We start from the raw sequence: 49423 nt of genomic DNA, 5'->3' as shown, positions 1-49423 counted from the left end.
CCGCCGCCTGCGCATCCGCTGGGAACGACGCGACGACATCCACGAAGCCTTCCTCGGAATCGCCGTCTGCCTGATCACCCACCGCCACGTCCAGAGGCTTTGTTAGGGCCAGTTAGCGCGGCCATCGTCGACCGGCTCACCTTCGGCGGCAACCTGATCCCGACCGGCACCGACTCCTACCGCCTGGCGCTCACCCAGGCCCGGGCAACAGCACAGAACGCCGCCGGCTGACCTCACCCGGCCGGTGGAAGGCGATGCCGTCTTGCCCCGCACGCGAGGGTCCGGACTGCCTCCCGCTATTGCGGTGCGATGGCTTTGAGCCAGTCCTCGACGGCGACGACATCTGCCCACTGCGGGAACAGCTTTTCGATGAGGACCCGGTGCACCTCGGGGTCGGTGTCGAGGCAGGCATCCGCCAGGACGGTGAGGTCGAAGTCCAGGTCGATGGCGTGCCACAGGGTGGACAGCACTACAGCGCTGGTAGCGATGCCAGTGAGAACAAGGCTGTCGATATCGCGAGCCCTGAGTACCAAGTCGAGGTCGCTGCCCGAGAACGCGCTCCCACGCCTCTTGGTAACCACCACGTCGCCCTGCTGGGGCGCAACATCATGATGAATCTCGGTGCCAGGGGCCCCCTCGGCGAACAGGCCGGCCCGCAGGACGTTTGTCATCACCTTGTTGCGAGGGCTGACTTCCGGATCGCCCGGCCGTAACCCCATCACCACGTAGATCACGGGGATGCCGGCAGCCCTCGCACCGTCGATCGCCCCGCGCAAGCGCGGCAGATATCCGGAACCGTCGTCGGCGATGGCCACGACGTCCCGTTGCACGTCCAGCACCAGAAGTGCGCTGTTCGCCATGCTTGCCGTCCCTTCTCCGTTGGAAACACGAGCAAGTCTGGTGGATCAACCGAGCCGCGGTGGAAGTTTCGGAGATCGTCACAGCGTCGCGCCGCAGTGCACCCCATGACCGGAGGCGGCGGTGCCGACGGCGGCTTCGGCCACCAGCGGGGCCTCGCGTGCCGTATCGAGGCTGATCTGAACCATCCCAACTCGGCCGCGCTGGAGACCGGCGGCGACCATCTGGAGGACGGGGCCGGCTGTTTACGGTGAGGTCGTGCCTCAGACCCCACCGTCGGGCCGGGCCCGGGGTTCTGACGCAGGCGGTTCCGGCGGGGTCGTGTTCGGTGGGTGGGGATTGTCCGTCTCGGATTGTTGCTGTTGTTCGAGCCGGTTGCTGGTACGCAGGGTTTGAGTGGGCGCGGGGTCAGAGGGCCACACGAGGAGCAGGTATTCCTCGGTGGGCGTTTCAGATGTCTTGTCCCATGCTGTTTCTCTGCCTCGGGCGTGGACGCGGACGCGGTAGTGGGTGCTGCCTCGTCCTGTGAGTGGCCTGTTCGGGTCGGGCGGGCCGAAGTCGAGTGACTCGAGTTGGAGGTGGTCGCGGGGGGCTACCACGCTGGCTTCCACGACCTCTTCCCAGGGCCGTGAAGTATCGAGCTCTGTCGCTGGTTCTTGTTGCGCCTGGACGCAGACACGGACGGATCCGGTGCGGATGCCGGTGCGGACGAGGGCTCCGCCTTGCAGCATGGGCGCGATGAGGCCGTTCGACCAGTCCGCGGAATGCACCGGGATCTCTCCCTCATCCACACTCTCTTTCTTGCAGGCGTAGCCGTCTCTTGCGTTGCCGGTGTAGGAGCCCTTGAGTACGTCGCCCCACCCCTTGGGGGCAGTGACGTCGACCTGGTGGGCGATGCGAGATTCGCTGGTGTTGCCGTAGCTGTAGTTGATGATGATGATGATGTCGACCCCACCGGTCTGGGTCCTGGTGCCGTTCCGTTCCATAAACGTCCGGTAGATGACCCCGTCGATCCGGCAGGCTTGAGTGCGGGTGGCCAGCAGCCGGTTCTGGGCGTTCTCGCACCACTGCGGGGGCGCTACCCCCGCCAGGAGCTGGTTGGTCTCGCTGCCCGGCAGAGCCGGTAAGTCGCTGATGGGGTTGTACTCGATGCACGCTCCGCGGCCGTTCTCGTCCGGCGCTGTGCAGCTCTCCACCGGATCGGTGAGGCGGCTGGTGCCGGTCTTGCTCGCGGGCCGGTCAGAACCTGGAGTTACCTCCGGAACCAGACGCACAGCGTGGGAATCTGCGACTGTTTCGCCGATGGGGCTCTTATCGCCCGTGCCGGCGAAAGCGGGAGCCGTGAGCGCAGCCAAGGCCGAAGCTGCGGCAGCCACCCCTAACCAGCGTCTCTTTCGATACTTCTGCACCAGGTTTCCCTTCACTGAAGTGTGAGCGTGAATGCACACTCGCCCCACAGAAACCTCACAGAATGCAGTGAGTCAAAGGTCATCTCTGCATGGCAGTGACTACGCGCCACCCCGGGGCGGTCCATCGAATGACCCGAACCGCGCCTCCCCCTCAGTCGGCATGCACCGCTTCCCCGTTTGCCTAACAACAGCTAACACAATGAGGTGGATGTGCCCTGACTGCCGTGACCGTGGTGGCAGTTGAGCGTTCGGTCAGGTGTGGGGATGTCGCCGTGGATCGTGTCGGATGAGCTGTGGGACCGTCTTGAACCGCTGCTGCCACAGCGCGAGCGCAGGTTCCGGTATCCGGGCCGCAAGCCGCTGCCGGACCGCGAGGTGCTGTGCGGGATCCTGTACGTGCTGCACACCGGCATCCAGTGGGAGTATCTGCCGCAAGACCTCGGCTTCGGCTCGGGCATGACGTGCTGGCGGCGGCTGCGGGACTGGAACGAGGCCGGGGTATGGCAACGGCTGCACGAGGTCCTGCTGGCCGAGCTGAACGCGGCCTCGCGCCTGGACTGGTCCCGCTGCGTGGTCGATTCCTCCCACGTCAGGGCGCTAAAAGGGGGAGCCACACAGGACCGTCACCGGTCGACCGGGGCCGGGCCGGCTCGAAACACCACTTGATCACCGACGGCCACGGCACCCCACTCGCGGTCCTGCTGACCGGCGGCAACCGCAACGACGTCACTCAGCTGCTTCCCCTGCTCGACGCGATCCCGCCGGTCCGCGGCCGGGTCGGGCATCCCCGGCGCAAGCCGGACTCGCTGTTCGCCGACCGAGGCTACGACCACGACATCTACCGCGACCAGGTCCGCGCCCGCGGGATCGTGCCCGCGATCGCCCGCCGCGGCACCCTGCACGGCACTGGTCTGGGTACCTACCGCTGGGTCGTGGAAAGGAGCTTCGCGTGGCTGCACGGCTTCCGGCGTCTGCGGATCCGGTGGGAACGGCGGGCCGACATCCACGAAGCGTTTCTCAAACTCGCCTGCTGCCTCATCACCCACCGACAACTCAGCTCATTGTGTTAGCCGTTGTAAGAGTGAGTCGCACCTGGTCTGCCAGGGGAGCGCCGACGGAGGCCGCACGAGGATGCTCACTCCTATGAGGTGACGCCCTTCCGACTTGCACTTGGCGAGCGATTGACATGCGCCTGACGGAATGGCAACCCGTGGTGGAGGGGCTGATTGTCCGATTACTGTCGTCCCGCTTCAGAGTTCGATCACGGTCACAGGCCGGCCATGTCGGCTCGGGAGTCGCTGGGTTACTCAAAGAACCTCAGCCGACTGCTGTGTGCCCGACGCAGTCGGCACGGCACCGGACGCCCGTCTAGGTCCACGCCGGCGACTGCTACGCCGCAGGCAACCGCCGCCGCCCCGTCAACCGCGACGAACCCCGCCGCCTCCTTGCCTCGGGCCTGCCCGCCTGCCCCCACTGCCAGCCCGACATCGAGCTCCGCATCCTCGACTGACTACGGGTGATCGCTCGCGGACGTGCTCTTTGCGGAAGAACGTCTACAGCTGGCGGCCTGGGCGGCCGTGCCGATCTGACTTACCGCTCGTCAGGGTGACGGTGCTCCCCGCTCCCGGGCGGCAGCCTGGATACGCCACCGCCGTCTGGAACACTGCCGCCTCGACCTGGCCAACCCCCGTCTGAAGAACCGCCCGCTCCAGAACATCGCCGAACGCTGGGGCTTCACCACCCCGACCCACTGCAGCCGCCTCTTCCGGGCCACCTACGGGGCACCACCGCGGGAAATTCGCAACCTGTCGCCCACGGCATGCGCGAATCGGCAACGACCCTGCGCGGAATGACACGGCCGGCCGCCGTCCGGGCGGCGGGCCGTCCCCCATGACTGACGTCACTTCTCGTGAAAATCCGCAAGGCTCAAGATCGCTAAGTGCTGCTTAAGCCGACATACAAACGCTGCTGCTTGAAGTGAACGAAGCCAATGCCCCGACGCTCGGCGTCCTCACTGGTCAGCACGGGTTCAGCGCCCAGGCTGCCGCACCTCCCGTTGCGCAGGTCCAGGTCCTGCGACGACGCCTCGTTCGCACTCTCGCCGGTGCGGTCCGGCTCGGTGGCGGACGGGTTGCGACGGCGTTCAGATGATGAGCCAGTGCATAGTGATTGCTGTTGTCTGAAAACTGTTGTTGCGAATGCTTTGCGTCAAGTACGCACACCCGTCGGGGACCCCCGACAGCCTGTGACTGACCTCTGAGCTGCAGGAACGACAGATTCCGCCGCTCAAACCCCCTGGCACGTGAAACCCGTCACGCTTGACCCGAGATCGTGTGGCGATCAACGCTGTATCGGCCACGCAGCCACCCGGAGGCGGGGCCCTCCGTCGCGACAGTCCGGGTTTGAGCGTCGTCGTATTGGTATGCGCTTGTACGGGGGTTCCATGCACGACCACCGCGCGACCCATTGCCGTCTGAGCGGCCGAATATCCGCGGCCCCCAGCGAGTTACTCCACAGAGAGATCCTGGAACCCCAGTTCCGGTACGAGGCAGAGAATCTCCTTCCCTGGTATCTGGCCATTGAGAAGGTTCTGCTTCTCGAGTACAGCCGAATGGACCTGATCGGGAAGGGAGACGCCCGGCGCATCGGGTCTCTGCTGAACGAGATCACGGCTGACGGGCTCCAGGCCGATCCGGAGGCGAATTACTCGGACATCGCCTTCGCCGTGGAACGATATGTCGAGCACCGGCTCGCCCCCGCCGTACCCCGGTGGCACGTCGATCGAAGCCGCAACGACCTGCAGGCCTGCGCTCAACTCCTCTTCGGCAAAAGCCAGGTGCTCCGGGCCGCCGCGGCGCTCGCCACGTTCGGCCGGTCGGCGCACCGGCTCGCTGCACGGCATCTGCACACCCCGATGCCCGGCTACACACACCTGCAGTCCGCCCAGATCATCACGCCGGGCTTCTACCTGGCAGCTGTCGCGGACCGGGTACTTCACTCGCTGGAACGGTTCATCAACACCTACCGGGGTATCGACCTATGCCCGCTGGGCGCCGGTGCAATGGCCGGCCAGGAAATCCCCTGGGACCGTGAAAGAATGGCGCGCCTTCTCGGTTTCCAGGCAGCCAACCCGCACGCCCTGTCAGCGGTCGCATCGCGTGACTGGGTCGTGGAGGTCACCGCTGAACTCTCGCTGCTCGCCACGTGGCTCGGACGCTTCTGCACCGATCTGATGACCTGGGGCAGCTCCGAGTACGGCCTGATCGAGCTTCCCGACGAACTGTCCGGCATCTCCTCGGCCATGCCACAGAAGAAGAACTATCCGATCCTTGAGCGCATCCGCGGCAAGACCGCTCATCTCGTCTCGCTGCATCTGGATGCCGTGCTCGGGCAGCGAAACACCCCCTACTCGAACACCGTCGAGGTCTCGAAGGAGGCCGGCGCCCATGTGCTGACCTCATTCAACACGCTGCACTCCACCCTGAGCCTCTTCACTACGGTTCTGGAGCATCTCCGTTTCCGGGAACAGCGCGCGCTCGCACTGTGCGAACAGGAGTACCTGGGGGGCTTCTCCCTGGCCAACCTGCTCACTCTCGAGGAGGGCGTGCCGTGGCGCAGGGCACAGGTCATCGCGGGGCAGTTCATCACGGCGGCGGTGGAACGCGACCTTGCGCCCCGCCAGGCCGATCCGGACCTGCTGAAGGCCGTCGCCTCGGAGAACGGCTTCGATCTCGCCCGGCCGAAGCACCTCCTCACCGAGTCCTTCGATGTCCGGCGGGGCCTGCTCCGCAAGAACTCTTCGGGCTCCGCGCACCCGGACGCTGTCCGCGGGTTACTGAACGTGCAGGCAGCCCGTTTCGACGAGCTGGAGAAGGAATGGGCCGCGCACGCGGAGACGGTTGACGCCGCCCTCGCGGAGACGGACCGCCTGCTGAGGGTCGGGGCCACGGAACCGGGATCGGCCGATACGGAGGGCGCAGACCGGTGAACGTGGACAAAGAAGCCTTGAAGCGCACCACTCCAGTCCTCGGGGCGGCAACCGGCACGGGCAGGGCTCACGGTACGTTCGGGGAGTTGTTGCAGGGGGTTCTCGAGGAAAACGGTCTGGACTTCCTCGTCACCTTCCCCATATCTCTGGCCACCACGGCCGATTTCCAACTGATCGAGGGCGCCGGGGAGATAACGGTCAGGCCTGCGCACAAACGGAAGGCCCAGGCTCTGGCGCAGCGCATCCTGCGTGACCGTCAGGTCGGCGGCGGTGGGCTGTTGACCCTGATCAGCTCGATCCCCGTAGGAAAAGGGCTGGCCAGTTCGTCCGCCGACCTGGTGGCCACGGCCCGGGCGGTGGGCGACTCGCTCGGAATACAGTTCACAGAGAGTGAGATCGAGGCACTGCTGAGGGATGTGGAACCGTCGGACGGCGTCATGTACCAGGGCATCGTCGCCTTTTACCACCGGCAGGTCCGCCTCAAGGAGCGGCTGGGTTTTCTGCCGCCGCTGACGATCGTCGCACACGACATCGGAGGAATGGTCGACACAGTGCTGTTCAACCGGTCACCCAAGCCCTTCGACGCGGCTGACCGGAAGGAATACAGCAGGCTGCTGGACCAGTTGCGCGAGGCCCTGCTGCACGGAGATCTCGACACGGTCGGCAAGGTGTCCACACGCAGCGCGCGCATGAATTCAAAGGTCATCGCGCGGGACTACTTCGACGACATTCTGCGCATCTGTCACGAGGTCGACGGCCTCGGTCTCGTTCTGGCACACAGCGGTACGAATCTCGGAATCCTGCTGCGCGACGACATCAGCGACCACACGGACCGTCTGGCCCATGCCAGGAAGTCCTGCGAGGCGCTCCCCGGTTCCGTCTCTCTCTACCACTCGATGGGACCGGAAAGTTATGACACCTGCGGCGAATAAGCCGAATGCGACATCTCTCGGGGGATCCAAATTGATCTTCAACAGCATGGTCGACGCCATCGGCCGCACTCCGCTGGTGCGCCTGCGTACCGCAGCGCCCGGCGTCGAGGTTTACGCCAAACTGGAGTTACAGAATCTTTTCGCGATGAAGGACCGGGTCGCCCGGAACATGCTTCTGGAGGCCAGACGCACCGGGGCGTTGCGCGACGGGGCGCCGATCGTGGAGAGCTCCTCCGGCACCATGGCACTCGGTGTGGCCCTGGTGGGCACCGCTCTTGGTCACCCCGTGCACATCGTCACCGATCCTCGTATCGATGCCATCACCCTGGCCAAGCTGCGTTCGCTGGGCTGTGACGTCCACGTCGTCCATGCCATGACCAGCCACGGCTGGCAGAGCGCCCGGCTCGAGGAGCTGGAGCGGCTGATGGCCGACCTGCCCGGCGCCTTCTGGCCCCAGCAGTACAGCAACCCCGACAACCCCGGGGCCTACCGGCTGCTGGCGGAGGAGATCGAGGAAGACCTCGGCTCGGTGGACGTCCTGGTCGGCTCCGTCGGCAGCGGCGGCTCGCTGTGCGGAACGGCTCGGGCGCTGCGGCGCAGGCTGCCCGGCCTGCGGGTGGTGGGTGTCGACTCGGTCGGCAGTGTCCTGTTCGGGCAGCCGGACGTCCCGGGCCGGCTGCAGAGCGGGCTGGGCAACAGTCTCCTGCCGAAGAACCTGGACCGTCGGATCATCGACGAAGTGCACTGGCTCAACGACCGGGAGGCGTTCGAGTCGACACGTGCCCTCGCCCGGGAACAGCAGCTGTTCGCCGGCAACACTTCCGGGTCGGTGTACCGGGTGCTGACGCACCTGGCGGCGAACGCGGAACCGGGGACCCGGATCGTCGGCATCCTCCCGGACCGGGGCGACCGATACGTGGACACCATCTACGCCGACGGCTTCTGGGAGGAGAAGGGGCTGTCCGAGCTGGAGTCACGGCAGGCCCCGGTTGCCGTACCACTCGACCAGGTCGTCCACGGATGGTCCGTGGCCTCACTGCGCGAGCTGCCCGCGCAGACCCGCCACCTGCTGTTCGTGGAGTCCAACACCACCGGCACCGGGATGCTGGCGCTGTCCGTCGCGCGTCGGCTGGGCTTCGAGCCGGTGATGCTGACCAGCGCCCCGGAGCGGTACGCGGGCCTGGACGAGACCGGCTGCCGGGTGATCGTCTGCGACACCAACTCCCAGGCGGCGCTGCGCCGTACGATCCAGCACGAGTTCCGGCGCGAGGATCTGGCCGGCGTGACGACCACCAGCGACTTCTATGTCCCCGCGGTCGCCGAGCTGACCACCTGGCTGGGCATGCCCGGCAACCCGGCCGACGCGGTGACCGTGTGCCGCAACAAGGCGCTGCTGCGGGAGAGGCTACGGGAACAGGGTGTGGCGCAGCCGGGCTTCGCCACCGTCACCGATGTCGCCGAGGTGCCCGCCGCCCTGGCCGCGGTGGGGCTGCCCTGTGTGGTCAAACCCGCGGACGACTCCGGGTCCAACAACGTGCTGCTGTGCCACACCGAGGAAGAGGTCGCCGCCCAGACACGGAAGATCCTCGACATCCGCTTCAACGTCCGCAGCATGCCCACGGCGGGCACCGTCCTGATCGAGGAGTACGTCGACGCGTCCGAGTTCAGTGTCGAGATGTTCAGCTGGAACGGGCAGACGCACTGCGTCGGGATCACGGAGAAGACCGTGACGGGGCTGCCGTACTTCGTGGAGTACCGGCATGTCTTCCCCGCCCCGCTGCCCACGGAACAGGCGGCCGCGTTGGAGGACACCGTGCGCCGTGCCGTGTCCGCTGCGGGCATCGTCCTCGGTGCCACCCATACCGAAGTGCGCCTGACCGCGGACGGCCCGGTGGTCATCGAGATCAATCCGCGGCTCGCCGGCGGAATGATTCCGGAGTTGGTCCACCTGGCCACCGGTACGCAGTTGCTCGACCAACAGGTGCGGGTCGCGGTGGGTCTGCCGCCCGAGCCGATGCAGGAGCCGACCCGTTACGCCGGCATCCACTTCCTGCTGGCGGACCGCCCCGGAAAGCTGGCCGCGCTGGCCGGCGCGGACCAGGCACAGAGCACGTCCGGCGTCGACCGGGTGGTCGTCACCGCCCGGCCAGGGGCTCAGGTCAGCCCGCCCCGCAACGCCTACGACCGCCTGGGCTACGTCATCGCCCACGGCGACACCTATGAACAGGTCACCAAGATTCTGGCCGAGGCCGTCGGCCGAACGGCCGTCGTCCTGGAGGGCGACGACGCATGGGAGGGGCACGCCCAGTGATCGAGCTGCGCAGCGACACATTCACCCTGCCGACCCGGGAGATGCTCCGGGCCATGGGCGAGGCGCCCCTCGGGGACGACGTCTACGGCGAGGATCCCACGACGAACCGGCTGGAGCAGCTGGCCGCCACCACGCTGGGCAAGGAGGCCGGTTGCTTCATGCCGAGCGGCACCATGGCGAACCTGGCCTCGATCATGGCGCATGCGCCGCGCGGTGCGAAGGTGCTGGTGGGTGACGAGAGCGATATCTACATCTACGAGGCCGCAGGCGCCTCGGTGTGCGGCGGGATCGCCTACGAGCCGATTCCCACCCAGCCGGACGGGCGGCTGCTGCTCGCCGACCTCGCCAAGGGATTCCCGGACGACCCCGACGACCCGCAGTTCGCGCTGCCCGCGCTGATCTGCCTGGAGAACACCCACAATCGGTCCGGCGGTGCCGTCCTGCCGATGGAGTATCTGCGCGGGGTACGCCGGTTCGCCGACGAACGGGACGTGCCGATCCATCTCGACGGCGCCCGGATCTTCAACGCGGCTGTGGGCGCGGGCGTCCCTGTCGCGGACATCGCGCGGTACGCGGACTCCGTCCAGTTCTGCCTGTCCAAGGGCCTGTCCGCCCCGATCGGCTCCATGGTCGTGGGCACGGGGGCGTTCATCACCCGGGTGCGCCGGATCAGGAAGATGCTCGGCGGCGGTATGCGGCAGACCGGAGTGGTCGCGGCGGCCGGCATCCTCGCCATCGAGAACGCCGACCGGCTGGCCGAGGACCACCGCAACGCCGAACGCCTGGCTCTCGGCCTGGCGAAGATCCCGGGCGTCGACGTCCTGCCAGCCAAGACACGCACCAACATCGTCATGTTCCGGGTCACCGACGACCGGTTCACCTGGCAGACCTTCGCTCAGGCCGCGGCCCGACACGGTCTGGCCGTGGCGGAGCTGGGCCACGGGCGGCTGCGGGCCGTCACCCACCGCGGGGTGAGCGCACAGGACGTGGACGAGGCGATCGCCGTCGTCGAACGCGTTCTCGCCGGTCCGGCCGTCCCCGTCGAGGCCGAGGCAGGAGCCGGTCACCGTGCCTGAACAGCCACGTCCGTCGTTCCCCAGCATCCCCGCCGCGCTGTCCCACTGGGCCGCACTACGCCCCGACGACGTGGCCTATGTCTTCGCCTCGTCGGAGAAGGGCTCCGAGCACGAAGTGGGATACCGGGAGCTGGAGCACTCCGCGCTCAACGTCGCGGCCTTCCTTCAGACGACCGCACAGCGGGGCGACCGCGTACTGCTCCTGCTACCACCCGGCCTCGACTACCTGACCGCGTTCCTGGGCTGCCTGTACGCCGGGATGGTGGCGGTACCGCTGTACCCACCGCGCCCTGGGGCCAAGCTCGACCGGGTCGAGGCGGTCGTCCGCGACTGCCGCCCCGCACACGCGCTCACCACCGACGCACTGCTGGAACACCTTCAGGAGCTACCGCACTCCGCCGGGGCCCACCGGCTTCGGCTGCACAGCGTGGAAGGGATCGGGAAGGCCGAGCAGGGCGTTTACGAGCCGGTCGCACTCGACGGCGGCGACCTCGCCTTCCTGCAGTACACCTCGGGGTCGACGGGACAGCCCAAGGGCGTGATGGTCGGTCACGGCAATCTGGTCGAGAACGACCGGGCCATCGCGGAGGGGTTCGGGGTCCGTTCCGACGACGTCATCCTCAGCTGGCTGCCGCTGTACCACGACATGGGGCTGATCGGCACCGCCCTGCTGCCCCTGTACCTCGGTGTCAAGGCCGTGCTGCTCGACACGTTCGCGTTCATCCACGATCCGCTGATCTGGCCGGAGGCGGTCTCCCGGTACGCGGCGACCTGTTCCGGCGGGCCCAACTTCGCCTACCAGCTGCTCACCGACCGGTATGACGCGGAACGCCTCGCAGGTGTCGATCTCGGTTCCTGGCGCATCGCGTTCAACGGGGCGGAGCCGATCATTCCTTCGACGCTGGAGGGCTTCGCGGCGCTGTACGGGCGTCACGGCTTCGACCGCAGCGCCCTGTACCCGTGCTACGGGCTGGCAGAGGCCACCCTGTTCGTCTCGGGCGCCGAGCCCATGACCGGATACCGCAGCCTGTCGGTGAGCCGCCGCGCCATCGAGAGCGGCCGACTTCAGGAGGCGGTGCCCGCCGAGGACGGCGACAGCCTCGTCGTCGTGTCGTGCGGCGAGGTGGCCGCACGCACCGAGATCGTCATCCGCTCGGCGGACGGACGCGCTCTGCGGGACGGGGAGGTCGGCGAGATCTGTGTGTGCGGTCCCGGCGTGGCGGGCGGCTACTGGGATCGGCCCGAGGTGTCCGAGGAGACCTTCCGCGCCCGGGTGGCCGGGCGGGGGGGGGACCTTCCTGCGCACCGGCGATCTCGGTGCGCTCCGGGACGGTCAGCTGTACCCGGTCGGCCGCAGCAAGGACCTGATCATCGTCGCCGGACGCAACTTCTACCCGCACGACATCGAGAACCTCGCCTCCGCCGTCTCCGGCGACCTGCGTCGCGGCTGCGCGGCGGCGTTCCAGCCGGACTTGGCCGAGCCCCGGGTGGTGCTCGTACTGGAAGCGGCGCGGTCCGCTGTCTCACGGCTGCGGGCCGACGCCGCCGCGCTGCGGGAGCTGGGTGCGGCGGTGCGTCGCCGAGTGGGTGCCGAAGCCGGTCTCGACCTGGCCGACGTGGTCTTCGTCTTTCCCGGTTCGATTCCCAAGACATCCAGCGGGAAGATACGACGGGCCGAGACGCGACAGCGTTTCCTCGACGGGCGGCTGCGCCTGATCGGCGAGGTCCGAGCCCAGTACTCCGCCCCCGGGCCGGTGGGCCCGGATGAGCCGGACTTGGACGCCTCGGACCCGGGGATCCGCCCCGAAGCGGTGCGCACCACGCTGGCCCGGCTGGTCGCGGCCCACGCGGGGACCGAGCTCGCCGCGGAGGACTTCGCGCTGCCGCTGGCGGCGCTCGGCCTCGACTCGCTGAAGCTGGTGGCCCTGCGCGGCGGAATCGAGCGGCAGTCCGGACGGCGTCTCGACACCGACCTGTTCTTCGGCGACCGCTCCCTCGACGACATCGCCGAGGCCCTCGTCCGCACTCCGGCGCCTGCGGAGCCGGGCCGCGGGGAACCGGTCGAAGGTCCCGGGGCCGACCCGGACCACGGCGCCTACCCGGCGACCGAGGGGCAGGTCCAGTTCCAGTTCCGGCACGAACTGCTGCCCGAGGACACTGCGCACAACCTGCCGGTCGCCCTGCGCATCGGCCGCCGGCTGGAGCCGGACCGGATCCGCCACGCCGTCGCCGCCGTCATGGCCCGGCACGCCGCGCTGCGCAGCACTCTGGGCGAGCCCGGAACCGCCACCCAGGTTCTGCACGAGCCGGGCACCCTGCCTCTGGACTTCGCCCACTGGGAGACGAGCACCGACGACGAGGCGGAGGCCCGTCGGCTGCTTCAGAACGCGGCACACCGGCGGTTCGACCTCACCCGCGGGCCTCTGGTGCGCACAGCGGCAGTGATCTCACCCAGGAGCACCGTGCTGCTGCTGACCGCTCATCACGCGGTCGTCGACTACTGGTCGTTGCGCATCGTGCTGGCCGAGTTGTTGTCCTCGCTGCTGGACGTCCGGCTGCCCAGCCCCGCTCCAGCCCGCGGTGCCGTGGACTGGGTCCGCCACCAGGCCCACGCACTGGACACACCGGCCGCCCGGGCCAGGGCTGCTCGAGCGGTCGAGAAGTGGCGTCCGGTGCGCGACCATCTCCTGTTCCCCTCCGGCACGCCCGCGCCCCGCCGACGTACCCCGGCCTCGGTGGTGGACTTCGCGGTGGCCGCGGACCTCACTCGTCGGGTGTACGAAGACGCCAAGGCGCACGGCCACACTCCGTTCGTCCTGCTCGCCGGCGCCTATCTGCGCGCCCTGCACGAGGTCACCGGTCAGGAGCGGATCGTCGTCGGCACGCCGTACCACAACCGCGACGACTGGCGCTTCGCGGGCACGGTGGGCTACCTGGTCAACATGGTGCCGCTGCTGGGTGACTTCCGGAGCGGCGCCGACTCCGACGACCTGCGCGCACGCACCTGGCGGGAAGTGCGCGGCTCCCTGGAGACGGCGGAGGTGCCCTTCTTCCGGCTCGTCAGGGCTCTGGAACCCCCTCGGCACGGCCAGAACCCGTTGTTCCAGGCGACGTTGACCTTCCAGCAGTCGGCGGACGGCCTGCTGGACGACGGATTCTCGATTCCCTGGAGCGGCTGCCGGCAGAGCCTGGGTGGTGTCGAGGTACGTGCCTTCGACATCCCGCCACGCGACACCGCCTTCGCGGTGAGCCTGTACGGCGCCCGGGACGGCGACCGTCTGGTGTTCCGTCTGGAGCATCAGGAACACCTCGTCCCGGCCCGGACCGCCGGGCTCCTGCGCGACGCGTTCCAGACAGCCCTGGCCGATCTCACCGCCCCGGCCGCCCCTTTGAGCCGCACCGGAACCGCTGGAGGCTGACATGAAGGAGAAGACTGTGCCGACCTCGCCGCTGGCCGGTGTGGACAGCCTCGTCGAAGGCTTCACCGCCACCGTCCGGGCCCACGGGGGCCGGGCCGCCGTGCGCTGCGGCGACCAGACGCTCACCTACCGGGAACTCGACAAGCGGGTGCGAGCCCTGGCCGCCGCTGTCACCGCCCGCTCCACGGAGCCGGAGCGCCCGGTCGGCGTCCTGCTGGACCGGTCCGCCGACATGGTGGCCGCCGCTCTGGCCGCCCTGTGGACCGGTTCCTCGTATGTGCCGCTGGACCCGTCGACACCCGCGGCGCGACTGGAGCTGATCCTCGAGGACGCGGCGCCCTCGGTGGTCATCACGTCACGGAATCTGGCCGGACAACTGCCCGAGGCCGTGACCGCGGTGTGCGTGGACGACACGCTGCCGGAACCCCTGACCGGCGTACCGGCGTCCGTGGACCGGGACACTCGGGCGTACGTCATCTTCACGTCCGGCACGACGGGGCGCCCGAAGGGGGTCCAGGTCTCGCACGGCAACGTGCTGCGTCTGTTCACCAGCACCGAACCCCTCTACGGATTCGGCCCCGATGACGTGTGGACGTTGTTCCACTCGTTCGCCTTCGACTTCTCCGTGTGGGAGATGTGGGGGGCGCTGCTGTACGGGGGTTGTGTGGTGGTGGTGCCCCGGCAGGTCGCCCAGGACCCGGAGGCGTTCCGCCGCCTGCTCGACGACGAGCGGGTGACCGTCCTGAACCAGACACCGACGGCCTTCAACCAGCTCGTCGCCGAGGATGCCCGGCACGCGGACCGGCTGCCGCTGCGCTGGGTGGTCTTCGGCGGGGAGGCGCTGCACTTCTCCGACCTGAGCCGCTGGGTGGCCAAGTACGGTGACGACAGCCCGGTTCTGGTCAATATGTACGGCATCACCGAGACCACCGTGCACGCATCCCACCGCCGCGTGCGCGCCGCCGACCTGAAGGACGGCCGCTCGCTGATCGGCCGCCCGCTGCCCGACCTGGGCTTCACCCTGGTGGACGACTCGCTCGCCCCGGTGCCCGAGGGCGAGACCGGCGAGATCCTGGTCACCGGACCCGGAGTGGCCCTCGGCTACCTGGACCGGCCCGAGCTCACCCGCGAGCGGTTCGTCGAACTGCCCGGCGTCGGTCGGGCCTACCGCTCCGGCGACCTGGCCCGGCTCACGGACGACGGGGAGTTCGCCTACGAAGGACGCAAGGACGACCAGGTCAAGATTCGTGGCTTCCGTATCGAACTCGGCGAGATCCAGGCGGTCCTCAACGACGTCCCGGGCGTCCTTCAGGCGACCGTGGTGGTGACCCGGCCACAGGCTCCCGCCGGGCCCGTGGTCAAGGAGGCCGAGCTGTCGCTGCGGATCACCGACATACGGGACCTGGTACGCGGCGCGTCCCGCGGCCGCAGGAACCGCGACGACGTCCCACGGATCGTGGCCTACATCGTGCCCGGCGGCGGCCTCGACGCCGACGACCTGTTCCAGCGGCTGCGCCGCCGCCTGCCGCCGTACATGATCCCGGCGTTCGTGGTGCCCGTCGACGCGATCCCGCTCAACCACAACGGCAAGGTCGACCAGGGTCGGCTGCCGGTGCCCACCACCGCCAACTGCCTGCGGGAGACGCCCCCGGACGTGGTGCCGGCCGATGCCCCGGATCCCGGGTCGGACGCCGTGGCGGGCGCCATCAGCGCCGTCTTCGCCGACGTCCTCGGGGTGACAGGGGTGAGCGAGGACGACTCCTTCTTCAGCGTGGGCGGCGACTCCATCCTCGCCCTGAAGCTGCGGGCCGAGGCCCTCAAGCGCGGGATCTCCCTGGAACTCGGCGACATCTACGCCCTCCAGACGCCCCGTGCGCTGGCCGCCGTCGCCGAGCAGGCCACCGAGAGTGAACAACAGCCGCCGACGGCACCGTTCAGCCTGCTCGACCCGGCGGACCGCGAGGCGCTGCGGGCACGGGACGTCGAGGACGCCTACCCGGTGGGCACGCTCCAGGCCGGGCTGCTGTTCCACAGCGCCTACGAGAGCGACGTGAACATGTACTGCGACATCTTCATGTTCCGGCTCCGAGGGGTGAGCTACGACGACGAGGCGATGCGGCGGGCCGTGGCACGTGCGGTGGAACGCCATGACATCCTGCGGACCTCGTTCCACTTCTCCGGCTACACGCAGCCGCTCCAGCTGGTGCACCGCTCGGCCACCGCCCGGGTCACCGTGGAGGATCTGCGGGAACTGGCACCGCGGGAGCAGGAGGCGCGGCTGGCCGCCTGGCAGGAAACCGAACGGCTCACCCCCTATGACTGGGCCGAGCCCCCGCTGATCCGCTTCGCCGTCCATCTGCTCGGCGACGACGAGTTCCTGTTCGCGATGAGTTTCCACGACGCGCTGCTCGACGGCTGGAGCGAATCCTCGCTGATCACCGAGATCCTCTCCGACTACTGGGCGCTGCGCGACAACCGTCACCTGCCGCCCGCCCCGCGCACCGCGCGCCGCTACGCCGACTACATCGCCCTGGAACAGCAGGCACTCGGCGACAGCACGGTGACCGACTTCTGGGCGAAGGAGCTCACCGACGCCGAGCCCACGCTCCTGCCGCGCCTGGCCGACGGCCCGTCGGACGCGCACCAGGGGACCATGGGCTTCCTCGCCGTGGACATCGCCCCGGACCTCTCGGACGCCCTGGACGACCTGGCCCGCGACCACAATGTCTCGCTCAAGCACGTCCTGCTGGCCGTGCACGCACGCGTCCTGTCCGCCCTCACCGCACGCGACCGGGTGCTGCTCGGCGTCGAGTCCAACGGCCGGTTCGAGGGCGAGGGCGGCGCCGACGTGCTGGGCGTCCACCTCAACGTGGTGCCCTATCTGCTGCCCGGCCGAGGCCTCGCCTGGCGGGACCTGATCCGGGCGGCCTTCGACAAGGAGAACGAGCTGCTGCCGGTGCGCCGGTACCCGTATGCCGAACTCCAACGGCTCAGCGGGGCCCGTGAGCTGACCGACATCAGCTTCAACTACACGCACTTCCACAGCTACGAGCGGCTGGCCGAGGCCACGCAGTTCCAGGTGCTGGACGCCAAGGCCTACATCCAGACCCACTTCACGCTGCGCACGGAGTTCAACAAGGACCCCTTCACCAAGCTGCTCTCGCTGGACCTGGAGGCCAATTTCCAGCGGGTCACCGAGGATCAGCTGCGCACCGTCGGCCTGATGTACCGCAACGCCCTGGCCCATGTGGCGACGCATCCGCACACGGTGCCCACGCAGCGCGACCTGCTCGGCGAGGACCAGTGGCAGCAGTTGCTGGCGGGGGCCGGGCAGCCGCCGGTGCCACTGTCGGCTCCGGGTTTCCTCAGCCGGTTCGAGGAGGCGGCGGCCCGGTACGCCGACGATGTCGCCGCCCGGTGCGGGGACGACGCGCTGACCTACCGTGAACTGGCGGGCCGGGCCGACGCGCTCGCGGCCCGCCTGCACGACCTGGGCGTACGTCCCGGAGAGGTGGTGGCGCTGGGCGCCGCTCGCGGCCTGGACCACCTGACCGCCGTCCTCGCCGTGCTGCGCACCGGCGCCGTGTACCTGCCGCTGCCCGGCGGCCCCGTCCGGCGAGTGGCCGGCATGCTGCGGACCAGCGCCGCCCGCACCGTGTTGTGCGACGCCGGCTTCCGGTCCGCCGTCACCGAGGCCGCGGACCGCGAGGTGCGCGTGCTGGACCTGGCGGAAGCCCTGCGGGACTCCGCCGGCCTCGCGCCGTACGCCGGTCCCGTGCCCGCGGGGCGGGACGCCGCCTATGTCATCTTCACCTCGGGGTCGACAGGAGAGCCCAAGGGGGCCCTGCTGCGCCACGACGGCATGCTCAACCACATCGAGGCGAAGCTGTACGACCTGGACATCGGGCCGGGCGACCTGGTGTCTCAGGACGCGGCGGCCACCTTCGACATCTCGGTGTGGCAGCTGTTGGCTCCTCTGGCGGTCGGCGCCACCACCGTGATCTACCCCGACGACATCAGCCAGGATCCCCCGCGCCTGCTCAGGGCGGTGGCCGAGGACGGCATCACCGTCCTGGAGGTGTCGCCGTCGGTCCTCAGTGTCTTCAGCTCGGAACTGGCCTACCACGGCACCCAGGCGTTCCCGCCGTTCGCGCTGCGCTGGGTGGTCTCCAGTGGCGAGACCCTGACGCCCCGGTGTGCCAACGCCTTCCGGCAGCAGCTGCCGCAGGTGCGCCTGCTCAACATGTGGGGAGCCACCGAGGTGTCCGACGACTGCACGCACTATGAACTGGTCGGCGAGGCGGACGAGCGGGCGGCGTCGGTGCCCGTGGGCCGGCCGATCCGCAACGCCAAGGTGTATGTGCTCGACGCCGACCGCCAACCGGTGCCGGTCGGCACCCCGGGCGAGCTGTACGTCGGCGGGCTGTGCGTCGGTGCCGGCTATGTCAACGACGAGGAGCGCACCGCGGCGGCGTTCGTCTCCGACCCCTTTGCCGGCGACCCGACGGTGCTCGCCTACCGGACCGGTGACTGGGGTCGCCGACTGGCTGATGGCACCTTCGAGTTCATCGGCCGGATCGACAGCCAGCTGAAGATCCGCGGCCACCGCATCGAACTGGGCGAAGTGCGGCGCGCGCTCGCCGGCATCGGTGGACTCCAGGAAAGTGCCGTGGTCGTGCGTGAGACGGACGGCGAGGGCAAGCAGCTCGTCGGCTTCTTCGTGCCCAAGGCGGCTGAGAACACCCCGGACGAGGACGAGGATGCGGGCGTCCGGGCGGCCGAGGTCCGCCGCATCAACGTGAGCGTCTCCGAGCTGCGGGACAGGCTCGCCGAGGTGCTTCCCCGCTACGCCATCCCCGACTACCTGGTCCGTCTCGACGGTCTGCCCCGCACTCCGCACGGCAAGGTGGACACCAAGGCACTCGCCGGCTGGGACCTGAGGGCCGTGACCGCCGGGTCCGAGGAGGACGACGAACCTGCCACTCCCACCGAACGCACGGTCATCGACGTCTGGGCCGCTGTGCTCGGACCGGGCCACCGGCCGTCCCCGACCACCCACTTCTTCGAGGCCGGCGGCCACTCCCTGCACGCCACCCAGGTCATGGCACGGCTCAGGGACCGCCTGGGACAGGACCTCCCGCTGCGCCTGCTGTTCGAGAACCCGACCCCGCGCGCGCTGGCAGCCCGGCTCGACGAGTTGGGCGCACACGGCTCGTCCGCCGCTACCGAGGACCTGCGGATCTCTCCCCGCCCTGCGGGCACGCTCACCTTCCCCCTCACCGCGGGGCAGGCGAGCCTGTGGTTCCTGCACCAGGTCGACCCCGACGACCGGGCCTACGACAACACCTCACTGCTGCGTCTGTCAGGCCCCCTCGACGTCGGGGCGCTGTACCGTGCCGTGGATCTGCTGGCCGACCGCCACGAGATCCTGTCCGCCCGGTTCGGCGCGCGCGACGGTGTCCCCTACCAGGCACCGGCGCCCGAGGCACGCGTGCGGCTGGAGGTCGAGGACGTCGGCGGGCTCGGGCTGGACGATCCGGAGGCCCGGGCCGAGCACGTCCGCAAGGAGGCTCTGGCGCACCGCTTCGACCTGACCCACGGTCCGCTGGTCGTCGCACGGCTGTACTGCTTCTCACCCACCGAGCACATCCTGCGCTGGAGCAGCCACCACACCGTCTCCGACGGCTGGTCCACCGACGTGGCGGTCCGGGAGATCACCGAGGCGTACCTCGCCGCCACCGAGGAACGGCCGGCCGACCTGCCCGCGCTGCCGGTGCAGTACGGGGACTACGCCCTGTGGCAACGGGACTTCCTCGCCACGCGGGCCGGCGAGGAGCAGTCGTTCTGGCGGTCGTACCTGGACGGCTACCTGGGCGATCTCGCGCTGACCACCGACAAGGAACGCACCGAGAACCGCTCCCGCGAAGCCGGGCATCTCACCACGACCTGGGACCAGGACACGACGGAACGCGTCCGGGAGTTCGCCCGCGCCCATGCCAGCACCCCGTTCATGGTGTTCCACACGGCGGTCGCCGCCGTGATGTCCCGTTTCGCCCAGCAGTCCGATCTGGTGCTCGGCGCGGCGGTCGCCGGGCGCACCCTGCCGGAGACCGAGAACCTGATCGGCTTCTTCGCCAACACGCTGCCGTTCCGCTACCGCGTCGAACCCGGCCGGACCACGGCCCAGTTGCTGCGGTTGGTGACCGCGAGCGCGCTGCAGGCGCTGGAGCATCAGCACCTGCCTTTCCAGGAGATCGTCCGGGTCAGCGGAGCCGAACGGCGGCCGGACACTTCGCCCCTGGTCCAGGTGCTGGTGACGGTGGACAACTTCCCGCTCGGCCTCGACCGAATACCCGGGCTGGTCGGAGCCCTGGAGCAGGTACCGTCCGCCACCAGCCAGTTCGACCTGTCGTTCCGGTTCGTCGAGGGTGACGAGCTGCGTCTGACGCTCCAGTACGACGCCACCCTCTTCACCCGTGGCACGGCCGCCCGGCTGCTCCGGGCGGTCGAGGCGATGCTGGAGGGTTTCCTGTCCCGCCCGGACGGTGAGCCGCATCGCATCCCGCTGATCGACGCCGCCGACCAAGAGGCGCTGCGGGGGATCTGGCACGAGGTCAGCGGCGAGCGGCTCGACTTCGGCGACTCGGCCGAGGCGGCGCTCGTGGCCGAGTCCCCGCACTGGGAGGAGTTCCTCGAGCGGTTGGACGAAAACGGCCTGGTATCGGCCCTCCTGCTCGCATTCTGACGGACCCGGTGCCCGTGACGAGGGCCGGAAGGAACGCATCGATGAACAAGGACCGTGTGGAACAGTTGCGCCGCCGGGTCGCCCTGCGCGCCGGACGCCCCGGAACCCAGACCGCCCCGGCACCGGCGGCGTCCGGGGTGGCGGACGCCGGGTCGCTGACGGAGGCCTTCGCCGCGGCCGTGCGGACGTACGGCGACCGGGTGGCCGTACGGTGTGGGCGGCATGCGCTGACGTACCGGGAGCTCGATGAGCGGGCCGCCGCGCTCGCGGGCGCGCTGGCCGCCCTCAGTGGGGGGCCTGCCCGGCCGGTGGGCATCCTGTTGGAACGGTCGACGGACATGGTGGCCGCCGCCCTCGCCGTGCTGCGGGTCGGTTGCTGCTACGTTCCGCTGGATCCCTCGACACCGCGCGCCCGGCTGGAGTCGATCCTGGAGGACGCGGACCCCTCCCTGGTGATCACGTCCCGGGACCTGGCGGCCTTGCTGCCCGGCGGCCGGCAGACGCTCCTGGTGGACGAAGGGTTGCCGGCGTCCCCTGAGGGCTTTGCTCCCCCGGCGGCGGACCGCGACAGCCGCGCGTACATCATCTTCACCTCCGGCACCACCGGCCGGCCGAAGGGCGTCCAGGTCACCCACGGGAACGTGCTGCGGCTGTTCAGCAGCAGCGAGGGCCACTACGGGTTCGGCCCGGACGACGTCTGGTCGCTGTTCCACTCCTTCGCCTTCGACGTGTCGGTGTGGGAGATGTGGGGTGCGCTGCTGTACGGCGGTGCGCTGGTGGTGGTGCCCAAGGCCACGGCGCAGGACCCGGTGGCCTTCCGCGAGTTGCTGCGGGACGAGCGGGTGACGGTGCTCAGCCAGACGCCCACCGCCTTCAACCAGCTCGCCGGCGAGGACATCCGGCGTCCCGACCGGTTGCCCCTGCGCTGGGTGGTGTTCGGCGGGGAGGCCCTGCACTTCTCCGACCTCAAACGCTGGACCGCCAAGTACGGGGACGACGTCCCGGCCCTGGTGAACATGTACGGCATCACCGAGACCACGGTCCACGCCTCCTTCCGGCGTGTGCGTCTGCCGGACCTGGACCGGGGGGCGTCGCTGATCGGCAGGCCGCTGCCGGATCTGGACTTCCTGCTGCTGGACGAGAAGCTGGCACCGGTCCCGGACGGTGAGGTCGGCGAGATCGTGGTGACCGGGCCCGGGGTGGCGCTCGGCTATCTGGGCAGGCCCGAGCTGACCCGGGAACGATTCGTGGAGCTGCCCGGCGGCCGTGGTCGCGGATACCGTTCCGGCGACCTGGCCCGGCTCACCCACGACGGCGAGTTCGAGTACCACGGCCGCAAGGACGACCAGGTCAAGATCCGCGGCTTTCGCATCGAACTGGGCGAGGTGGAAGGCGCCCTGCGTGGCCTGGAGGGCCTGACCGAGGCCGCAGTCGTCGCACGGGACCTGCCGGAACTCGGCAGGACTCTCGTGGCGTACGTGGTCCCGGAGGGCCCCGGGGTCCCGCCGGCCGAACTGCGCCGCCGACTGGCGCGGATCCTCCCCGAGTACATGGTGCCCGGCTTGTTCGTCCCACTCGACCGGCTGCCGCTGACCCACAACGGCAAGCTCGACCGCCGGGCGCTGCCCGACCCGGCCCTCGCCGACCGCACCAGCGTGCTGGACGGTGAGCAGTCGGCCGCAGGCGGGGCTCACGGGGTGGGCGAGGACACCGTCACGGACCACGACCCGGTGGAGGCCCGGATTCTCGCGGCCATGTCCGAACTGCTGCACGGCGAACAGGTCACCTCCACGGACGGCTTCTTCGACCTGGGCGGGCATTCCCTGCTGGCGACCCGGTTGCTGGCCAGGATCCGGACCGACTTCGGGGTGACCGTCGCCCTCCGCGACTTCCTGCGCGAACCCAGCGCTCGCGCCCTGGCCGCCGCCGTTCGCGAACGGGAGCCGGGCGGGAACCGGGACAGCGTTCCGGTGCCGCCCCTCCTGAAGGCGCCGGATCCGGACCGGCTGCCGGCCACGTCCGCCCAGCAGCGGCTGTACTTCCTCTCCCGCCTGGAGCCGAACAGCTCGGCGTACAACCTGCACATGTCGGTGCTGCTGGAGGGCGCGGTGGATGTGGCGGCGCTGTGCCGCGCCTTCGCCTCCCTGGTCGACCGGCATGCCCCGCTGCGTACGGTGCTCCGGCTGGTGGACGGCGAGGTCACCGCCGTCGCCCTGCCCGCCGAGCGGTTCCGGCCACGTGTCGAGGAGCCGCCCGAGGATGCCGGGGGGCGCACCCCGGACGAGGTGCGCCGGATCGTCGAGCGGCTGGCCGAGGAGGAGGCCGCCCGGCCATTCGATCTCGAACAGGACCTACCCTTGCGGGTGCGCCTGGTCCCGTTCGGACCGCGGCTGCACGCGCTGCTGGTGACGCTCCATCACGTGGCCGGTGACGGCTGGTCCAACGCCGTCCTCGGCCGGGAACTGCGGCTGCTCTACGCTCACTTCAAGGAGCAGCCGCACGCCACGCAGACCCCTCTGCCGCCTTTGGCCGCGACGTACGCCGACTACGCGCACAGCATGCGGGAGTGGCTGAGCGGCCCGGCCGCCCGGGACGACATCGACTACTGGGAGGGACGTCTCGCGGACCTGCCGGCGGAGCACGCCCTGCCCCTGGACCGGCCTCGACCGGAGCGCATGACCTACCACGGAGGCACCGTGACCCACACGGTGACGGGTGTACCGGCGAAGGCGGTGCGCACGGCGTGCCGGTCGGCGGACGTCACCCTGTTCATGCTGCTCCAGGCAGCCTTCGCGCTGTTCGTGGCGCGCCGCGGCGGAGAGCCGGACGTGGTCGTCGGTACTCCGGTGGCCAACCGGCCGTCCACCGACTTCGACGATGTCATCGGGATGTTCGTCAACACCGTGGTGCTGCGCACCCGGGTCGGTGGGACGGGAACCGTCCGTGACCTGCTGGCACAGGTCCGCGACCAGACCCTGCGCGACCTGGAACACCAGCACGTCCCCTTCGAGGAGCTGGTCAGGCGGCTGAACCCGGAGCGCACCGCCCAGCACTCCCCGTTGTTCCAGCTCATGCTGGTGGTCCAGAACAACGAGAGCGTGCCGTTGAGCCTCGATGGCGTGACGGTGACGGCCATGCGGTTCCCCGAGCAGGGGGCGAAGACGGACCTCGTGCTGGATGTCGCCGAGGACGGCGAGGACTTCCGGCTGCGCTGGCGGTACAACACCGATCTGTTCCGCCGGGAGACCGTGGAAGCGATGGCCCAGGAGTTCGCCGAACTACTGGTGAGGATCACCGACGATCCGCGCACTCCGCTCGGCGCACTGCTCGCGACGACCACGGTCGATCCCGACGCCGAGGCCCTGGTCGCGGCACAGCGGGCCACCGGCGTCCTGTTGTCCCTGCGCGCGAACGCGGACGGGGCACCCCCCGTGTTCGCGTTCCCCGGCATCCTGGGGCTCGGTGCCTCCTTCGCCCAGCTGTCCGCCGGCTTCCCCGAGCGGTCCTTCTACGCCCTGTCCACAAGGGAGCTGGTCCGAGCACACGGCGCCGAGCTGACCGTGCCGGTCCTGGCAGAGGAGTGCGCGCGTGTCATCGCGGCTGAGGCAGCGGGGCGGCCCGTACACCTGGTGGGTCACTCGTTCGGCGGTGCTCTCGGACATCACGTCGCGCAGCGCCTGACGGAACAGGGCGAGCGGGTGCTGTCGCTCGTGCTCCTGGACTCTCTCGCCCCCGACGCGCTCCAAGACGAACTGTCCGAGCCCCGCGACCAGCTGCTCGCTTTCTTCCTCGGCAGCCTCGCGGCCGCCTTCCCCGACATCGGCCGGCAGCACGCCGAGGCTGTGCTCGGCGATCTGCGCACTCTCGACGAGTCCGAGGTGCTGCGCCGGGCGGAGCATAGGATGGGCCCCGCGGTCGAACTGCTCGGCAGCCCCCTGCAAGAGGCATTCGCCGTCTACACACGCCTGGCCGCCCTGAACTGGCCGCCGCTCGGTCGGCAGAGCGCTGTGCCCACGCTGCTGGTGGAAGCCGGCGAGGAGGGCGGCCGGGAGCGGACGGATCCCCGGACGGGCTGGGAACGCCTTCTGGCCGGCCCACTCAGCTGCGAGAAGATCGCAGCTGACCATGAGGGAATGCTGCGCCGCCCGCATACGCAGACGCTGGCCGAGCTCATGCGCCGCTTCTTCTCCCCGTACGACGACCTTGACACACCCGTGAAGGGACATCAGCCACGATGACGCGCTCCACCGCCTCGCCCCCGTTCATCGCGAGGCTGCTGATCGTCGGTTCGGGCATCATGAGCCTGGCGAACTCCTTCACGGTTCCGTTCCTGGCGGTCTTCCTGCGCCGGGAGTTGGGGCTGGCGCCTTCGGCGGTCGGCCTCATCGTCGGCTCGTCCGTGTTCTTCTCGATCTTCGCCGGTTTCGTCGGCGGCTCACTGTCCGACATCCTGGGCCGCTCCCGCCTGCTGCTGCTCTCCCTGATCGGGGTCATCGGGTCCTTCATCGGCTTCTACTTCAGCCATCACGTCCTGGCCGTGTTCGTCTGCAATGCCGCGCTGTCGATGAGCGCGGCATCCTTCAGCCCGGTCAGCAAGGCGATGCTCAGCGACGTACTGCCCGATGAGAAGCGGGTGAAGTGGTTCTCCCACCAGTACCTGGCCCTCAACATCGGCTTCGCCGTCGGGCCGCTCGTCGGCGGATTCGCCGGCCTGTCCGGAGGACGGACCGCGTTCCTCATCTCGGCCGCCGTGTACGCCGGCTACTTCGCCCTGCTCGGACTGAGCCTGCTGCTCAGCCCGGGCGCGCGGGTGACCGAAACCGCCAGGGCCGACGGAGGCGGCGAGCACTTCGGCACAGTGATGCGCGGACTGCTCAACAGTGCACGGGTGGTGGCCACGGACCGTCGCCTGCTGTGTTTCATCGTGGCGGGACTGCTCCTTGAGTCCGTGCACGGCAAGATCTCGGCGCTGCTCGCCCAGCACCTGGCCATCGGTTTCGCAGACGGTACGACGATCCTCGGCTATCTGCTGACCACCAACGCCGTGACGGTGGTGGGCTTCCAGATGGTCGCCTCGCGCTTCTCGGACAAGCGCGACCCGGTCACGTCGATCATCATCGGCGGCCTGTTGCTGTTCGCCGGCATGGTGGGTTTCGCGGCGTCGCAGGAGGGCTGGCAGTTCGTGGTGGCCATGGTCGTCTTCTCGGTCGGCGAGACCTTCATCGTGCCGTCCGAATTCGCCATCATCGACCGGATCGCGCCCGAGACCAACCGCGGCAGTTACTTCGGTGCCCAGACCTTCGCCCAGTTCGGCGGCTTCGTGGGCCCGTCCGCCGGCGGTCTGCTGCTGGCCGGTTTCGGCGGCACGACGATGTTCCTCGGAGTGGGATCCCTGGCCCTGGTCAGCGTGTGCATCTACGTCCTCGTCGGACGGCGGATCCCTGGCACGTCGGCGCGGGTGGGCGCGGAGCAGGAGGACACACGTGAGCCGGCGTGACCGCCTGGTGCGCTACGGACTCTCACTGGCGGCCCTGCCCAGCCGCTGGGCTCACACAGACCGTGGGTCCCTGAGGCTTCCGGGACTGGCGCGGGGGGCCACGATCCGGCGTGACGAACGCGGGGTGCCGTGGGCCGAGTCGGACAACGACGTCGATCTGTACTTCGCCGCGGGCTTCGCCCAGGCCCAGGACCGGCTGTGGCAGATGGACGTGCTGCGGCGTCGGGCCCGGGGCCGGTTGTCCGAGGTGTTCGGTGCCGTGACGGAGCAGGAGGACATACGGGCCCGCAAGCTGGCGCTGACCCGGGTCGCGCGGCTGTCCGAGCGTCTGCTGGGTCCGGAGCATCGTGCGGCGCTCGCTGCCTTCAGCGCCGGTGTCAACGCCGCGATCCGCCGGATGCGGCGGCGGGGCGGCCTCCCGGTGGAGTTCCTCCTGTTGCGGTACGGCCCCGACCCGTGGACCCCGCTGGATTCGATCCTCATCGTGAAGTACCTGGGCTTCGACCTCGCGGTGAACATCAAGAACGAGGTGTTCCGAGCCCGGTTGGCCAGTGAGTGCCCCGAGTATCTGCCCGCGTTCGCCGAACCCAGGTACCCGGCGGACGGACCGGTGACGGTACGAGGTCGTGGGAGCACTGTGTCGAGGGGTGGCGCACCCCTCCCGCCCCCGGCCATCGGCTCGCTGCCGCGGGAGTCCCGGCGCTGGCTCGACGGGCTGTTGGATGGCGAGCATCCGATCGGGTCGAACGCCTGGGCCGTGTCCGGCACACTCACCGCCTCGGGCCATCCGATCCTGGCCAACGACCCACATGTGCCCTTCACCCAGCCGAGCCTGTGGTACCAGATGGGCCTGGGCATCACCGGTCGGGACGAGCCCGGCGACCTCGGCTACGGCGTCACCGTGCCCGGCGTGCCCGGTCTGATCGCCGGCGCCAACCGTCGTCTGGCCTGGGGCATCACCAACTCCACCATCGACACCCAGGACCTGTGCGTCCTGCCGCCCGATCCTGACCCGGCAGAGTCGTGGCGGGAGGACAGCGCGGTCACGGTCCGCGGCAAGGGCTCCGTCACCGTACGGGCATCCGGCGGACATGGGTATGTCGAACTGGATCCGCCTGCCTCCGGCACAGAGGCCCGGTACGGCCTGTTCTGGAGCGGTTTCGAGCCGTCGGTGGAAATCGCCTGCTGTCAGTCGATGTGGCGGGCGGACGGACCTGGCGACTTCCGCGACGTCCTGCGGGGATTCGGGGTGCCGGTGCTCAATGTCATCTGGGCCTGCCAGGACGGCACCATCTCCGTCAAGACCGCCGGGCGCGTGCCCGCACGGGTCGCCGGCAGCGGACGCGCCCCAGCAGAGCATGCGCAGGCGGCGGCGTCCTGGAAGAGCTTTCTGGACTTCGACGACCTCCCTGAGGACACCGATCCGGAGCGGGGATACGTCGTCTCGGCCAACCACAAGATGCTGCCCGACGACGCCCCGGTGGATGTCGGGGCCGACTGGGTCGCCCCGTACCGGGCCGAGCGGATCGAGGAGCTGATCACCACGGCGAGTGCGATCACCGCCGAGGCGTGCGGCACATGGCAGGGGGACGTGTCCAACGGTAGGGCCAGAAGAGTGCTGCCGACGCTGCTCACCGCGCTGGACGAGGCCCCCCCTGCCGCGCCGCTCGTGGCGGCCTGCCACCGGCTGCTGGCGGACTGGGACGGGCATGACCACGGCCACCTGGCCGCGCCACTGGTCTTCTTCCGCCTCCTGCAGAAACTGACAGACCGTTGGGTCTACGATCGGCTCGGAGCAGACTTGGCCACGGCGATGCCCGACATAACCCTCCAGGTCGACCATCTCCTCACCAGTCCCGAAGCCAGGCAGCGACTGGGCGAGGACGAACCGCTTCCGGCGGTCGTGGGTTACGCGCTCGCCGAGGCCGCGGCCTGGATCGCCGAGGAACAGGGCGACAACCCGGCGCACTGGCGCTACGACCTCGTGCACCGGGTCGGTGACCGGCACGCGCTGGCGCGGGCGGTACCCGGCTTGAGCGCGCTGTTCGGCGGGGCCACCACTCCGGTCGGCGGAAGCGGGCACTCCGTCTGTCTGATGACGCCCGACAGGCAGGGAACGGTCGTGGAAGGGGCTCCCTGGCGATTCGTCGCCGAACTGCGGCCGGACGGTCCCCGGCTGTGGGACGTGCTGCGACACGGCAGTTCAGGACACCCGCGCTCGCGGCACTATAAGGACCAGACACCTGTCCACGCCGCGGGCCGGCTGTATCCGGTCCCCCTGGAAGGGCCGACGGCAGGGACAGCTCGCCTGCTGTCGCTGCGCCCCCGCCGAGGAGGAACCGCGTGAAGAGAACCGAAACGCTGCCGGATCGCAGCAGGAACGTCGCGGGCATCACCCGTTCGCTGTCCCTGCACGCCCCGCTGCGCAGGACGCCGCAGCGGGTACTGCGCGCGATGCTCGAGGCGCTGCCGGAGGACAGCCTGCCCGAGGACCCGGTCGCCGAGCTGGAACGCAGGATGCGCGGGCTGATCGGCACCGAGGCCGCCCTGCTGTTTCCCACGGGGACGATGGCGCAACAGGTGGCGTTGCGGATCCATGCCGAGCGACGCGGACGCCGCACGTTCGCCGCCCATCCCCAGACGCATCTGGAGGTCTGGGAGGAGCAGGGGTACGCGGTGGTGCACGGGCTGCGGTTCCGGCCGGTGGGCGACCGCCACCGCCTCCTCCAGACGGCCGACCTGGCCGGAGTTGCGGATCCCCTCGCTGCCTTGCTCCTGGAACTGCCTCAGCGCGACATCGGCGGTCAACTGCCCTCGTGGGACGACCTGCTGGCGCAGATCGCATGGGCCCGGCAGCGCGGTGCGGCGGTCCACCTGGACGGTGCCAGGTTGTGGGAAGCCCAGCCCTTCTACGGGCGTCCGCACGCCCAGATCGCGGCGCTCTTCGACACCGTCTACGTCTCGCTCTACAAGGGCCTGGAAGGGATCCGCGGCGCGATTCTGGCGTCCGACGCCCGGACCATCGGGGAGGCCGCCGTGTGGCGGCAGCGGCTCGGCGGCACCGTCGACGACGCATGGCCACTGGCCGCGGCCGCCCTGGTCGGTCTCGACACCGTGGCACACCGGATGCCCGCCTTCCGGGACCACGCCGTGGCGATCGCCGCCGCACTGCGCGCCGACGGAGTCGTCCACGTGGTGCCCGATCCGCCACAGACACCGTTGTTCCACATTCACGTGCCCGCCGCCCCGGAGGCGACCGAGCAGGCCGCGCAGGAGATCCTCCGGGAGCACGGTATCCAGTTGTTCCTGCGTCTGCGGACCTCACCGCACGACGGCCACTGCTCCTTCGAGGTGTGCGTGGGAGAGAACGCGATGGAGTTCACGCCCGACGAGGTCGCCGCGCTCCTGCGGGACCTCGTGCACCGAGCAGACCGGGCCGGGGCCGACTCGCGGAGGTTGTCGTGACGTATACCCGCCCGGAGTTCGTCCGGTCGCCCACGCTGAGCGGTCTGGAGTGCCTGCAGTGCTCGGCCCGCTACCCGGTGGAGGACCTCCCCCTGGGCTGCCCCGCGTGTGACGCGGCCCGGCGCAACTCCAACCTGTTCTGCGTGTACGACGACAGCGCTCAGACCTTGGCGGACCGGCTGCCGTACCGGAACACTCCCGCCCTGGGCGACGGTGGCACACCGCTGTTGCGGCTGCCCTGGCTGGAGAACGCGTCCGTCAAGAACGAGGCAGCGAACCCCACGGGATCCCACAAGGACCGGTTCGCGGCGATGGTTGTGGCCCACGCCGCCGCATCCGGGTACGAGAGGGTCGCCATCGGCTCGTCCGGCAATGCGGGGATCGCGCTCGGCGCGTACGCTGCCGCAGCGGGGCTGCACTGCACGGTCGCGGGGTACACCCGGCTCCCGGAAGGGACGCGTGAACAGTTGTCCGCCCTGGGGACGGACCTCCGCCTTTTCGACACCGACCGGGAACGCGTCGGATTGATCCGTGACCTGGCCACGAAACCGGACACGCTGGCCGTGTCGAACATCGCCGATCCCTTCGTGGGCTGCCATCCGATCGGCATCGAGGGGTACAAACGCATCGCCTGGGAGATCGCCGACCAGGCATCCGCAGAAGTCCGCCATGTCGTGCTGCCCACCTGTAGGGGAGACCTGGCCTGGGGCGTCTACCGGGGCTTCCACGACCTGTGCGAACTACGTGCCATGCCCATGCCCCGACTCCACCTCGTGGAACCCATTCCCCGCCTCGCCGCGGTACTGGACGGGGCGCCCGTCACCGGCCACTTCCCCGGTGACACCGGGCGGCTGCACTCGATCGCCGGGCACACCACGACCGTTCAGGCCCACCGCGCGGCCACCCTCTCCAACGGCACCGCGGTGGTGGTTTCCCCGGATGTGGCGGACGAGTGGTTCGCCCGACTCTGCGGAGGAGGCCACGTCTGGGAGCGCAGCAGTGTGACCGTGTTCGCCGCGTACGACCGGTTGCGGGCCGAGGGGACGATCGAAGCCACGGAGTACACGGTGCTCGTCGCCACCTCGCACTTCTTCAAGGGGCTGTGATCCCGCAGCTCCCTCTTCTAATTGCAATTGATATGCAATAACTTGATCAGCGCAATAAGAGGAGACGAGGGCGGGAGGATCATGACGGCCCTACGCATACGAGGCGCTGCCGTCACGACGGCGGCGGTCATCACGGCGGCCGCATGCTCGGCACCCGGCGGCGGAGCAGGCCACGGCGGATCCGCCGACACCGTGGTGATCGGCATCACCGCCGAGCCGGCCACGCTCAACCCACTGCTCGGTTACGGCAAGGACGGAAACTCCAAGATCTTCGATGGCCTGATCGCCCGGGACGCCGACCTGAAGCTGCGGCCCGCGCTGGCCAAGGCGCTGCCCGAGATCAGCAATGCCGGCCGCACGTACACCTACACCCTGCGCAAGGGGGTCAGGTTCAGCGACGGTGAGCAACTGACCTCCGCCGACGTGGTGTTCACCTACCGGACGATCCTCGACAGCAGAACCAACAACGCCTCCCGCAGCGAACTGGACGCGATCAAGGAGGTACGGGCCGACGGCGACGACAAGGTCGTCTTCACGCTCAAGTACCCCTACGCGCCCTTCGCCGGCCGCACCGTCCTGCCCGTCGTCCCGGAGCACATCGCGGGGAAGCAGGACCCCAACACCGGATCCTTCAACACCAAGCCGATCGGCACCGGCCCCTACGTCCTGGCCGACTGGCGCAAGGGCGAAAAGCTCATCTTCAAGGCCAACCCGCACTACTGGGGCGGCGTACCGAAGGTGAAGACGGTCACCATGGCGATCGTCGAGGACGACGACGTACGCGCCACACGACTGCGCTCCGGCGACCTGGACGGCGCGATCCTCCCGCCCAATCTCGCCGCCACCTTCAGGAACGACAAGGACAAGAAGACCTACGACGCGAAGTCCTACGACTTCCGCACCGTCACCCTTCCTGCGGCGAACAAGGTCACCGGCGACCGCGCGATCCGCCAGGCCCTCGACGCCGCCGTGGACCGCCGGGCGATGGTGGACAAGATCCTCGACGGCGCAGGCCGGCCTGCGTACGGGCCCCTGCCCGTGGACGACCCCTGGTTCGCCAAGGGCCTCGAACGCTCCCAGGACCTCGGTAAGGCCCGGCGGATCCTGAACCAGGCGGGCTGGACACCCGGCGCGGACGGCATCCGCGTCAAGGACGGCAGGCGGGCTTCGTTCACCCTGCTCTTCCCGGCGGGCGACAAGGTCCGTCAGGACCACGCTCTCGCCTACGCCTCCGATGCCGGGAAGGCCGGCATCGACGTGCGGGTGGGGAGCGCCACCTGGGAGGTCATCGAACCGCGGATGCACCGGGACGCGGTCCTCGCGGGCTTCGGCAGCAACGGCGACCCCGACTTCGGTCTCTATACGCTGCTGCACTCGTCCGTCGCCGGAGACGGCTTCAACAACATGGCCCACTACCACGACGCGACAGTGGACAAGGCCCTCGACACCGGCCGCCGCAGCCGCGATCCGGACGAACGCAAGGCCGCGTACATCACCCTTCAGCGCGAGGTGGTCGCGAACCCCGGCTATACCTTCCTCACCCACATCGATCACGTCTACCTGCTCGCCGACCGCTGGGAGGGGCTGACGACACAGATCGAACCGCACGAGCACGGCTTTGCCAGCGGCCCGTGGTGGAACCTCCAGGACTGGCAGCCGAAGCGATGACGTCCCTGCCGTGGGGAGCGATGGCCCGCCTTGCCGGACGCCGGGCTCTGTTCGCGCTTCCCGTCCTCCTCACCGTCACCTTCGGCGTGTTCGCGATCGCCGCCGCCTCCCCCTTCGATCCGGTCAAGGCGTATGCGGGCAATGCCGCGCTGGGCGCCGACAAGGAAACCCTGGACCGTTTGAGATCCAACCTCGGTGTCGACGAGCCGTTCACCGCACACTGGTGGGACTGGCTGGCCTCCGCGGCTTCCGGTGACCTCGGCTGGTCCAGCGTGATGCGGCAGCCGGTCGCCCAGGTCATCGGCGAGCGCCTGGTGTGGTCGACGCTGTTGTGCGCGGTCGCGTTCGTCGTCGCGGTGCTGCTCGGCACGATGCTCGGGGTGCTGGCCGCCCGCCGCCCCGGCTCGTGGCTCGACCGGACGGTCACGTCACTCGCCTACGTCCTGGAGGCCGCACCGGTCTTCTGGATCGCCCTGCTAGCCATCTGGCTCTTCGCGCTCCAACTGGACGTACTCCCGGCAGGCGGCCTGACCGACACCGCAAGCGAACAGGTCAGCGCGGGCCAGCTCGCGAGCCACATCGTGCTGCCCGCCGGCGTGCTCGCCGTCTCCCAACTCCCGTGGTTCACCCTGTACGTCCGCCAAGGCGTCGGCGACGCACTGACCGAGGACCCCGTACGGGGCGCCCGCGCCCGAGGCCTGAGCGAACGCACCGTGCTGCTCGGCCACGCCCTGCGCTCCGGTCTCCTGCCGGTGCTCACGCTGATCGGCTCCCGCGCGCCCGAACTCATCACCGGTGCCCTGCTGGTGGAGAGCGTCTTCAGCTGGCCGGGCATCGCGGCGGCCACGGTGGAGGCGGCCACCGCCGTCGACTTCCCGCTGCTCGCCGCCCTGACCACGCTGGCCACTGCCGCCGTCCTGATCGGAAACATGCTCGCGGACCTGCTGTACGGACTCTTCGACCCGAGGGTGAAGCTCAGTGAGATGTGACTCCCATGGCTGAGGCCGCAGCCGAGCGCGAGTGGCGGTCGTACGGCATCAGTCGCCGCTCCACCCACACCATCAGGCTGCGTTCTTCCGCCGCGTTGGCCGTTGTGACCGTCCTCGCGGTCCTGCTGGTTCCGCCGCTGGTCCAACTGGACCAGCAGGCGGTCGACCTGGCCGCGAAGCTGCGACCACCCTCCTGGGCCCACCCGTTCGGTACCGACGACGTCGGGCGCGACCTGCTGCTGCGCTGCGTCTACGGCCTGCGGGTCTCCCTGCTCGTCGGCGTCGCGGCGGCCCTCACGGCGGCTCTGATCGGCACTGCGGTCGGAGCGACCGCCGGGGCGCTGGGTGGCTGGGTCGACCGCGGCATCATGCGCCTGGTCGACACTGTCTCGTCCGTACCCCACCTGCTGCTCGGCGTCTTCATCGTCGCCATGTTCCGCCCTGGCGTCTGGCCGGTGGTGATCTCGGTCGCGCTCACCCACTGGCTGTCGACCGCGCGGATCGTCCGGGCCGAGGTCCTGTCCTTGCGCTCCCGGCCGTACATCGACGCCGCTGTCTCCGGTGGCGCCTCCCGGTGGCGGGTGACCGTACGCCACCTGCTGCCCGCCGTGCTGCCTCAGGCCGGGCTCGCCGCCGTCCTGATGGTGCCGCACGCCATGTGGCACGAGTCAGCCCTGTCCTTCCTCGGCCTCGGCCTGCCCACGCACACGGCGAGCCTCGGCACGCTCATCCAGGGGGCACGCGGCTCACTGCTCGTCGGGCAGTGGTGGCCGACTCTCTTCCCCGGCCTGTTCATCATCGTCCCGACCCTCGCCGTCGCCGGTCTCGCCGGGGCATGGCGGGAGCGGCTCAATCCCCGCCGCCGATCGGAGCTGACGCTGTGACCGAGGGCTCTGTGGTCCTGTCTGTACGCGGCCTGTCGGTGCGCTTTCTCATGCCGGGAAGACGCACCGTGGCTGCTGTCACCGACGCGCACTTCGACGTGGCAGTCGGCGAGTGCCTGACTCTCATCGGCGAGAGCGGATGCGGCAAGTCCGTCCTCGCCTCCGCCCTCCTCGGCCTGCTCCCCGGCAACGCGCAGACCACAGGAGAGGCCCGCCTCGGAGACCTCGATCTCCTGGCGGTGGACGAACGTACCTTGGCCGGCACGGTGCGGGGACGCCGTATCGGCCTGATCCCGCAGAGCCCGGCAGCGCATCTGACCGCCGTCCGAACGATCCGCTCCCACCTGGAGGAGACTGTCGCCGCGCTGACCGGCACCCGGGGACGTGCCGCTCTGCGCTCCGCCGCTGAGGAGGCCGCCGAACGCGCCGCGTTTCCGGGCGACCACCTCGACCGCTACCCGTACGAACTCTCAGGCGGTCTTGCCCAGCGCGCTGCCACCGCCCTCGCCCTCATCGGCGACGCCCCCCTCCTGCTCGCTGACGAACCGACCACCGGACTCGACCGCGACCTCGTGGACCACACGGTCGACGCGCTACGGCACCACGTGGACACCTCCGGACGAGCCCTGCTGGTCATCACCCACGATCTGTCCGCCGCCGCACGCATCGCCGACCGGGTGGCTGTCATGTACGCGGGCCGGATAGTGGAACTCGCCGAAGCCACCGCCTTCTTCGGCTCCCAGGGCCCTCGCCACCCGTACAGCCGCGGTCTCCTCCAGGCCCTCCCCGACCGCGCCTTCATTCCCATCCCAGGCATGCCCCCTGAACTCGGCGCGCTCCCCGAAGGCTGCGCCTTCGCCACCCGCTGCGGCCGGACCACCGACGCCTGCGCCGCACTGCCGCGGATGATGAACGCGGTCGCCTGCCACCACCCGTATGTGCCGGAGGGCACCCGTGCTTGAGTTGCGCGACATCACCGCTGGATACGCGAGGAACGCCCCCGTCGTACGGAACGCCTCTCTTACTGTCGCGCCCGGCGAGGCTGTCGGCCTGCTCGGCCCGAGCGGCTGCGGCAAGTCCACCCTTGCCCGCGTCGCGGCACTGCTGCACCGCCCCGACTCGGGCACGCTGCTGCTCGACGGCGAGCCCGTACGGCGGTGGCGCCACCGAGCACCCCGCGAACTACGCACAGCCTTCGGTGTCGTCTTCCAGCAGCCACGGCTTTCCGCCGATCCCCGGCTGCCGCTCGCGGATCTGATCGCCGAGCCCCTGCGCGCAACCGGCGAGGGGAAAGCCGCAGCCGAACGGCTCGCCGCACTCACCACGACCGTCGGCCTGACTCCGGACCTGCTGAGCCGCCGCCCCCACGAGGTCAGCGACGGCCAACTCCAGCGAGCCTGCCTCGCCCGCGCCCTCGCGCTGCGTCCCCGCTGGCTGGTCTGCGACGAGATGACCGCGATGCTTGACGCGTCTACCACCGCCGCATTGGTCGCGGCCGTCGAGCACTATCGCCGATCCACAGGAGCGGGCCTTCTCGCCGTCGGTCACGACCATGTGCTGATCCACCGCTGGTGCGACCGCACAGTCCATTGGAAAGCCCCTTCCTCCTGAAGCAACCGCCTCGCGGAGATGAGCACGGTGCGGTCGGCGGTGAGCGCGGCCAGGGCGTCCTGTACCGCTGCCTCGTTCTGCGCCCTGCGCCCGGCAATCTTCATCGGCGAAATCGACACCTGGTACCACAAGGCCACCCGCCACCGCGGCTACTTCCGCCGTGGCTTCCTCAACCACGCCCACGTCCCCCATGACCAGGGAGGCGGCGAAGCAGCCGTCGCACTCGACCTGGCCTGCAGCATCCTGGACGCCGCCGACGGCTGCATGGGCGTCCTGTACGACGGCGCCTTCCGCGGCATGCACCGCGACGTCATCGCCCGCCGCGGCCGCCTGCTGATCAACAAACAGCACAAGGACACCAAGCCGCGCTACATCCGCACCCTCAGCTACCGCCGCTGCCGCCACGAAGTGTGGTCCTCAGGCGGACGCGTCCACGAACGCGCCTACCATGGCAACGGCACCAGCACCCTCGTCCCCCTGCCCGTCCGCAAACTCGAACGCCGCGCCAGCGCCCACGCTCACCGCTGGTACCACCTGCTCACCATCCTCCGCGACCCCCAGCAGTCAGCGCCCGCTCCAACCGGCAAAAAGCCGACCAAGACCCCACCACCTGGCTCGTGCCCGACAACCCCACCGAACGCTGCCACTACCTCGCCAACTGGACCGCCGTAAAACTCCAGTGGGACCTCACCGTAGACCCGGCCGAACAGAACACGCTGACATTCGGTGCAGCCGAGTGCCCCGGCACCGACGTGACCATCAACCCCGTCCCCTGATCCCGGCCAGCTCGGGTTCCCGCGCCCAAACAGCGCGGGAACCCGCCGCAAGCGTTTCAGCCGGCGCAGCAGCGCCCGGCCAGGGACGGGCGAAAGGCGGCCCACACGGCGCAGGAGCCGACTCGCAGCGCAGCCCAGCTCAAAGACGGTGACCGTCTCGGGGGCGGGACGGCCCGCAGCAGCTCCCACAACGGCGGGAACCCGACGCCCACACAGCCAGCATCTGGCGGTCCACCACGTGCAGCCGCTGCTGCCTGGCGAAGTCCACGGCCGGCGGGGACCCACTGAGCCGGGCTCACGCCTGATGGCTCCGCTGTCTCCGTACGTATGGAGACAGCGGAGCCATCAGCGTTCAGGGGCCGGACGGTCAGGCCGACGCCAGTCCCGCGCTGTAGCTGGAGAACAGTAGGTAGTACTTCGTTCCGTCCAGGACGTTGGTGGCCGCCGCGATCCAGGAGCGCGCGTAGGCGGTCTTGAAGTCGTTGCACTTGCCGGTCGCACGGAAGCAGACCTTCACGTCGGTCATGATGTTGGCCTTGACGTTGATGTCGGCGCAGTACGAACTTGTCGTGGCCCACCCGGTCCTCGGCCACCTGTGCAGTTCGCCGTATTCGACCGTCTCGTAGCCGACCGAGTGGTCGTAGCAGGCTTGGGCTCGGGCCGGCGCGGCCGCGGCCGGTACCGTGGCGGCGGCCGTCACACCTCCGGCAGCCAGAGCTGCGGCCATCACAGATCGCATCACACGCGAACGCGGTTTCATTGTTTCCCTTTCTCGTTGTCGGTCGGTGGCTGAACCCGGTGGGATGCGCTGCGGGTTCGGCACTCAAGAGATTGCCGGTCAGGTTGGGCGCGGGCCACAGCATCCAGTCGCTTGGGGAGACCGTGGGACGTCCCACCCGTTGACCTGCCGGGATGCCCGGTGCGATGCGGCACGCAGGGGATGGCGGACTGCGTGGGCCCTGGCTGGAAGAGACCAATTCGGCGGGCCGGGCCGAACTCGGGAGTCGAGTGAGGTGTACCGATGGGGAATGACTGCTTAGCGGACAACGGACAACTGTGCATGTGAGCAGGGGGGCGTCATGCTGCGTTGGAAGGAATTACCGGATTCCTTGGATCCACGTGTGCGGCAACTCGTCGTTCAAATGAGAAGGCTCAAGGACCGCAGTGGGCTGAGCCTGGAGTCGCTGGAGATGAAGACCGGCGTCAGCCGCTCGTCCTGGGACCGCTATCTCAATGGGAAAACCCTGCCGCCGCGCCGCGCGGTGGAGGAATTGGCGCGGGCTTCCGGGGCGGACAGCGTCCGCCTGCTGGTCCTGCACGAGATTGCCGAGGATGCACGGCAGCGACGGAGCGCCCTGTCTTTGTCGGACAGTGCGACGGACCCGGGGCGCGACGTTCCGGGGGTGGAACCGGCATCGGTGAAGGATGCCCGGCCGCCGCTGGTGCGCAGAGGCGTAGCCCTCGCCGCCGCCGCATTCGCCGCGCTGGCCGGCATGGGCGCCGGGATGGTGATCTCCTCGGCGTGGAACGGTGACCGCTCCGCCGGTGACCATGTCAAGGCCACGGCGGCGGCTCCGGGACCCAGCAGCAGTACGACCAGTGCGACGGCCGGAAGGGACCGTTACGCCTTCCAGCCCGGCACGTCCTATCCCTGCGAGGTCCGCAGGAGCGAAGCGGCGGGGAAGGGACTGTACGCCGGATACAGCGTGACGCGGAGTGCCGTCCTTGCGGGGCCCGGTTGGGACGTGGTGGAGGCCCAGTGCCTGCTGCGCCATTGATGGGCCCCGACGCGGATGCGTTGGGGCCCACGGATGTGTGCGGACGACGACCAACCAGGTGGCCCGTCCTTCTGGTTACTGCAGGGAGCGCTCCAGGGCGTTGGCGTAGAGCCGGGCGCCGGTGATCTTCGAGTGGAACGACTTCATGGACGGCTGGGGCAGTGAGTGTTCCGCCTCGGCCTGGCCGGCGGTGACGGCACCGTGGATGGATTCGGGGACGCATGGGGCCACCCAGCCGGTCCGGAGCTCGGCCACGTCGCCGAAGCGCCCGTGCCGGGCGCACGCGTGGCTCAGTCGCCGTACAGCCAGCTGTCGTACCCGGCGCTGTCCACCAGGTGGTGCAGGCCGAAGGCGCCGGGACACAGCACCAGGGCCAGCACCCCGATCCGCAGCAGGACCGGGGCCGCGACGGTCACGGGCCCGGCCTGGCCCCTGACGGTTCGCCAGTCGCGACAGCGCCGGATGTCTCCCCCGCAGGCCCACCAGAAGAAGAGCCCGATGAGGATCCCGACCACGGCCATGGCGGCCGCGAACAATCCGACAACGCCGAGGAACGTCGTCCGGTCGTAGTGGTCGCCGAAAAACAGGGAGGCCACCCCGAGCAGGGGCACGCCGGCCAGCCCGTACAGGGCCCCGCGCGCGGCCACGTCCCGGATCCGGAGCAGGGGTCGGATGATCGCGTCCTCGGTGCGCATACACGGCACCGTAACCCAACCCCGCAGCCGGGATCACACCACCTCAGCCCGCCCCCGGCTTGACCTTCGAGTTGCGCGCGACCCGACGATGACGCCCGTACTGGCAGGGTCGTTGCGGGCCTCGATCTGCCGTGCCCGGTACTTCGCGTCCCACCACTCGCCGCGGCCCATGGAGACAGATGGCGCCGGTGGCCGGGCCACCACCGCCGCAGGCAACGTGCCTCTACGTACCTTCGAACGGGTGAAGGTCCTTGTCGGTGCGCAACCAGCGGACTCGGGTGCGTGTCCTGCACAGGCGACACCACCCGCTCGACCATGGGAGAGCCCGCTCTTGCGCAAGATCCTCGCCACGGCTGCCGCTGTTGCCGCCGGCGCGCTGACCGCCCTGTCCGTCGTTCCCGCACACGCCGCCGAGTACAGCTCGGCGGTGAAGATCCGCGGAGTTCAGTACGACGCACCGGGCCGGGACTCCAACAGCTGCTCCTCGGGCAACACCGACGAGGAGTACCTGACGGTGAAGAACTACTCGTCCCGCTCGACGATCAACCTCAAGGGCTACGTCGTCAAGGACGCCACCGGTAACCGCTTTACCTTCACCGCCAACCACTACCTGCAGCCCGGCGACTATGTGAAGCTGCGCGGCGGCCACGGCACCGACTCCGACACCCACAACGTCGTCTATCGCGACAACTGAACTTCCTGTGGAACAACGACGAGGACACCATCTACCTGTACAAGCCCTCAGGCAGCCGAGCCGACGTCCACGCCTACACCAACCACAACGACGACCCCGACAGCAACGGCTACATCAACTTCCACGGCTAAGAACTCCTAACACAATGAGCCATCGGGAATGACTGTCTGTCAGGGAGGCGTGGGGGTGGGGTGGGCTGTGTGACGGTTCGCGGCCGACCCGACCTGCGACAGTTACTGCGCAGGAGACCTACAAGCACTCTGACGACCCCGCCCGCCGTCTCCGGCGCATCCAGTACGGTCTTCTCTTGCTCATGGCCGCCCTGGGAACGGCCGGGGTTCTCACCGAATCGATGGGGCTGCTCGGACTCGCCGCGTGGAATCTGATCGCGGCCGGTCTCATCGAGATGATCTATCGGCCCTGAAGTCTGCCCACTGCCCCGGCGGAGCGTTACGCATCCGTCAGCCGGGTCTCTTCCAGGTCCAAGACGCGCTGGAGCCGGCGGCGGGTGGCATCGCGGATGGCGTGGGCGTCGTAGAAGCGGTGGAGTGCGGAGGTCCCGACGGCGGTCAGCCGCGGCAGAGCCGGACGAGGACGGCTTCCGAGCCACGACCGAGGTAGCCGGCAGCGCCGTGTCCGGTCGGCGAGGACCGGGGCTTCCATGCACACCCCTGGAGGGCTCCTGGGCGGGCCAGGACGGCCCTTGATGCGGCTGTCCATCGAGAGCGGCAAAGCCTGCGCTGTCCGGTCGCCGCGTACGTCCGCGAGGTGGCCGCCGCCGAACCGGGCCCGCGCGTAAGGGTGCTGATCCCGGAGACCGAGCCGGAGCGGCTGTGGCAGCGGCAGGCGCACCAGGCAGTCCGCGCGGTCACTTCAGGTCGCGGTTGAACACCGCCTTCGACGGGCGGTAGCCGAGCGCAACCAGGCTCAAGCACCAGACGATGGTGATCCACCAGTTATTACCGATCCCGGTGCCGAGCAGCAGTCCGCGCAGCGTCTCGATGGCGGGCGTGAACGGCTGGTACTCGGCGATCGGCTGGAACCAGCCCGGCATCGCGTCGACCGGGACGAAGGCGCTGGAGATGAGCGGCAGGAAGACCAGCGGCAGCGCGTTGTTGCTGGCTGCCTCGGCGCTGGGGCTGACCATGCCCATACCGACCGCGGTTCGGGACCCCCGTTCCTGCGTTGGATCAGGATGCTTCCGTGACCCGGTTGAAGAGCCGGCTGGCGAGGTCGACGCCTGTGACTGCGCCGTTGACGTCGCGGGAGAAGTAGCCGCGCTGTCCCTTGAGGCCGCCCTCAGTAACGATGTACTCGTCGCCGTCGCCGGGAAGGAAGCCGATGTCCGCGGCCGGGTAGTCCGGGGGCATTTCCTCGTCCGATGCCGCGCGGATCTCCGGTTTGATCCCGACCGCCAGGGTGAGGCGGGTGCCGTCGGTGGCGATGTCGAGGTTCATGGCGTCGATCTCGTAGTGGCCGACGACCTGTTGGGCCTGTGCCTCGTCGTAGGGGATCGGCTCCGCCGTCTTCTCGACGACGCCGAGGTAGTGCTCGAGCGCCCACCGCACGACGGACTGGTTGAACGGGTAGCCGTCCGGGCCTGCGTTGGCCAGGGAAACCACCGCGAAGTTGCGCTCGGGCACGATGAGCAGCTCGGCGAACTGGCCGTTGCCCGAGCCGCCGTGGCCGATCCCGTGGAGGCCGTCGGGGCCGTCTAGGGAGCGCAGGAACCAGCAGATGCCGAGGCCGTCACCGAGCGCGCTGGCGCGCAGCTCGACCGTCTGCTCCCGCATGCGGTGCAGGGCCTGGGAAGGCACGACGCCCTCGCCGTCGCCGAGGTGGAACCGGGCCCAGTGCAGCAGATCGCTCACCGAGGAGGCGAGGCCGCCACCGGGGTTGTCGCCGCGCGCGCCCTCCTTGAACGCTCCCCAGGGCCGGGCGGAGTGCAGTTCGCCGTCGTCGCCGCGGTTGTAGCCCACAGCGAACTTGCGGACCATCACCTCGGACAGGCCGTACACGGTGTCCGCAAGGCCCACCGGCTCCAGGAGGAGCGAGGCCATGGCCTGCTCGAAGGGCAGGCCCGTGGTCTTCTCGATGATCCGTCCGGCCAGGTTGTATCCGGCCTGGCTGTACGAGGCGCGGGCCCCGGGCAGTGCGATCAGCGGTAGCTGGGGCAGCTTCGTCACGAGCCCGGCCAGAGAGCGGTCGCCCTCGCCGTCGTCAACCAGGTTCCAGTCCAGGCCCGCGGTGTGATTGAGCAGGTTCAGGACGGTGATCTGCGCCGCGGCCTGCTCGTCGGCGAGCTTCAACTCGGGAACGTAGCGCCGCACCGGCGCGTCCAGGTCCACCTTCCTCTCGGCGACCAGGCGCATCAGTGCGGTCGCCGTGAAGGTCTTGGACACCGACGCCAGGGGAAACAGCGTCTTGTCGTCGATCGGCAGCGGGTTGCTGAGGCTCGTCACGCCGTGCGAGGCGTAGATCTCCTGGCCGTCCAGGAGCACCCCGACGGCTACGCCAGGAACGCCGAGCTCCGTGGCTTGTGCCTTGACGAACTCCGACAGCTTGTCCTGCAGCATTGCTCCTCCTTCGGATACTTGAACTAAGTACGAGTAGGAGCGTAGGCCGCCACTCGAACTATGTGCAAGAAATTTCATGAACTAAGTGCAAGTAGGGTGGGGGCCATGCCTCGAGACACACTGACCGCAGACCGGATCGTCCGTGCGGCCATCGAGCTGCTCGACGACGAGGGACTGGACGGCCTCAACATGCGCAGCCTGGCGAAACGGCTTGACTCGGCCGCCACGGCCGTCTACTGGCACATCAAGACCAAGGACGACCTGGTCCGACTCGCCAGCGACGCGATCTGGCACGAGGTCGAGCTGCCCGATCTCGACGCCACCGACTGGCGCACGGCCGCCACCGCCCATGCCTCCGGCATGCACGCGATGCTTGCCCGGCACCCCTGGCTCGTCCAGGCATTCGGCAGCCACCTCCTGCACGGCCCCGGCCAGGCCCGGCACAACGACTTCAGCCTCGCCATCTACGAAAAGGCGGGCTTCGCCGCCGCCGACGCGGACTGGGCGGCCGGCGCCGTGTTCACCTTCGTACTCGGCTGCGCGCTCGGCCCTGCCGCGCAGGTCTCGCTGAACCGCCGGCTGAGCAAGAACGGCGCAGACGCCGAGCAACTGATGGCCGACGCCATGACACGCGCCACCGAGACCGCCATGCAATTCCCGCGCCTGCGCGAGCGCCTCGACACCACGGCCGCCACGGAGTACGCCGCAGCGCCCGACAACACCTTCGCGTTCGGTCTTCAGTCCCTCCTCGATGGCTACGAGGCCCGCCTCACCGCCGACCGCGCCGGCCGGCGCGAGTGACCGCCCCGGACAACGCCCGCCCGACCAGCCCACAGCCCCTTTCCCGGCTTCGCGCCGGCGCACGAGCAGGCGAGGTGAGACACAACGGGGACACCGACGTGCCCCTGAGCGGTACACATGACTCCACTCGGTGGGGCGCTCAGACCGGTGCTGGGGGCGTGTATCGAAAGTCGATCTTGGTCATGACATGATCTCGGCTTGTAGCGCGTGGAGATCTGCCGGACGAGCGCAATGGGCCGTGCTGGAACCACTGTTGCCGAAGGGCAGGAAGCCTGGCCGCCCGCCAAAGTTCGACCCGCAGGCCTCCACGGCTCGGCACGCCGTCGAGTGCGGCGTCAATCACTCCAAAAGGCACCGCGCCGTGGCCACGAGGCACGAGCTACCGGTAGCGGTCCGCTACGAGGTGACCGTCCTTGTCGCGGCCATCAATGAATGGTTGTGACCAGCGTCATCGAGACTGATCCAGTAGCGGCGCTTGACCCCGGTTTCGGTGCTGCGCACATCTTCGAGGACGCCGCCATTGCTTTCGATGGTGCGCGCCGAGCCGACGTTGCCGTCGTCACAGGTGAGGAGGACCCGGTCCAGACCGAGCGCCGGGGCCTTGAGTAGAACCGCTCCCAGCGCCCACGTGGCCAGTCCACGTCTCCTGGCAGAAGGCCGAACGCTGTAGCCGATGTGTCCGCCGCCTTCCAACAGAAAGGCCTTCAGACAGTGCCGAAGGTCGATGGCCCCGAGGTACGACTCGCCGTCGATGATCCACCAGTGGGTGGCGTGGACGCGCCCTTCCCCGACAGGCAGCGACCGGTCCGACTGCTGCCGCAGTCGCTCGACCCATAAGGCGAACCCTTCCGGGCTGTCGAGGTCATCGTCACCAACCAGACGCAGGCCGGCCCCATCCTGGTGAGCGCCAGGCTGCCACTCGTCACGCGCCGTGAGCCACGAGGAATGCAGCCGCCCCGTGGGAGCGATCAGTTCAGCCATGCGAGGGACGGTAACACCCGCACCCCAATGTGATTAGGCACTTTGCGCCAGATCGGCGGGGAGGACATGGCTCGATGTCGGACATCCCCGATGATCTGCGGAGCACCCCCGCGTCAGCGGGGAGGACATGCCCAGGCCTGCCGCTAGTGGTAGCCCGGCGGAACACCCCCGCAACGGCGGGGAGGCCCTTCCGGCTCCCTGAAGGTCAGGGAACTCTTCCGGAATACCCCCGCGTCGGCAGGGACGACTGCTCCGGCAGGTACTCCACGTGAACGCCGGCCGGAACACCCCCGCATCGGCGGGGAGCATGGGTCCAGCTTGCGGGCTCGGACGGTGAGCCGCGGAGCACCCGGGTGTGCCTCGAGGAGACCCCCGCACGGGCGGCGGTGTCCAGCAATGAAAGGATGCCCGGCGGCGGCAGCATCGGCCGGACGCTTCATCCCGGCCGCCGGGCGGCGTCCAGTCTCACCTACTCGGTCGCGGCCTCGGTGCCCGGGGCGGCCTGGTTGGCCCACGCGCGTGCGGCGGCGAGATCGTCGGCGGTTCCGGCGGGGACGTAGGCGAAGCCGTCCCATTCCTCCAGGGCCCGTGGCTCGTCCGGTCTGAGGTGGCTCGCGCCGCCGTGCAGTGGTCGGTGCCGGCGCCAGACGTCCATGGGCGCCCGGCGCCGCTTCTCGTACGCGGCCAGCGGGTCACCCGCGTCGACGCGAGAGACGGCGCGGGACGGCTGGTTCGGTGGCCCTGGTCGGGAATGCCTGCCCATGGCCTCGATGGTCTCAGGCCGCGACCGTCGTCGGACGGGAGGACGCAAGATCCCGTGCCCGGGTGCGGACGTCGTCCACGGCGGCGGTCCTGTACGGGCGGGCAGCGTCCAGCAGCGTGTTCAGCCTGGAGGCGACCAGCGTGGAGTCGACGCGGGCGGCGTCGTCCAGCGCCTGCTGGGCTGCCACCGCCGCCTGCTCGGCGTCCCCCTCGGTGAACAGCGCGGCGGACAGGCCGATGCGGTCCATGACGCGCACCCGCTCGGCGGCGTCGAAGTACGCCACCCAGTCGGGCACGTCGTCGCCCAGGCCGTCGGCCACCAGTTCGTCGGCGGCGCCGAGGTGCCGCTCGGCACCTCGGCGCCGCCGAGGGCGGCGTGCACCCGGCCGGTCTGGGAGGCGACCAGCGCCCGGGTCGCGGGCAGCGTCGCTTTCTTCGCGGCCACGCCGAGGAGAGCGAGGGCGTCGCTGGGGTGACCCAGGTAGATCATCTGGTGGGACATGCGGGTGACGATCTCCACCCCGCGGTCCGGCTGCCCGGCCTCGCCGGCCGCGTAGATGCCGTACGCCCAGTACCGCTGGGCGGTGGCGTACCGGCCGCAGTCGTGGCTGACCCACCCGGCCAGCGCCGCAAGGTCGGCGGTCGCCGCGAACACGCGGGCCTTCAGCGACGGCGGGACGCCGTCCTGGATACGGCGGGCGACTTCGGCGAGCTGGGCGACGATCGCGGAGCGGTACAACCGCCGCCCTTGGAGGCGTCGGCCTTCGTGAAGAACGCGGTGACCTCTTCCAGCGCCGTGGTGGTGTCGGCGTCGCAGCCCTTGGTGTCGTGGCTGAGCCGGCGAGCGGTGCCGCCCAGCATCCGCTCGGCGGCCAGGATCACCGGGGCGCCGAGGGCGAGCTTGAGGGTGTCGCGGCGGTCAAAGAAGAGGTCCATCTGGGTCCATCCGGCCAGGGTCTGGGCGGCTGCCTCGGTCAGGAGCGGGAGCGTGGGCTGGCGACCGTGATCGGCACCGGCGCCGCTCTGTGGCCGCTCCTCAAGTAGCCCTGCAGGGCCAGGGCGCCGCTACGGAGTGGCTACCCGATCCAGATGACGTCCAGGACGGACAGGTGTCGGGTGAGCCGGTTGATCACGTAGACGACGGAGAGCTGGCCGACGGACGCAGCGCGGATGTCCTCGCCTTCCGGGTCGCCGGTGTTCCACTGGGGCCAGCCCCATGGGGAGCGCACCGCGATGTCCAGGACGTCGCGGACCGTCTCCTTGGCGTGCTCGCGCAGCGCGGTCAGCGTCTTCGCGGCCTGCGGGGACAGGCGCACCGCCCAGGGCTGATCGGTCACCGGCGGGCACCGAGGACGTCGGCCAGGTCCACGAAGCCGGTCTCATCCCGGCCGGAGTCCCTGTAGGCGTCGACGGCCGGCGCCGCGGCGAGGCGCATCTGCCAGGTGCGGACGACGTCGTGCAGGGGCGTGAGGCTGTAGGTATGACGAGAGTCCTCCAAGGCCTTCGCCCAGTCCCGCTCGAAGGCCGGCACCCAGGTATCGGCGCGGCGGTCGTCGCGCAGCTGGGCGAGCAGCTGGGCGGCAGCGGCCGGAGCCGGCGGGGCGGGGGCTTCCTCGGGCTGCGCGCTCATCGGCACCTCCTGGCGGGTCGTATCGCCACCGTACGCGCGATGCGGGGCGGTGGGGGCGGACATGGGCTGATCCCTTCCCAGCGGGGCCCGGTCGACGCCGTGGCGGTCATGCGGGCTTCCAAGCGGTCTCTCCCCAGGGGGCGGCGAGGTCGCGCAGCGGGCAACGTAGGCACCGTCTGAGAACGCCACTGCGAAGTCTTCGGGTGCGTTGGCGGCCCATTCAGGTCCTAGGGCTGCCGGGCGAGGCCTCTTGTGCCAGAAAGCTGCCGCCCAGGCGATGGCGCCACACAACGCCCACGGATGGAGTAATCAGCCCTCGCCCTGCCCGAGCGTAGAGAGAATCGCACGACGTTCGCGTTTCCGCCTGGGAGGAGACAACCATGCGTGTGCGTACAACGGTCGCGGCTGTCGGAGCTGTCGCTGTCGTTCTTGGTAGCGCGAACACTGCTGCCGCTGACGTCTTTGATGAAGTGACCCACGTCTTCCAGAGAATTCAACGCGCTGCCTGGCATATGCAAAACGCGGCCGCAGACTACGACCGGAACGATGACGTCGGCATCGGATCTGGGGCCATCTTCACCACAGCGCCTTCGGGGCCGTGTCGGCCGCCGATGCAGTGCTGACTACTCAGGCCCCAGGGCGCCCACAGCACCCGACTCAGAGCCGACTGGGGAGTTCTAACTCACCGATCAGCAGCCGGTCGCACCAGTGTGTACCAAGAACAGTTCGATAGGGCGTTCGGGGTACGGTTCATGTGAGCCACGAGCACCGGGGTGGACGCAAATCGGCTTAATTTGGCCATCCTTGTAGCGCAGCTCCACATCCCACCCCGAGCGGTTCTGCCAAGAATGCGCACCCTTAATCCAGTAGAACCCCTCAAAGTCAGGGCGGGTCCGTAGGTCCACGGACATCCGGGTTCCGCGAAAGTACGTTCCCTCCCAGAAGCAAAGGTGGCCGCGCGGGCATGGCGTAGCCGCAGCTGTGGCGGGTGGCGAACTGACGATCAAAGCTGTACCTGCGGCCACGAGAGCGAGAAAGCGGCGGATTAGCACAAGCGCCTCCCGGCTGTAGGTCCTCACGCTCGGGTGAGGACGCTGATTGCCTCTCCCGAGCATGGCTACCCGCACTGCGGTGCTGCGGTGTATGGATTCAACCGATCGAGTGTGCGGGTGGGTGGACGACGGACAGCTGCCCGACGGACGCGGAGCGGACGTCCTCGCCTTCCGGGTCACCGGTGTTCCACTGGCGCCAGCCCCAGCAGGGCGAGGACCTCGTCGACCGGCCAGGACGCAAGAACCCCGGAGCAGGTCAGGTAGAGGCCGACGGTGTCGACCCGGTACCGGTCGGCGGCACCGAACAGCAGGTAGCCGGTCAGGTGCCATGCCGTGCGCCGGGACATCTCCGCCAGCGGGCGGCGGGCGCTCTAGAAGTCGAGCAGCAGACCGGCGACAACGAGGTTGGCGTCGGCCGTGATCTGGGCGCCGGCGAACGTCGGCCCACCGACGCGGTCCTCGGGCAGGGTGCGGGCGCGCAGAACCTCCAGAGGGCCGTGGGCGGCCTTGTGGAGCTGGGCGGTGACGGGTCGGCTACCAGGTCGCGGTCCGGGAGCTCCAGCAGCCGGGCGAAGGTAAAGGCGCCGGGGTCCTCGAGGGCGGCCTTGGCGAGCGGGGTGAAGGCGAAGCCGATCGGCGTACGATGGGACCAGTTCGGGACGACCCCACCGCCAGAGGCCCTGGTACACAACTTCGTGCTCTGGCTGCTCCCCGACCTCTTCGACAGCCTGGTCGAACAGACCGGCGCCACCGACCAGCTCATGCGGGAGACGTTCAACTCCATGGCCGCCGATCCCGGTTGATCCCCTGACACTGCCACGCTGCGCAGCGGCGACCATGGTCCCGAAGTTCCGCCCGCGCCAAAGCCGCCGATGACCAATGCGATCAGGCGCGGCCAGCATGCGGCACGCCCCGGCCCCGGCAGCTGCGATGTCGGGGCCGGTGCGTTCTGCGCGGGTGGCTAACCGATCCAGATGACGTCCAGGACGGAACGGGTGGTGCAGGGCTCGGTTGGCGAAGTAGATGACGGACAGTCGGCCGACCGACGCGATGCGCACGTCCTCGCTTTCCGGGTCGCCTTCCCCGTCAACTTCAGCGTGTTGAAGTGAGCCCGGCGGATGGATGGCCCGCGGCCCGCGCGTGATGGCGTTCATACTGACCAGAGAGCGAACCAACCAGTGAGGTGTCGTTTCTCCAGTACGACTGATCCATTCGTTCGGGTGACGCCCGCTGGCTGCCCGCACCTCGCAGGCGGCAGCGTGCGCCGTTCCGGCTTCAGATAGGCGCCGCGAGGCCTACGCCAACGACCAGGGCCAGGAGGCATCGCTCGTCGCGGTCACCGCCCGCTCGAACCAGAGCAAGGCCGACCAGGACCCGGCCCAGCGGATGCCCCCGGCCGCCGACGTCCACTGCCGATACGCAGCCGAATGGACCGCCACCAAACTCCGCTGGAACCTCACCACCGACGCCACCGAACACGCCGCCCTGAACGACCTCGCCACCGCCTGCCCCGACCAGGCCGTCACCTACACACCCGCCGGATGAGGCACCCGGGCCCCTTCCGCACCGGACAGGCCTGCGCGTCTACAAGACCGGCGACAGCTCGCCACCTGACATCCAGACCCGCCTCCGCGCCGCCACCATGCGACCGGGGACCCCGTCTCAGGGCGCCGACGGCCCAGCCCGCCGGCACCGCCCGACACTGGCCTCGGCCACGGCC

The 49423-nt window shown here is 69.5% G+C and carries 37 protein-coding genes and 9 pseudogenes; 29 read left to right on the top strand and 17 right to left on the bottom strand.

Going from position 1 to position 49423, the window contains the following annotated elements:
• Window positions 1–106, top strand: a pseudogene (locus CCL05_RS45630) (IS5/IS1182 family transposase); the annotation flags it as partial.
• A gap of 11 nt (window positions 107–117) precedes the next feature.
• Window positions 118–231: pseudogene (locus tag CCL05_RS44060) on the top strand (IS21-like element helper ATPase IstB); the annotation flags it as partial.
• 65 nt (window positions 232–296) lie between these two features.
• Here the strand turns inward: CCL05_RS44060 and CCL05_RS22390 are convergent.
• Window positions 297–860: a cysteine hydrolase family protein gene (locus tag CCL05_RS22390; protein WP_086562261.1), complete on the bottom strand. Its 564-nt coding sequence runs from the start codon at window positions 858–860 to the stop codon at window positions 297–299.
• A 105-nt stretch (window positions 861–965) separates the two neighbouring features.
• On the opposite strand from CCL05_RS22390, the gene CCL05_RS44870 reads away from it, so the two are divergent.
• Window positions 966–1112, top strand: coding sequence for a hypothetical protein (locus CCL05_RS44870; RefSeq protein ID WP_158102478.1), 147 nt, complete (start codon window positions 966–968; stop codon window positions 1110–1112).
• Between the two features lie 9 nt (window positions 1113–1121).
• On the opposite strand, the gene CCL05_RS22385 is transcribed toward CCL05_RS44870, so the two are convergent.
• Window positions 1122–2267 carry a hypothetical protein gene (locus CCL05_RS22385; protein ID WP_143589930.1) on the bottom strand — a complete coding sequence of 382 codons (1146 nt, stop codon included), beginning with the start codon at window positions 2265–2267 and terminating at the stop codon, window positions 1122–1124.
• A 264-nt stretch (window positions 2268–2531) separates the two neighbouring features.
• Between CCL05_RS22385 and CCL05_RS22380 the strand changes: the two are divergent.
• The 21 genes and pseudogenes from CCL05_RS22380 to CCL05_RS22285 all read left to right on the top strand — a co-directional run bounded on the left by CCL05_RS22380 (window position 2532) and on the right by CCL05_RS22285 (window position 36630).
• Window positions 2532–3337, top strand: a pseudogene (locus CCL05_RS22380) (IS5 family transposase).
• A 314-nt stretch (window positions 3338–3651) separates the two neighbouring features.
• Window positions 3652–3777 (top strand): annotated as a pseudogene (locus CCL05_RS47160) (DUF6233 domain-containing protein); the annotation flags it as partial.
• Between the two features lie 130 nt (window positions 3778–3907).
• Window positions 3908–4120 (top strand): helix-turn-helix domain-containing protein, encoded by a 213-nt coding sequence (locus CCL05_RS22375; RefSeq protein ID WP_086562268.1) that lies wholly within the window; start codon window positions 3908–3910, stop codon window positions 4118–4120.
• 590 nt (window positions 4121–4710) lie between these two features.
• Complete coding sequence (locus CCL05_RS22370; RefSeq protein WP_086562259.1) at window positions 4711–6255, top strand: argininosuccinate lyase; 1545 nt, start codon at window positions 4711–4713, stop codon at window positions 6253–6255.
• On the top strand, window positions 6252–7187 hold the full coding sequence (locus CCL05_RS22365; protein WP_244204359.1) for a GHMP family kinase ATP-binding protein: 936 nt from the start codon (window positions 6252–6254) through the stop codon (window positions 7185–7187). The genes CCL05_RS22370 and CCL05_RS22365 overlap by 4 nt, the downstream gene beginning before the upstream one ends.
• 31 nt (window positions 7188–7218) lie before the next feature.
• On the top strand, window positions 7219–9498 hold the full coding sequence (locus tag CCL05_RS22360) for a pyridoxal-phosphate dependent enzyme (RefSeq protein WP_086562258.1): 2280 nt from the start codon (window positions 7219–7221) through the stop codon (window positions 9496–9498).
• Window positions 9495–10574, top strand: coding sequence for a GntG family PLP-dependent aldolase (locus tag CCL05_RS22355; RefSeq protein WP_208641594.1), 1080 nt, complete (start codon window positions 9495–9497; stop codon window positions 10572–10574). Before CCL05_RS22360 ends, CCL05_RS22355 begins: the two co-directional genes overlap by 4 nt.
• A complete protein-coding gene (locus CCL05_RS22350) occupies window positions 10567–12342 on the top strand; it encodes an AMP-binding protein (RefSeq protein WP_086562266.1) in 1776 nt (591 codons plus the stop codon). Before CCL05_RS22355 ends, CCL05_RS22350 begins: the two co-directional genes overlap by 8 nt.
• Window positions 12343–12349: 7 nt before the next feature.
• Window positions 12350–13993: a condensation domain-containing protein gene (locus CCL05_RS22345; RefSeq protein ID WP_158102477.1), complete on the top strand. Its 1644-nt coding sequence runs from the start codon at window positions 12350–12352 to the stop codon at window positions 13991–13993.
• A 1-nt stretch (window position 13994) separates the two neighbouring features.
• Window positions 13995–20738 (top strand): amino acid adenylation domain-containing protein, encoded by a 6744-nt coding sequence (locus CCL05_RS22340; protein ID WP_086562255.1) that lies wholly within the window; start codon window positions 13995–13997, stop codon window positions 20736–20738.
• A 41-nt stretch (window positions 20739–20779) separates the two neighbouring features.
• On the top strand, window positions 20780–24976 hold the full coding sequence (locus tag CCL05_RS22335; protein ID WP_086562254.1) for a non-ribosomal peptide synthetase: 4197 nt from the start codon (window positions 20780–20782) through the stop codon (window positions 24974–24976).
• A complete protein-coding gene (locus CCL05_RS22330) occupies window positions 24973–26235 on the top strand; it encodes an MFS transporter (RefSeq protein WP_086562253.1) in 1263 nt (420 codons plus the stop codon). The genes CCL05_RS22335 and CCL05_RS22330 overlap by 4 nt, the downstream gene beginning before the upstream one ends.
• Complete coding sequence (locus tag CCL05_RS22325; protein WP_158102476.1) at window positions 26222–28582, top strand: penicillin acylase family protein; 2361 nt, start codon at window positions 26222–26224, stop codon at window positions 28580–28582. Before CCL05_RS22330 ends, CCL05_RS22325 begins: the two co-directional genes overlap by 14 nt.
• Window positions 28579–29700, top strand: coding sequence for a threonine aldolase family protein (locus tag CCL05_RS22320; RefSeq protein WP_208641593.1), 1122 nt, complete (start codon window positions 28579–28581; stop codon window positions 29698–29700). The genes CCL05_RS22325 and CCL05_RS22320 overlap by 4 nt, the downstream gene beginning before the upstream one ends.
• A complete protein-coding gene (locus tag CCL05_RS22315) occupies window positions 29697–30806 on the top strand; it encodes a threonine synthase (RefSeq protein WP_158102475.1) in 1110 nt (369 codons plus the stop codon). The genes CCL05_RS22320 and CCL05_RS22315 overlap by 4 nt, the downstream gene beginning before the upstream one ends.
• An 81-nt stretch (window positions 30807–30887) precedes the next feature.
• Window positions 30888–32474 (top strand): ABC transporter substrate-binding protein, encoded by a 1587-nt coding sequence (locus tag CCL05_RS22310; protein WP_086562251.1) that lies wholly within the window; start codon window positions 30888–30890, stop codon window positions 32472–32474.
• 20 nt (window positions 32475–32494) lie between these two features.
• Complete coding sequence (locus tag CCL05_RS22305) at window positions 32495–33463, top strand: ABC transporter permease (protein WP_086562263.1); 969 nt, start codon at window positions 32495–32497, stop codon at window positions 33461–33463.
• Window positions 33464–33468: 5 nt separating this feature from the next.
• Window positions 33469–34347 carry an ABC transporter permease gene (locus tag CCL05_RS22300; RefSeq protein ID WP_086562250.1) on the top strand — a complete coding sequence of 293 codons (879 nt, stop codon included), beginning with the start codon at window positions 33469–33471 and terminating at the stop codon, window positions 34345–34347.
• Window positions 34299–35309, top strand: a complete 1011-nt coding sequence (locus CCL05_RS22295; protein WP_167409594.1) for an ABC transporter ATP-binding protein — start codon at window positions 34299–34301, stop codon at window positions 35307–35309. Before CCL05_RS22300 ends, CCL05_RS22295 begins: the two co-directional genes overlap by 49 nt.
• Window positions 35302–35958 (top strand): ABC transporter ATP-binding protein, encoded by a 657-nt coding sequence (locus CCL05_RS22290; protein ID WP_086562248.1) that lies wholly within the window; start codon window positions 35302–35304, stop codon window positions 35956–35958. The genes CCL05_RS22295 and CCL05_RS22290 overlap by 8 nt, the downstream gene beginning before the upstream one ends.
• A gap of 18 nt (window positions 35959–35976) precedes the next feature.
• Window positions 35977–36630: a hypothetical protein gene (locus CCL05_RS22285; RefSeq protein ID WP_086562247.1), complete on the top strand. Its 654-nt coding sequence runs from the start codon at window positions 35977–35979 to the stop codon at window positions 36628–36630.
• Window positions 36631–36790: 160 nt separating this feature from the next.
• Here CCL05_RS22285 and CCL05_RS47535 read toward each other — a convergent pair.
• A pseudogene (locus CCL05_RS47535) lies at window positions 36791–37008 on the bottom strand (hypothetical protein); the annotation flags it as partial.
• A 93-nt stretch (window positions 37009–37101) separates the two neighbouring features.
• Window positions 37102–37461: a hypothetical protein gene (locus CCL05_RS22275; protein WP_143589929.1), complete on the bottom strand. Its 360-nt coding sequence runs from the start codon at window positions 37459–37461 to the stop codon at window positions 37102–37104.
• 394 nt (window positions 37462–37855) lie between these two features.
• Between CCL05_RS22275 and CCL05_RS22270 the strand changes: the two genes are divergently transcribed.
• Window positions 37856–38512: a helix-turn-helix domain-containing protein gene (locus CCL05_RS22270; protein ID WP_244204357.1), complete on the top strand. Its 657-nt coding sequence runs from the start codon at window positions 37856–37858 to the stop codon at window positions 38510–38512.
• A gap of 75 nt (window positions 38513–38587) precedes the next feature.
• Here the strand turns inward: CCL05_RS22270 and CCL05_RS22265 are convergent, their stop codons facing one another.
• Window positions 38588–38767, bottom strand: a complete 180-nt coding sequence (locus CCL05_RS22265; protein ID WP_086562244.1) for a hypothetical protein — start codon at window positions 38765–38767, stop codon at window positions 38588–38590.
• A 35-nt stretch (window positions 38768–38802) separates the two neighbouring features.
• The gene (locus CCL05_RS22260; protein WP_244204356.1) at window positions 38803–39207 is read right to left on the bottom strand and encodes a DUF6336 family protein; all 405 of its coding nucleotides are present in this window, start codon (window positions 39205–39207) and stop codon (window positions 38803–38805) included.
• Between the two features lie 331 nt (window positions 39208–39538).
• Between CCL05_RS22260 and CCL05_RS22255 the strand changes: the two are divergent.
• A pseudogene (locus CCL05_RS22255) lies at window positions 39539–40032 on the top strand (lamin tail domain-containing protein).
• A 737-nt stretch (window positions 40033–40769) separates the two neighbouring features.
• Here CCL05_RS22255 and CCL05_RS22245 read toward each other — a convergent pair.
• Window positions 40770–41063 (bottom strand): annotated as a pseudogene (locus CCL05_RS22245) (ABC transporter permease); the annotation flags it as partial.
• Window positions 41064–41091: 28 nt separating this feature from the next.
• Window positions 41092–42477: a serine hydrolase domain-containing protein gene (locus CCL05_RS22240; RefSeq protein ID WP_086562242.1), complete on the bottom strand. Its 1386-nt coding sequence runs from the start codon at window positions 42475–42477 to the stop codon at window positions 41092–41094.
• A gap of 105 nt (window positions 42478–42582) precedes the next feature.
• Here CCL05_RS22240 and CCL05_RS22235 point away from each other — a divergent pair, with 105 nt between their 5' ends.
• A complete protein-coding gene (locus tag CCL05_RS22235) occupies window positions 42583–43278 on the top strand; it encodes a TetR/AcrR family transcriptional regulator (RefSeq protein ID WP_086562241.1) in 696 nt (231 codons plus the stop codon).
• Between the two features lie 396 nt (window positions 43279–43674).
• On the opposite strand, the gene CCL05_RS22225 is transcribed toward CCL05_RS22235, so the two are convergent.
• The 9 genes and pseudogenes from CCL05_RS22225 to CCL05_RS44865 all read right to left on the bottom strand — a co-directional run bounded on the left by CCL05_RS22225 (window position 43675) and on the right by CCL05_RS44865 (window position 48050).
• Window positions 43675–44259, bottom strand: a complete 585-nt coding sequence (locus CCL05_RS22225) for a GNAT family N-acetyltransferase (protein ID WP_086562240.1) — start codon at window positions 44257–44259, stop codon at window positions 43675–43677.
• Window positions 44260–44728: 469 nt separating this feature from the next.
• Entirely contained in the window at window positions 44729–45022 is a 294-nt protein-coding gene (locus CCL05_RS22220) for a DUF6087 family protein (protein ID WP_086562239.1), read from the bottom strand.
• Window positions 45023–45035: 13 nt separating this feature from the next.
• Window positions 45036–45341: a hypothetical protein gene (locus CCL05_RS46345; protein ID WP_244204355.1), complete on the bottom strand. Its 306-nt coding sequence runs from the start codon at window positions 45339–45341 to the stop codon at window positions 45036–45038.
• A 104-nt stretch (window positions 45342–45445) separates the two neighbouring features.
• Window positions 45446–45760 (bottom strand): annotated as a pseudogene (locus CCL05_RS47685) (NsdA family TPR-like regulatory protein); the annotation flags it as partial.
• A complete protein-coding gene (locus CCL05_RS46340) occupies window positions 45685–45957 on the bottom strand; it encodes a hypothetical protein (RefSeq protein ID WP_244204354.1) in 273 nt (90 codons plus the stop codon). The pseudogene CCL05_RS47685 and the gene CCL05_RS46340, both read right to left, overlap by 76 nt.
• A gap of 140 nt (window positions 45958–46097) precedes the next feature.
• Window positions 46098–46358 (bottom strand): hypothetical protein, encoded by a 261-nt coding sequence (locus CCL05_RS22210; protein ID WP_086562238.1) that lies wholly within the window; start codon window positions 46356–46358, stop codon window positions 46098–46100.
• Window positions 46355–46651 carry a DUF6247 family protein gene (locus CCL05_RS22205; RefSeq protein ID WP_086562237.1) on the bottom strand — a complete coding sequence of 99 codons (297 nt, stop codon included), beginning with the start codon at window positions 46649–46651 and terminating at the stop codon, window positions 46355–46357. Before CCL05_RS22205 ends, CCL05_RS22210 begins: the two co-directional genes overlap by 4 nt.
• Before the next feature lie 689 nt (window positions 46652–47340).
• Complete coding sequence (locus tag CCL05_RS47530) at window positions 47341–47766, bottom strand: peptidase inhibitor family I36 protein (RefSeq protein ID WP_086562236.1); 426 nt, start codon at window positions 47764–47766, stop codon at window positions 47341–47343.
• Window positions 47767–47879: 113 nt separating this feature from the next.
• Complete coding sequence (locus CCL05_RS44865) at window positions 47880–48050, bottom strand: hypothetical protein (RefSeq protein ID WP_158102473.1); 171 nt, start codon at window positions 48048–48050, stop codon at window positions 47880–47882.
• 258 nt (window positions 48051–48308) lie between these two features.
• On the opposite strand from CCL05_RS44865, the gene CCL05_RS44530 reads away from it, so the two are divergent.
• Both CCL05_RS44530 and CCL05_RS22190 read left to right on the top strand, forming a co-directional pair.
• The gene (locus CCL05_RS44530; protein WP_143589927.1) at window positions 48309–48506 is read left to right on the top strand and encodes a hypothetical protein; all 198 of its coding nucleotides are present in this window, start codon (window positions 48309–48311) and stop codon (window positions 48504–48506) included.
• A 478-nt stretch (window positions 48507–48984) separates the two neighbouring features.
• Window positions 48985–49248: pseudogene (locus CCL05_RS22190) on the top strand (HNH endonuclease); the annotation flags it as partial.
• Window positions 49249–49423 lie beyond the last annotated feature (175 nt).

Origin of the sequence: Streptomyces africanus (assembly GCF_002150735.1) — a bacterium.
Classification (GTDB): Bacteria; Actinomycetota; Actinomycetes; order Streptomycetales; family Streptomycetaceae; genus Streptomyces; species Streptomyces africanus.
This window is presented reverse-complemented; position numbering and strand designations above follow the sequence as displayed.

Excerpts from the sequence above, each read along its gene's own strand:
- CCL05_RS22275 (WP_143589929.1), bottom strand. The coding sequence starts at position 37,461 with ATGGCCGCAGCTCTGGCTGCCGGAGGTGTGACGGCCGCCGCCACGGTA.
- CCL05_RS22330 (WP_086562253.1), top strand. The coding sequence starts at position 24,973 with ATGACGCGCTCCACCGCCTCGCCCCCGTTCATCGCGAGGCTGCTGATC.
- CCL05_RS22235 (WP_086562241.1), top strand. The coding sequence starts at position 42,583 with ATGCCTCGAGACACACTGACCGCAGACCGGATCGTCCGTGCGGCCATC.
- CCL05_RS22300 (WP_086562250.1), top strand. The coding sequence starts at position 33,469 with ATGGCTGAGGCCGCAGCCGAGCGCGAGTGGCGGTCGTACGGCATCAGT.
- CCL05_RS47530 (WP_086562236.1), bottom strand. The coding sequence starts at position 47,766 with ATGCTCGGGAGAGGCAATCAGCGTCCTCACCCGAGCGTGAGGACCTAC.
- CCL05_RS22310 (WP_086562251.1), top strand. The coding sequence starts at position 30,888 with ATGACGGCCCTACGCATACGAGGCGCTGCCGTCACGACGGCGGCGGTC.
- CCL05_RS44870 (WP_158102478.1), top strand. The coding sequence starts at position 966 with ATGACCGGAGGCGGCGGTGCCGACGGCGGCTTCGGCCACCAGCGGGGC.
- CCL05_RS22260 (WP_244204356.1), bottom strand. The coding sequence starts at position 39,207 with ATGCGCACCGAGGACGCGATCATCCGACCCCTGCTCCGGATCCGGGAC.
- CCL05_RS44865 (WP_158102473.1), bottom strand. The coding sequence starts at position 48,050 with ATGTCCCGGCGCACGGCATGGCACCTGACCGGCTACCTGCTGTTCGGT.
- CCL05_RS46340 (WP_244204354.1), bottom strand. The coding sequence starts at position 45,957 with ATGGACCTCTTCTTTGACCGCCGCGACACCCTCAAGCTCGCCCTCGGC.
- CCL05_RS22220 (WP_086562239.1), bottom strand. The coding sequence starts at position 45,022 with ATGGGCAGGCATTCCCGACCAGGGCCACCGAACCAGCCGTCCCGCGCC.
- CCL05_RS22305 (WP_086562263.1), top strand. The coding sequence starts at position 32,495 with ATGGCCCGCCTTGCCGGACGCCGGGCTCTGTTCGCGCTTCCCGTCCTC.
- CCL05_RS22335 (WP_086562254.1), top strand. The coding sequence starts at position 20,780 with ATGAACAAGGACCGTGTGGAACAGTTGCGCCGCCGGGTCGCCCTGCGC.
- CCL05_RS22285 (WP_086562247.1), top strand. The coding sequence starts at position 35,977 with ATGAGCACGGTGCGGTCGGCGGTGAGCGCGGCCAGGGCGTCCTGTACC.
- CCL05_RS22225 (WP_086562240.1), bottom strand. The coding sequence starts at position 44,259 with ATGGCTGAACTGATCGCTCCCACGGGGCGGCTGCATTCCTCGTGGCTC.
- CCL05_RS22340 (WP_086562255.1), top strand. The coding sequence starts at position 13,995 with ATGAAGGAGAAGACTGTGCCGACCTCGCCGCTGGCCGGTGTGGACAGC.
- CCL05_RS22295 (WP_167409594.1), top strand. The coding sequence starts at position 34,299 with ATGGCGGGAGCGGCTCAATCCCCGCCGCCGATCGGAGCTGACGCTGTG.
- CCL05_RS22205 (WP_086562237.1), bottom strand. The coding sequence starts at position 46,651 with ATGAGCGCGCAGCCCGAGGAAGCCCCCGCCCCGCCGGCTCCGGCCGCT.
- CCL05_RS22390 (WP_086562261.1), bottom strand. The coding sequence starts at position 860 with ATGGCGAACAGCGCACTTCTGGTGCTGGACGTGCAACGGGACGTCGTG.
- CCL05_RS22240 (WP_086562242.1), bottom strand. The coding sequence starts at position 42,477 with ATGCTGCAGGACAAGCTGTCGGAGTTCGTCAAGGCACAAGCCACGGAG.
- CCL05_RS22370 (WP_086562259.1), top strand. The coding sequence starts at position 4,711 with ATGCACGACCACCGCGCGACCCATTGCCGTCTGAGCGGCCGAATATCC.